The organism is Snodgrassella sp. M0110 (assembly GCF_016101465.1).
Lineage (GTDB): Bacteria > Pseudomonadota > Gammaproteobacteria > Burkholderiales > Neisseriaceae > Snodgrassella > Snodgrassella alvi.
Map to the genome: position 1 here is coordinate 1 of NZ_JACFQM010000004.1, position 57,671 is coordinate 57,671.

At 34.7% G+C, this 57,671-nt stretch carries 69 protein-coding genes and 3 pseudogenes (1 of these 72 running past the window's edge); 46 read left to right on the plus strand and 26 right to left on the minus strand.

Features of this window, described 5'->3' with window-relative positions; all coding sequences use genetic code 11:
* The coding region (locus tag H3T84_RS06640; RefSeq protein WP_198218623.1) for an RHS repeat-associated core domain-containing protein at nt 1-584 on the plus strand (584 nt) is incomplete at its 5' end.
* A gap of 17 nt (nt 585-601) precedes the next feature.
* On the plus strand, nt 602-1,336 hold the full coding sequence (locus H3T84_RS06645) for an SMI1/KNR4 family protein (protein ID WP_198218624.1): 735 nt from the start codon (nt 602-604) through the stop codon (nt 1,334-1,336).
* A gap of 15 nt (nt 1,337-1,351) precedes the next feature.
* Here the strand turns inward: H3T84_RS06645 and H3T84_RS06650 are convergent, their stop codons facing one another.
* Nucleotides 1,352-1,642: a hypothetical protein gene (locus tag H3T84_RS06650; RefSeq protein WP_198218625.1), complete on the minus strand. Its 291-nt coding sequence runs from the start codon at nt 1,640-1,642 to the stop codon at nt 1,352-1,354.
* A gap of 20 nt (nt 1,643-1,662) precedes the next feature.
* Here H3T84_RS06650 and H3T84_RS06655 point away from each other — a divergent pair, with 20 nt between their 5' ends.
* From H3T84_RS06655 to H3T84_RS06660, 3 genes and pseudogenes are all read left to right on the plus strand, one after another.
* Nucleotides 1,663-2,040 (plus strand): hypothetical protein, encoded by a 378-nt coding sequence (locus H3T84_RS06655; RefSeq protein WP_198218626.1) that lies wholly within the window; start codon nt 1,663-1,665, stop codon nt 2,038-2,040.
* Between the two features lie 439 nt (nt 2,041-2,479).
* A pseudogene (locus H3T84_RS12445) lies at nt 2,480-2,563 on the plus strand (hypothetical protein); the annotation flags it as partial.
* Between the two features lie 17 nt (nt 2,564-2,580).
* Nucleotides 2,581-3,249: an SMI1/KNR4 family protein gene (locus tag H3T84_RS06660; protein ID WP_198218627.1), complete on the plus strand. Its 669-nt coding sequence runs from the start codon at nt 2,581-2,583 to the stop codon at nt 3,247-3,249.
* 44 nt (nt 3,250-3,293) lie between these two features.
* Here H3T84_RS06660 and H3T84_RS06665 read toward each other — a convergent pair whose 3' ends face one another.
* Nucleotides 3,294-3,578, minus strand: coding sequence for a hypothetical protein (locus H3T84_RS06665; protein ID WP_198218628.1), 285 nt, complete (start codon nt 3,576-3,578; stop codon nt 3,294-3,296).
* Nucleotides 3,579-3,690: 112 nt separating this feature from the next.
* Between H3T84_RS06665 and H3T84_RS12450 the strand changes: the two are divergent.
* Together H3T84_RS12450 and H3T84_RS06670 are read left to right on the plus strand one after the other, a co-directional pair.
* Nucleotides 3,691-3,774: pseudogene (locus H3T84_RS12450) on the plus strand (hypothetical protein); the annotation flags it as partial.
* Between the two features lie 17 nt (nt 3,775-3,791).
* Nucleotides 3,792-4,460, plus strand: a complete 669-nt coding sequence (locus H3T84_RS06670) for an SMI1/KNR4 family protein (protein WP_198218629.1) — start codon at nt 3,792-3,794, stop codon at nt 4,458-4,460.
* A gap of 44 nt (nt 4,461-4,504) precedes the next feature.
* On the opposite strand, the gene H3T84_RS06675 is transcribed toward H3T84_RS06670, so the two are convergent.
* Nucleotides 4,505-4,756, minus strand: coding sequence for a hypothetical protein (locus H3T84_RS06675; RefSeq protein WP_198218630.1), 252 nt, complete (start codon nt 4,754-4,756; stop codon nt 4,505-4,507).
* A 10-nt stretch (nt 4,757-4,766) separates the two neighbouring features.
* Here H3T84_RS06675 and H3T84_RS06680 point away from each other — a divergent pair, with 10 nt between their 5' ends.
* Entirely contained in the window at nt 4,767-5,144 is a 378-nt protein-coding gene (locus tag H3T84_RS06680; RefSeq protein WP_198218631.1) for a hypothetical protein, read from the plus strand.
* A 105-nt stretch (nt 5,145-5,249) separates the two neighbouring features.
* On the opposite strand, the gene H3T84_RS12145 is transcribed toward H3T84_RS06680, so the two are convergent.
* Nucleotides 5,250-5,393, minus strand: coding sequence for a hypothetical protein (locus H3T84_RS12145; protein ID WP_232346139.1), 144 nt, complete (start codon nt 5,391-5,393; stop codon nt 5,250-5,252).
* Between H3T84_RS12145 and H3T84_RS12150 the strand changes: the two genes are divergently transcribed.
* The 3 genes from H3T84_RS12150 (at nt 5,322) to H3T84_RS06695 (ending at nt 6,887) form a co-directional block, all read left to right on the plus strand.
* Nucleotides 5,322-5,693: an RHS repeat domain-containing protein gene (locus tag H3T84_RS12150; protein WP_370524075.1), complete on the plus strand. Its 372-nt coding sequence runs from the start codon at nt 5,322-5,324 to the stop codon at nt 5,691-5,693. The two genes, H3T84_RS12145 and H3T84_RS12150, sit on opposite strands and share 72 nt — an antisense overlap.
* A gap of 3 nt (nt 5,694-5,696) precedes the next feature.
* Nucleotides 5,697-6,182 carry a hypothetical protein gene (locus tag H3T84_RS06690; protein WP_198218632.1) on the plus strand — a complete coding sequence of 162 codons (486 nt, stop codon included), beginning with the start codon at nt 5,697-5,699 and terminating at the stop codon, nt 6,180-6,182.
* Between the two features lie 204 nt (nt 6,183-6,386).
* A complete protein-coding gene (locus H3T84_RS06695) occupies nt 6,387-6,887 on the plus strand; it encodes a hypothetical protein (protein ID WP_174834453.1) in 501 nt (166 codons plus the stop codon).
* Nucleotides 6,888-6,946: 59 nt separating this feature from the next.
* Here the strand turns inward: H3T84_RS06695 and H3T84_RS12300 are convergent, their stop codons facing one another.
* Nucleotides 6,947-7,126 carry a hypothetical protein gene (locus tag H3T84_RS12300; protein ID WP_370524077.1) on the minus strand — a complete coding sequence of 60 codons (180 nt, stop codon included), beginning with the start codon at nt 7,124-7,126 and terminating at the stop codon, nt 6,947-6,949.
* Between the two features lie 243 nt (nt 7,127-7,369).
* On the opposite strand from H3T84_RS12300, the gene H3T84_RS06700 reads away from it, so the two are divergent.
* The 5 genes from H3T84_RS06700 (at nt 7,370) to H3T84_RS06715 (ending at nt 13,043) form a co-directional block, all read left to right on the plus strand.
* On the plus strand, nt 7,370-8,869 hold the full coding sequence (locus H3T84_RS06700; protein WP_198218633.1) for a hypothetical protein: 1,500 nt from the start codon (nt 7,370-7,372) through the stop codon (nt 8,867-8,869).
* Between the two features lie 389 nt (nt 8,870-9,258).
* Nucleotides 9,259-10,818: a hypothetical protein gene (locus H3T84_RS06705; protein WP_198218634.1), complete on the plus strand. Its 1,560-nt coding sequence runs from the start codon at nt 9,259-9,261 to the stop codon at nt 10,816-10,818.
* A gap of 944 nt (nt 10,819-11,762) precedes the next feature.
* A complete protein-coding gene (locus H3T84_RS12305) occupies nt 11,763-12,137 on the plus strand; it encodes an RHS domain-containing protein (RefSeq protein ID WP_232346536.1) in 375 nt (124 codons plus the stop codon).
* The gene (locus H3T84_RS12455; protein WP_370524078.1) at nt 12,095-12,526 is read left to right on the plus strand and encodes an RHS repeat-associated core domain-containing protein; all 432 of its coding nucleotides are present in this window, start codon (nt 12,095-12,097) and stop codon (nt 12,524-12,526) included. Before H3T84_RS12305 ends, H3T84_RS12455 begins: the two co-directional genes overlap by 43 nt.
* A 13-nt stretch (nt 12,527-12,539) precedes the next feature.
* The gene (locus H3T84_RS06715) at nt 12,540-13,043 is read left to right on the plus strand and encodes a hypothetical protein (protein ID WP_174832647.1); all 504 of its coding nucleotides are present in this window, start codon (nt 12,540-12,542) and stop codon (nt 13,041-13,043) included.
* 33 nt (nt 13,044-13,076) lie between these two features.
* Here H3T84_RS06715 and H3T84_RS06720 read toward each other — a convergent pair whose 3' ends face one another.
* From H3T84_RS06720 to H3T84_RS06775, 12 genes and pseudogenes are all read right to left on the minus strand, one after another.
* The gene (locus tag H3T84_RS06720) at nt 13,077-13,325 is read right to left on the minus strand and encodes an RHS repeat-associated core domain-containing protein (RefSeq protein ID WP_198218763.1); all 249 of its coding nucleotides are present in this window, start codon (nt 13,323-13,325) and stop codon (nt 13,077-13,079) included.
* Between the two features lie 3 nt (nt 13,326-13,328).
* On the minus strand, nt 13,329-13,523 hold the full coding sequence (locus H3T84_RS06725; RefSeq protein ID WP_198218636.1) for an RHS domain-containing protein: 195 nt from the start codon (nt 13,521-13,523) through the stop codon (nt 13,329-13,331).
* Between the two features lie 88 nt (nt 13,524-13,611).
* A complete protein-coding gene (locus tag H3T84_RS06730) occupies nt 13,612-14,319 on the minus strand; it encodes an SMI1/KNR4 family protein (RefSeq protein WP_198218637.1) in 708 nt (235 codons plus the stop codon).
* Between the two features lie 185 nt (nt 14,320-14,504).
* On the minus strand, nt 14,505-14,813 hold the full coding sequence (locus H3T84_RS06735) for a hypothetical protein (RefSeq protein WP_198218638.1): 309 nt from the start codon (nt 14,811-14,813) through the stop codon (nt 14,505-14,507).
* 537 nt (nt 14,814-15,350) lie between these two features.
* A complete protein-coding gene (locus H3T84_RS06740) occupies nt 15,351-15,914 on the minus strand; it encodes a hypothetical protein (protein WP_198218639.1) in 564 nt (187 codons plus the stop codon).
* A 99-nt stretch (nt 15,915-16,013) separates the two neighbouring features.
* On the minus strand, nt 16,014-16,340 hold the full coding sequence (locus tag H3T84_RS12460) for an RHS repeat-associated core domain-containing protein (protein ID WP_198218764.1): 327 nt from the start codon (nt 16,338-16,340) through the stop codon (nt 16,014-16,016).
* 38 nt (nt 16,341-16,378) lie between these two features.
* Nucleotides 16,379-16,441, minus strand: a pseudogene (locus tag H3T84_RS12465) (RHS domain-containing protein); the annotation flags it as partial.
* Between the two features lie 187 nt (nt 16,442-16,628).
* Nucleotides 16,629-17,063 (minus strand): hypothetical protein, encoded by a 435-nt coding sequence (locus H3T84_RS06755; protein ID WP_198218640.1) that lies wholly within the window; start codon nt 17,061-17,063, stop codon nt 16,629-16,631.
* 482 nt (nt 17,064-17,545) lie between these two features.
* Nucleotides 17,546-17,992, minus strand: coding sequence for a hypothetical protein (locus tag H3T84_RS06760; RefSeq protein ID WP_198218641.1), 447 nt, complete (start codon nt 17,990-17,992; stop codon nt 17,546-17,548).
* Between the two features lie 309 nt (nt 17,993-18,301).
* Complete coding sequence (locus tag H3T84_RS06765; RefSeq protein WP_198218642.1) at nt 18,302-18,778, minus strand: hypothetical protein; 477 nt, start codon at nt 18,776-18,778, stop codon at nt 18,302-18,304.
* Between the two features lies 1 nt (nt 18,779).
* On the minus strand, nt 18,780-19,079 hold the full coding sequence (locus H3T84_RS06770) for an EndoU domain-containing protein (protein ID WP_370524079.1): 300 nt from the start codon (nt 19,077-19,079) through the stop codon (nt 18,780-18,782).
* Nucleotides 19,070-19,576 (minus strand): RHS repeat domain-containing protein, encoded by a 507-nt coding sequence (locus H3T84_RS06775; RefSeq protein WP_198218644.1) that lies wholly within the window; start codon nt 19,574-19,576, stop codon nt 19,070-19,072. The genes H3T84_RS06770 and H3T84_RS06775 overlap by 10 nt, the downstream gene beginning before the upstream one ends.
* Before the next feature lie 90 nt (nt 19,577-19,666).
* On the opposite strand from H3T84_RS06775, the gene H3T84_RS12160 reads away from it, so the two are divergent.
* From H3T84_RS12160 to H3T84_RS06900, 24 genes are all read left to right on the plus strand, one after another.
* The gene (locus H3T84_RS12160; protein ID WP_232346149.1) at nt 19,667-19,807 is read left to right on the plus strand and encodes an RHS repeat-associated core domain-containing protein; all 141 of its coding nucleotides are present in this window, start codon (nt 19,667-19,669) and stop codon (nt 19,805-19,807) included.
* Between the two features lie 15 nt (nt 19,808-19,822).
* A complete protein-coding gene (locus H3T84_RS06785) occupies nt 19,823-19,966 on the plus strand; it encodes a hypothetical protein (protein ID WP_198218645.1) in 144 nt (47 codons plus the stop codon).
* Nucleotides 19,967-20,203: 237 nt separating this feature from the next.
* Nucleotides 20,204-20,662 (plus strand): tetratricopeptide repeat protein, encoded by a 459-nt coding sequence (locus tag H3T84_RS06790; RefSeq protein ID WP_198218646.1) that lies wholly within the window; start codon nt 20,204-20,206, stop codon nt 20,660-20,662.
* Nucleotides 20,663-21,273: 611 nt separating this feature from the next.
* A complete protein-coding gene (locus H3T84_RS06795; protein WP_198218647.1) occupies nt 21,274-21,486 on the plus strand; it encodes a hypothetical protein in 213 nt (70 codons plus the stop codon).
* A 134-nt stretch (nt 21,487-21,620) separates the two neighbouring features.
* Nucleotides 21,621-22,865, plus strand: a complete 1,245-nt coding sequence (locus tag H3T84_RS06800) for an RHS repeat domain-containing protein (RefSeq protein ID WP_198218648.1) — start codon at nt 21,621-21,623, stop codon at nt 22,863-22,865.
* A gap of 3 nt (nt 22,866-22,868) precedes the next feature.
* A complete protein-coding gene (locus H3T84_RS06805) occupies nt 22,869-23,237 on the plus strand; it encodes an Imm8 family immunity protein (protein WP_084564315.1) in 369 nt (122 codons plus the stop codon).
* 282 nt (nt 23,238-23,519) lie between these two features.
* Nucleotides 23,520-23,813, plus strand: a complete 294-nt coding sequence (locus H3T84_RS06810) for a hypothetical protein (RefSeq protein ID WP_198218649.1) — start codon at nt 23,520-23,522, stop codon at nt 23,811-23,813.
* Nucleotides 23,807-24,223, plus strand: a complete 417-nt coding sequence (locus tag H3T84_RS06815) for a hypothetical protein (protein ID WP_198218650.1) — start codon at nt 23,807-23,809, stop codon at nt 24,221-24,223. The genes H3T84_RS06810 and H3T84_RS06815 overlap by 7 nt, the downstream gene beginning before the upstream one ends.
* 121 nt (nt 24,224-24,344) lie before the next feature.
* Nucleotides 24,345-24,707: a hypothetical protein gene (locus H3T84_RS06820; protein ID WP_198218651.1), complete on the plus strand. Its 363-nt coding sequence runs from the start codon at nt 24,345-24,347 to the stop codon at nt 24,705-24,707.
* 697 nt (nt 24,708-25,404) lie between these two features.
* A complete protein-coding gene (locus H3T84_RS06825) occupies nt 25,405-26,109 on the plus strand; it encodes an RHS repeat domain-containing protein (protein ID WP_255518380.1) in 705 nt (234 codons plus the stop codon).
* A gap of 3 nt (nt 26,110-26,112) precedes the next feature.
* Nucleotides 26,113-26,583: a hypothetical protein gene (locus H3T84_RS06830; protein ID WP_174833525.1), complete on the plus strand. Its 471-nt coding sequence runs from the start codon at nt 26,113-26,115 to the stop codon at nt 26,581-26,583.
* A gap of 207 nt (nt 26,584-26,790) precedes the next feature.
* On the plus strand, nt 26,791-27,276 hold the full coding sequence (locus H3T84_RS06835) for a hypothetical protein (protein WP_174834435.1): 486 nt from the start codon (nt 26,791-26,793) through the stop codon (nt 27,274-27,276).
* Between the two features lie 88 nt (nt 27,277-27,364).
* Nucleotides 27,365-27,604, plus strand: coding sequence for a hypothetical protein (locus tag H3T84_RS06840; RefSeq protein WP_174834434.1), 240 nt, complete (start codon nt 27,365-27,367; stop codon nt 27,602-27,604).
* Between the two features lie 203 nt (nt 27,605-27,807).
* The gene (locus tag H3T84_RS12345; protein ID WP_198218653.1) at nt 27,808-28,536 is read left to right on the plus strand and encodes an RHS repeat domain-containing protein; all 729 of its coding nucleotides are present in this window, start codon (nt 27,808-27,810) and stop codon (nt 28,534-28,536) included.
* A gap of 11 nt (nt 28,537-28,547) precedes the next feature.
* Complete coding sequence (locus H3T84_RS06850) at nt 28,548-28,826, plus strand: hypothetical protein (RefSeq protein WP_198218654.1); 279 nt, start codon at nt 28,548-28,550, stop codon at nt 28,824-28,826.
* 156 nt (nt 28,827-28,982) lie between these two features.
* Nucleotides 28,983-29,537 (plus strand): RHS repeat-associated core domain-containing protein, encoded by a 555-nt coding sequence (locus H3T84_RS06860; RefSeq protein ID WP_255518381.1) that lies wholly within the window; start codon nt 28,983-28,985, stop codon nt 29,535-29,537.
* Nucleotides 29,534-30,037, plus strand: coding sequence for a hypothetical protein (locus H3T84_RS06865; protein ID WP_198218656.1), 504 nt, complete (start codon nt 29,534-29,536; stop codon nt 30,035-30,037). Before H3T84_RS06860 ends, H3T84_RS06865 begins: the two co-directional genes overlap by 4 nt.
* 15 nt (nt 30,038-30,052) lie before the next feature.
* The gene (locus H3T84_RS06870; protein WP_198218657.1) at nt 30,053-30,556 is read left to right on the plus strand and encodes a hypothetical protein; all 504 of its coding nucleotides are present in this window, start codon (nt 30,053-30,055) and stop codon (nt 30,554-30,556) included.
* A 289-nt stretch (nt 30,557-30,845) separates the two neighbouring features.
* The gene (locus H3T84_RS06875; protein WP_198218658.1) at nt 30,846-31,352 is read left to right on the plus strand and encodes a hypothetical protein; all 507 of its coding nucleotides are present in this window, start codon (nt 30,846-30,848) and stop codon (nt 31,350-31,352) included.
* A 130-nt stretch (nt 31,353-31,482) separates the two neighbouring features.
* Nucleotides 31,483-31,866, plus strand: coding sequence for a hypothetical protein (locus H3T84_RS06880; RefSeq protein ID WP_198218659.1), 384 nt, complete (start codon nt 31,483-31,485; stop codon nt 31,864-31,866).
* A gap of 157 nt (nt 31,867-32,023) precedes the next feature.
* A complete protein-coding gene (locus H3T84_RS06885; RefSeq protein WP_198218660.1) occupies nt 32,024-32,536 on the plus strand; it encodes a hypothetical protein in 513 nt (170 codons plus the stop codon).
* 270 nt (nt 32,537-32,806) lie between these two features.
* Nucleotides 32,807-33,322 (plus strand): hypothetical protein, encoded by a 516-nt coding sequence (locus tag H3T84_RS06890; protein ID WP_198218661.1) that lies wholly within the window; start codon nt 32,807-32,809, stop codon nt 33,320-33,322.
* A 13-nt stretch (nt 33,323-33,335) separates the two neighbouring features.
* Nucleotides 33,336-33,833 (plus strand): hypothetical protein, encoded by a 498-nt coding sequence (locus H3T84_RS06895; protein ID WP_198218662.1) that lies wholly within the window; start codon nt 33,336-33,338, stop codon nt 33,831-33,833.
* 746 nt (nt 33,834-34,579) lie between these two features.
* Complete coding sequence (locus H3T84_RS06900; RefSeq protein WP_198218663.1) at nt 34,580-34,924, plus strand: hypothetical protein; 345 nt, start codon at nt 34,580-34,582, stop codon at nt 34,922-34,924.
* Nucleotides 34,925-35,717: 793 nt separating this feature from the next.
* Here the strand turns inward: H3T84_RS06900 and H3T84_RS06905 are convergent.
* The 6 genes from H3T84_RS06905 to H3T84_RS06930 form a co-directional block, all read right to left on the minus strand.
* Nucleotides 35,718-36,713 carry a hypothetical protein gene (locus H3T84_RS06905; RefSeq protein ID WP_198218664.1) on the minus strand — a complete coding sequence of 332 codons (996 nt, stop codon included), beginning with the start codon at nt 36,711-36,713 and terminating at the stop codon, nt 35,718-35,720.
* Nucleotides 36,714-36,968: 255 nt separating this feature from the next.
* Complete coding sequence (locus H3T84_RS06910) at nt 36,969-37,937, minus strand: hypothetical protein (RefSeq protein ID WP_198218665.1); 969 nt, start codon at nt 37,935-37,937, stop codon at nt 36,969-36,971.
* Nucleotides 37,938-37,943: 6 nt separating this feature from the next.
* Nucleotides 37,944-38,585, minus strand: coding sequence for a hypothetical protein (locus H3T84_RS06915; RefSeq protein ID WP_198218666.1), 642 nt, complete (start codon nt 38,583-38,585; stop codon nt 37,944-37,946).
* Nucleotides 38,586-38,929: 344 nt separating this feature from the next.
* Nucleotides 38,930-39,769, minus strand: coding sequence for a hypothetical protein (locus H3T84_RS06920; RefSeq protein WP_198218667.1), 840 nt, complete (start codon nt 39,767-39,769; stop codon nt 38,930-38,932).
* 182 nt (nt 39,770-39,951) lie between these two features.
* Nucleotides 39,952-40,089 (minus strand): hypothetical protein, encoded by a 138-nt coding sequence (locus tag H3T84_RS06925; RefSeq protein WP_198218668.1) that lies wholly within the window; start codon nt 40,087-40,089, stop codon nt 39,952-39,954.
* 158 nt (nt 40,090-40,247) lie between these two features.
* Nucleotides 40,248-41,273, minus strand: a complete 1,026-nt coding sequence (locus tag H3T84_RS06930) for a hypothetical protein (protein WP_198218669.1) — start codon at nt 41,271-41,273, stop codon at nt 40,248-40,250.
* A gap of 2,012 nt (nt 41,274-43,285) precedes the next feature.
* On the opposite strand from H3T84_RS06930, the gene H3T84_RS06935 reads away from it, so the two are divergent.
* Nucleotides 43,286-45,163, plus strand: a complete 1,878-nt coding sequence (locus tag H3T84_RS06935) for an AMP-binding protein (RefSeq protein ID WP_198218670.1) — start codon at nt 43,286-43,288, stop codon at nt 45,161-45,163.
* A 63-nt stretch (nt 45,164-45,226) separates the two neighbouring features.
* On the opposite strand, the gene H3T84_RS06940 is transcribed toward H3T84_RS06935, so the two are convergent.
* Nucleotides 45,227-47,326: a condensation domain-containing protein gene (locus H3T84_RS06940; RefSeq protein ID WP_198218671.1), complete on the minus strand. Its 2,100-nt coding sequence runs from the start codon at nt 47,324-47,326 to the stop codon at nt 45,227-45,229.
* A gap of 431 nt (nt 47,327-47,757) precedes the next feature.
* On the opposite strand from H3T84_RS06940, the gene H3T84_RS06945 reads away from it, so the two are divergent.
* From H3T84_RS06945 to H3T84_RS06965, 5 genes are all read left to right on the plus strand, one after another.
* Nucleotides 47,758-48,699 (plus strand): ABC transporter permease, encoded by a 942-nt coding sequence (locus H3T84_RS06945; RefSeq protein WP_198218672.1) that lies wholly within the window; start codon nt 47,758-47,760, stop codon nt 48,697-48,699.
* On the plus strand, nt 48,696-49,643 hold the full coding sequence (locus H3T84_RS06950) for an iron chelate uptake ABC transporter family permease subunit (protein ID WP_078474416.1): 948 nt from the start codon (nt 48,696-48,698) through the stop codon (nt 49,641-49,643). Before H3T84_RS06945 ends, H3T84_RS06950 begins: the two co-directional genes overlap by 4 nt.
* Nucleotides 49,640-50,416, plus strand: a complete 777-nt coding sequence (locus H3T84_RS06955) for an ABC transporter ATP-binding protein (protein WP_198210234.1) — start codon at nt 49,640-49,642, stop codon at nt 50,414-50,416. Before H3T84_RS06950 ends, H3T84_RS06955 begins: the two co-directional genes overlap by 4 nt.
* Nucleotides 50,413-51,399 carry a siderophore ABC transporter substrate-binding protein gene (locus tag H3T84_RS06960; protein WP_037394172.1) on the plus strand — a complete coding sequence of 329 codons (987 nt, stop codon included), beginning with the start codon at nt 50,413-50,415 and terminating at the stop codon, nt 51,397-51,399. The genes H3T84_RS06955 and H3T84_RS06960 overlap by 4 nt, the downstream gene beginning before the upstream one ends.
* A gap of 112 nt (nt 51,400-51,511) precedes the next feature.
* Nucleotides 51,512-53,776 (plus strand): TonB-dependent siderophore receptor, encoded by a 2,265-nt coding sequence (locus H3T84_RS06965; RefSeq protein ID WP_198218673.1) that lies wholly within the window; start codon nt 51,512-51,514, stop codon nt 53,774-53,776.
* 57 nt (nt 53,777-53,833) lie between these two features.
* Here H3T84_RS06965 and basC read toward each other — a convergent pair whose 3' ends face one another.
* Both basC and H3T84_RS06975 read right to left on the minus strand, forming a co-directional pair.
* Nucleotides 53,834-55,150: a putative histamine N-monooxygenase gene (gene basC, locus H3T84_RS06970; RefSeq protein WP_198218674.1), complete on the minus strand. Its 1,317-nt coding sequence runs from the start codon at nt 55,148-55,150 to the stop codon at nt 53,834-53,836.
* A 61-nt stretch (nt 55,151-55,211) separates the two neighbouring features.
* Nucleotides 55,212-57,671, minus strand: the 3' portion of a protein-coding gene (locus H3T84_RS06975) for a condensation domain-containing protein (protein WP_198218675.1). Its footprint extends 405 nt past the window's final position; the window shows 2,460 of its 2,865 coding nt (coding positions 406-2,865); its start codon lies beyond the right edge, outside the window; the stop codon is at nt 55,212-55,214.

The following is a 57,671-nucleotide window of genomic DNA, read 5'->3' on the forward strand; positions in this document are numbered from 1 at the left end:
AGATACAACAGAACCTGAGGTATCAGGGACAGTATTTAGACAGAGAAACCGGACTGCACTACAATACTTTCAGGTATTACGATCCAGATATAGGCCGCTTTACCCAACCTGACCCGATTGGGTTGGCCGGCGGATACAATCTTTATCAGTATGCACCGAATGCGTTTATGTGGATTGATCCGTGGGGATGGGCTAAATGTGGTACTGCCAGAAAAAAACGAAAGCCTTCCGCAAAGAACAAGCATATAGATCATTCCAGAACAATACATCATCCAGATGGATCTACTACTTACTACGACCATAAAGGTCGGGCGGTAACGTATGATAAATATGATAATCCAGATTTCAGCCCGTATAAGGAAGCAGAAGTAAAATCAACAAGGTTTAATGGTGATAGGAAACACGATAACAAAATAGCAAACAAAGAGATTGGATACAAAGGTGATAAAAAAGAGGATATATATAAGGCTCCGCCAGGAAAAGTGTGGCATCATGTTGATAAAGAGACATTGATACTTCTTGATGCTGAATTACATAAACACTTTCCTCATACAGGTGGTGCATCAGAACTTATTCATGGATAAACGTTAAAGGAAATAAAATGTTCCAATCAAAATATAAAGTACCCGAAGATATTGATAAACTGATTTCGAAATTAAAATTGAAAAAAAAATCACACAGTTCTTATATTAATTTTTTAAAACAATATAACGTGATTGATTTTTATAACATGGAATTTTGTTATGGTATTGACTGTGAAGGGGAAGAATTACCGCTCGAAGTTATTTTAGGCTTCTCAAAAAAAGAAGATGAAGATTTAATTGCTACAAACTATGGGTATCTGAATAGAATACCAAAAAAGCATATTGCTATAGCAACTGTGAATTATGGAGATTTACTTTGTTTACATCCGAATGGCAAAATTTATCATTGGGATCACGAAGTCAATGATTTGTATTTTGATCCGAAAGTAATAAACGGATACCTGGAACAAAATACCAATTTAAGATTTGTAGCAGATTCCTTTGATCAATTTTTATCAATGATTACCAAAATAGAAGATGATGATGATGATGATGATCCAAGTGAAGATGAATTTAAGAATCCGAATATTCCTTTTCCAGATTCAGCATTAAATACTTGGGTGAAAGATCCTAAAGGCATTTTTATGGGTTCACAGCGAAGCATTCCAATTTACTTAAAAAAATTAGAGCTTTCTGAAAAAGGACGTGAAGTATTAGCAAAATTAAAAAAAGAAGGAATTTCTGAAAAAGAACGTGAAATATTAGCGCGATTAAAAAAAGAAGGACTTTTAGAAGAAGGAATTTTTGAATAAAAAATTAAATTGTAATTACATTAATAAGAATGTGAACGTTGGCAACATCAGAAAAACAATGCTGAAATAATAAATTTTAGATTTAAAAACAGGTGGTAAACTGTTTATTACCACCTTCAAACTAAACTGATACCGCATAGGTATGTCCGCAGCAAACAGACCGCCAGCGGTACCCAGTATTATCATTACCATGCCGAACACCGCCTGACCGAAGTGCGTATCGACATACTGAACACTACGGCTACAGCTACGATACCCTCGGCCGGCGGATTGAAAAACACCGGCTGGACCGTGACGGTAAGCCATGCAACCGCACCACCTTCCCAATGGTTCTGGTGGCCGTCACAAATGGGGTGGCGGAACAACATGTAGAAAGTGAGACAAATATGAAGACTGCAACAGGATTTGCTAATTTATTGAAAATTTCTAAAAATATTCCTGAATCTGAGGGATGGTATATTTTTGTTGATTCAGATTTTGATGATACAAAAAAATGCATTGAATCTGCCAATTATTATCTTACTGAAACGGAAGAGGAAGATGATGATATGGATGAACAGAAAGATAAATATCTAGCCTGGCTGGAGTACGCAACATTTTTAGATATTATTTCTAATAAACTGGACCATCACCCTAATGCCTCTGAAGACGATTTAATAGAGGCTGTGATTTATTATCTTGAACTAGATGATTTTCTGGATTAATAATAAAATCGGCAATATACATGAATAAAGATATTTAATTAAGATAATTTTAATTTTTATTAGTATAAAATTGGATAGTGCCATATTCGCACAGATGTCATTATATGAAGACACAGTGAAGAAAACAGCAACTAAAACCTGATCCGCTTTAATCAGCTGCTCAGCTTCCGCAAAGAACAAGAATATAGATCATTCCAGAACAACATATCATCCGGATGGATCTATTACTTTCTACGACCATAAAGGTCGGGCGGTAACGTATGATAAATATGGTAATCCGGATTTCAGCCCGTATAAGGAAGCACAAGTAAAATCAAAAATGTTTAATGGTGATAGGAAACACGATAACAAAATAGCAAGCGAAAAGATTGGATACAAAGGTGATAAAAAAGATGATAAATACAAAGCTCCGCCAGGAAAAGTGTAACACCATGTTGATAAAGAGACATTGATACTTCTTGATGCTGAATTACATAAAAACTTTCCTCATACAGGTGGTGCATCAGAACTTATTCATGGATAAACCTTAAAGGAAATAAAATGTTCCAATCAAAATATACAGTGCCCAAAGATATTGATAAACTGATTTCGAAATTAAAATTGAAAAAAAAATCACACAGTTCTTATATTAATTTTCTAAAACAATATAACGTGATTGATTTTTATAACATGGAATTTTGTTATGGTATTGACTGTGAAGGGGAAGAATTACCGCTCGAAGTTATTTTAGGCTTCTCAAAAAAAGAAGATGAAGATTTAATTGCTACAAACTATGGGTATCTGAATAGAATACCTGAAAAGCATATTGCTATAGCAACTGTGAATTATGGAGATTTACTTTGTTTACATCCGAATGGCAAAATTTATCATTGGGATCACGAAGTTAATGATCTGTATTTTGATATGAAAGTAATAAACGGATACCTGGAACAAAATACCAATTTAAAATTTGTAGCAGATTCCTTTGATCAATTTTTATCAATGATTACCAAATTAGAAGATGATGATGATTATGATCCAAGTGAAAATGTATTTAATAATCCGAATATTCCTTTTCCAGATGAAATGTTAGATCGTTGGTTCCAAGACCCTAAAAGAATTTTTTTGTTGCCAGAACGATCAATACCAATTTACTTAAAAAAATTTGAACTTACTGAAAAAGGGCGTGAATTATTAGCAAAATTTAAAAAAGAAGGAATTTTTGAGTAAAAATTGAATTGTAATTAATAATAAAAATGTAAGTGTTGGCAACATCAGAAAACAATGCTGAAATAATAAATTTTAGCTTTAAAATCAGGTGGTAAACTGTTTATTACCACCTTGAAACTAAACTGATACCGCATAGGCATGTCCGCAGCAAACAGACCGCCAGCGGTACCCAGTATTATCATTACCATGCCGAACACCGCCTGACCGAAGTGCGTATCGGCATACTGAATACTACGGCTACAGCTACGATATCCTCGGCCGGCGGATTGAAAAACACCGGCTGGTTTCAGCCCATATGCGGAAGAAATAGTAAAATCAGATAAGTTCAATGGTAATAGGAAACACGATAACAGAATAGCAAGCGAAAAGATTGGATACAAAGGTGATAAAAAAGATGATAAATACAAAGCTCCGCCAGGAAAAGTGTGACACCATGTTGATAAAGAGACATTGATACTTCTTGATGCTGAATTACATAAAAACTTTCCTCATACAGGTGGTGCATCAGAACTTATTCATGGATAAACGTTAAAGGAAATAAAATGTTTCAATCAAAATATAAAGTACCCAAAGATATTGATAAACTGATTTCGAAATTAAAATTGAAAAAAAAATCACACAGTTCTTATATTAATTTTTTAAAACAATATAACGTGATTGATTTTTATAACATGGAATTTTGTTATGGTATTGACTGTGAAGGGGAAGAATTACCGCTCGAAGTTATTTTAGGCTTCTCAAAAAAAGAAGATGAAGATTTAATTGCTAAAAACTATGCGTATCTGAATAGAATACCAAAAAAGCATATTGCTATAGCAACTGTGAATTATGGAGATTTACTTTGTTTACATCCGAATGGCAAAATTTATCATTGGGATCACGAAGTCAATGATTTGTATTTTGATATGAAAGTAATAAACGGATACCTGGAACAAAATACCAATTTAAAATTTGTAGCAGATTCCTTTGATCAATTTTTATCAATGATTATCAAATTAGAAGATGATGATGATTATGATCCAAGTAAAGATGAATTTGAAAATCCGAATATTCCTTTTCCAGATGAAATGTTAGATCGTTGGTTCCAAGATCCTAAAAGAATTTTTCTGTTGCCAGAACGATCAATACCAATTTTCTTAAAAAAATTTGAACTTACTGAAAAAGGGCGTGAATTATTAGAAAAATTTAAAAAAGAAGGAATTTTTGAGTAAAAATTGAATTATAATTAATAATAAAAATGTAAGTGTTGGCAACATCAGAAAACAATGCTGAAATAATAAATTTTAGATTTAAAAACAGTTAGTAAACTGCTTATTACCACCTTGAAACTAAACTGATACCGCATAGGCATGTCTGCAGCAAACAGACCACCAGCGGTACCCAGTATTACCATTACGATGCCGAACACCGCCTGACCGAAGTGCGTATCGACATACTGAACGCTATGGCTACGATGCCCTCGGCCGGCGCATCGGCTGGATCGTGACGGTAAGCCATGCAACCGCACCAACTTCCCGATGGTTCTGGTGGCCGTAAAAAATGGGGTGGCGGAACAACATGTAGAAAGTGAGACAAATATGAAGACTGCAACAGGATTTACTAATTTATTGAAAATTTCTAAAAATATTTCTTATTATAAGGCATGTTATATTTTTGTTGATCCAGATTTTGATGATACGAAAAAATGCATTGAATCCGCCAACTATTATCTTTCTGAAACGAGAGATGAAGATGATGATATGGAAGAACAGGAAGATAAATATCTAGCTTGGCTGGAGTACGCAACATTTTTGGCAATTATTGACAATAAACTGGAACATCACCCTAATGCCTCGGATGATGATTTACTGGAGGCTGTGATGTATTATTATGAAAAAGATGCTTTTATAGATTAATAATAATAAAATCGGCAATATACATGAATAAAGATATTTAATTAAGATAATTTTAATTTTTATTATTATAAAATTGGATAGTGCTATATTCGCACAGATGTCATTTTATAAAGACACAGTGAAGAAAACAGCAACTAAAACCTGATCCGCTTTAATCAGCTGCTCAGCTTCCGCGGACTGAAATACAGCTACAACGAACACGGACGTACCCGCAGCAAACAGACCGCCGGCGGTACCCAGTATTATCATTACGATGCCGAACACCGGCTAACCGAAGTGCGTATCGGCATACTGAGCGCTATGGCTACGATGCCCTCGGCCGGTGGATTGAAAAATAATAGAGCAAAAACTACACGCAAACCTCAAGGTCACAGAATGATAGAAGAAGCGTTTGATAAAGAACCTAAAACACCTGGAGTACATGATGTCAAAGTATCACAACCATCAAATGTGTATTATCCTGATGGGACTACAAAAACAACTGATATTGTAAGAGCTGTAATCAGAGACAAACCTATTACTGCTTATCCATATGTTCCTAGAGATTAAAATATGAATATTAATTTAATTATAAAAGAAAAACCTACTGAATTGGATGAGTATCTAAATCAGGATGATATGGAATTACTACCTTTCCAATTTGCTCTTCTAGAGCTATCCCAGTATGTAAATGATTACATTAATATTTCATTCAAAAATCAACCAAGTATTGTTTTGGATTTGTTTGATGATTTTATGGTATGCTTTGACGATATAATCAATTTTATAAATGCGACCAAATTAGCATATTCTAAAAAAGAAAAAATATGGTTTTGTGAGCAAGGTTCGGATTTCTATTTATTTTATGAAGTTAAAGATAAAATAATTTATTTAACCTTTAAAAAAGGAAAATCTGTAGGTCTGCCAAATAGAAATACACCTGATTTTTCTGTAGAAGTAAATAAAATAGAATATTTTAAGCAATGGGAAAATTTGTTCCAAAAATTAAGCATTATTTTTGAAAAAAAACTTCATAAAAAAATTCCTCTACCCTTTTAATTCTTAATAACGTGTAAAAGCTCGAATAAATCAATATAAATTTATTTCAAAAAATGATATTCAAAATGCTCGATCAAATAATATATTAAAACAATCGGATGGACGTTGGGTTGTCGTAGGATCGAAAGACAGAATTCATCTGATAGAAAAAAATGGTTCTGAGATTGCTACCTCATTTGTCAAAGAAATGAAAGGATGTAAACTATGACTCTGTTAATAGGTGATAAATCACGTATAGCTGTTGAATATTCAATACATAATCGGGAAATGTTTTTTGGTTGTGCGAGATTATGGTTTAATAATTCATTTATTGGAAGTTTTAGTGATCCCATATATCTTGATGGATATTTGCTTGGTGGATGTTATGAAATACTATCTAAACCGATGCTTAATGATAGATATTCATTTGATAATCCGGTTAAAATATATGAATCAATTTATGATGACCAGTTATGTGATGATGATGATTTACATGACTTAGCACTATCTTATCGTATTAATTTTGGTACGTGGTCAGATTATTTTAATATTTATTCGTATAAGTTATCAGAAAGCACTGGCGCGATTTTATGGAAATTAATTGATAAATATGATGAATTGAAAGACTTAATAAATTATCCGTCATGTGTATTTTATGAGACTTTTAATTATAGTGATTTAATTGAAATCATGGATCAACTTAATTCTATAAAAACACAACAGTAAAATACAAGGGGCTGGGAAAAATAATCGGCCCCTTTAATTCATTTTATTGCTTAATTCCACTAAACCAGTATATTCTTAACCCCATTAACCACCTGTTTAGCCTGATAAAGCTGCTCACGCAGTTCCTGCACCCGGTTACCCTTAGCCATCAGCACAATACACTCGTTTGAAATCTTTACCGTCACGCCACGCACGGTCTTGAATCCCGCCTCTGCCAGCCAGTCGCTCCTAAGGTACAGGCCGAGACTTCATTATGTTAAATCAATAAATACTTATACCGGAAATCAGTTTTCCGCCCTGCTCAGAACCATTAGAACTATAGCTTACCTATAAAGCTATCTATCTTGAATACAAGAGAATTATCAATATAACATAAAGCTGTTTTGTACATTTTTAAAGCTAAGATAAAAACAATCCTTCATATTTTTATCTTATTTTGCTATTATTTAATTTAATATTAATAATTTTAAAAATTATTGACAATGAAACATCTTATTCAGCAGATTATATTACTCATTTTCTACTTAGTCTTCATTGACTTTGTACAAGCAAGTCAAACAAGTGTTTGTCATACCGACTCTCCTTATTATGATTTGTTGATTGAAAAGGACGGCATATATCTGCAAGAAACAGTGAAAGCTAAGAACAAAATTAGTTATGTATCTCAATCAAAAGCACGCTTAAAAGACATCACAGATAAAGGCGCTCGGATTATTTCTGATGATGGTGACAGGATACTTGTATTATCTAATGCAAAATACTTTTTTATACCTAAACACTTATATAGAACCATCAATCAATATAAAATTACCTCATTATTTAATGAAAATGAGGTTAGTAAAATTGTTTCTAACAAATTTTTTCTGGTTTCTGGTTATTGGTATTATGCCTCTTATGCGTTAGATGGAGAATCCTATAAACACAAAATACCTGAACTTAAAGGAAATTTAGAAATCATTGCCGTAGCCGTAGTAAATAATAAATATTTGGGAAGGTTTAATCATTTTGGGTCTATTGTATTAAAAGATGATGAGGGTTATCAAATTATATTAAAAGATGATAACGCAGTGTATGTCTACGATATAAGTAAGAATAAACTTGAAAAAATTCCTCATCTCACACCTTCACAAACACATTTTTTTCAGACACATCATTCTCATCCAAAAATTTACTACTTGTATGACGATGATACATTTTATCTGATTGATAAAGACTATAAATACACAGACATTACCGAAGAGTTCAATCTGCAAGGTAAGTATAATGGGTTTACTAAAGCGGAGATGCACACTAATTGGTCAGGTGATTCTATGGATACAAAGGATGGACTGATATGGATTAAAATATTTAATTCTTTTAAACCAGTTAAAGCGACCTATCTGAATGCGTACAAAGATTTATATGTCTATCATAACAAAGTATATAGCCATAATTGGGCTCTTCAAGATGAAGCTGCTCCTTCTGATCCGAGCTATAGAGATGGATCAATTGATATATCAAATGTCAAAAATCCTGGTGAACTACACAAAATTTCATCTTCAGAGTACTTTGACAATCAACAATACTATAGTCTTGAAGAAAATTCACGAAGACTAGAAAAAAAAGAGCCTTCTGCCTATCTCAAACTACTTACTGCAAAAGATCATATTGAAATCAGAGAGAAGCGAATTTTTATTGACGGGCAACAACTCAATACCGATCAATTTCAAGATGCTCCGATTTTTCTGGGATCAATTGTCGATATTATAAGTCCATGTAGGAAAATTATACTTCCAGCTTGCGGCTACGAATACCGTTCAAAACAGGACTACTATTACTTTTTTACAGATGGTAAAAAAGTTTATGCTTATATCAATCCTGGAGAAAATCAAAAACCAAAAGTGTTGCATAACGTTTCTCCTCGAAATCTCAAGGCAAACGATTACGATACATTAAAAAAATTACTGAACATATTGCTACCAACAGCAAAGAAAAACGATTAGTTTTAAAAAGATCCGACGGCACCAGTCTCAGCTAGCTGATGACACAGTTTTTTCAGTACTCAAAGGGCATATATATAATTGATTAAATGTCTAGCAAATATCGTTTCTATTCACTGACCGGCACTATACCAAAGCCTGATATTTTAAAGACGCGACTAAATTATACTAAATCAATAAATATTTTTATCATAAATGAGCTTTCCGTACAGCTTAGGATAAATAAATGTATAGCTTACCTATAAAACCATCTATTTTTAAATAGGAATAATTTATCAGTATAACATAAAGCTGTTGTGCATATTTTTTTAGAGATAAGATAAAAATCCTTTATATATTTATCTTATTTTGCTAAAATTAATATAATATTAATTATTCTAAAATTATTGACAATGAAATATCTTATTCAGCAGATTATATTAATCATTTTCTATCTGGTATTCATTGAATTTGCACAAGCATGTTATTGTTTCTCCAACCCTCATTATTATAATCTATTAGTTGAAGAAGATGGCATATATTTGCAAGAAACAGTTAAAGATATGAACGAAATTAGTTTTGTATCTCAATCAAAAATACGTTTAGAGGGTTTTAAAAATAAAGACGTGCGGGTTATTTCTGATGATGGTAGCAATACACTTGTGCTATCAAATGCAAAATACTATTTTATACCTCAATCCTTAGAGTCCACCAAAGTAAATAAATTTACTCCATTATTTAATGAAAACGAAGTTAGCAAAATAGTCGCTAACCATTTTTTTCTGGTATCTGGCAATTGGTATTATGCGTCTTATTACGCACCAAGGGGAGAAACTTATAAACAAAAAATACCTAAGCTCAAAGGAGATTTGGAAATCATTGTCAACTTCGGTGACTATAAATATTTGTTAAAAAATGATAACTATGTATATATATACGATAAAAACGATAATAAACTTGAAAAAATTTCACATCAAGGAAATTGGGAAATCATTACCAACTTTGGTAGTGAGGCATTATTAAAAGATGATAATGCTGTATATGTCTTTGATAATCACAGGGATAAATTTGAAAAAATTCCGCATCTCACACCTTCACAAACACATCTTTTTCAGTCACTTTATTTTTTAGATAGGAATAATCGTTATTACTTATATGATGATGATACTTTTTATCTGATTAATCTTGCTGAACGTTTTAAATACACAGACATTACCAATGAATTCAATCTGCAAGGTAAGTATGATGGTTTTACTAAAGCAGAGATGCACACTAATGAGTCAAGTGATTCTATGGATACAAAGGATGGGCTGATATGGCTTAGATTAGGAGATTCTTTTACACCAGTCAAAGCGACCTACCTGAATGCGTACAAAGATTTATATGTCTATCATAATAAAGTTTATGCTAACAATCGTGATCTTTATGATTTTATACGCCATGAAACAGCTCCTCCTGATCCGTGCTACGGAGATACTTTATACAAAGATAAATCAATTGATCTATCGAATGTTAAAAATCCAAGAGAACTACACCGACCTTTATTTTCAGTGTTCTCTGACAATCAACAACAATATAGTCTTAAAGAAGATCCTTTTAGACTAGAAAAAAAAGACCCTTATGCCTATCCCCGACTTACTACAAAAGATCATATTGAAATCAAAGAAAAGCGAGTTTTTATTGACGGGCAACAACTCAATACCGATGAATTTAAAGATACACCGATTTTTCTGGGATCAATCGCCGTTATTATAAGTCAATGTAACTACATATCATCTCGTGATATAATGGATTACTATTACTTTTTTACAGATAGTAAAAAAGTTTATGCTTATATTAATCCTGAAAAAAATCAAAAATCAAAAGTGCTGGATAACGTTTCTCCTCGAAATCTCAAGGTAAACGATTACGATACATTAAAAAAATTATTGAACATATTGCTACCTCCAGCAAAGGAAAACGATTCGTTTTAAAAAGATCCGACAGCACCAATCCACACTGGCTGATGACACAGTTTTTCAATATCTCGACAAACATGCATATGAACGATTTAATATATAGCAAATATCGTTTCTGTTCATTGGCCAGAACTATACCAAAGCATGATATTTTTGGTGTGACTAAATTATGCTAAATAAACATTTATACTGCAAATCGGTTTTCTGTGCAGATTACGATAAATAGGCATGAGGGTTATTTCTGATGTTGGTAGCAAGCTAGTGTATCCAATACAAAATATTATTAAATACCTAAATCCTTATCTAACGATGCCAAAAAATGAAATTATCCCGTTAGTTAATAAAAGCGAAGTTAGCAGAATTGTCACTAACGCATTCTTTCTGGTTTCTGGTAAATAATACTATTGCCTCTTCTGCATTAAATGGAAAATTTAATAAATACAATATATTTAGACTTAAAGAGAATTTATAAATCATTTCCAATTTTAATGGTAGCGAATATTTGATAAAAGATAATAATAATAATGTATTTATTAAAACATAAAAACCCATCAGTGACCGTAAATGAGTTCGATGTTGATATCTCTGAGGATGGGTTAATAATTTATGAGTCATGCATAAATTATATTTTATTGATTGTAATGATACGGATATTTATAAAATTACCGGTTGTGAAAATAAAAAAGCATAAAAGAAATACAAAAACTGATTATATCTGTCTTATATTATTACACTGATAAGGAGTTACTACCACAACGATGTTTTGATCCTCAGAATAAATATGTAGATGCATAGGAATAGATATAAATAATTTAAATAAATAAATTATTTTTGAGTCAAATTTAATAAATATAGCTACTCTTCCTGTCTACAAAACACTGGCAATATCTTTACTACTATTACAGTGCCAAACACGGTTTAAATAGAAACAATCAGTTTTGCATCCGCACCACCCTTCTGTGAGACAGGTTGCAAATGATTCAGGAAAGCAGCGCAGAAACCGACATAGCCTTTACCTGTATACCGGCGAAGGCAGCTATGAACCGCTAGCGCGGATAGACAGAAACGGTAATCAGGAACAACACATCTACTACTTCCATACCGACCTGAACGGCATGCCGGAGGAGCTGACAGATGAAGTCGGTGAAACTGTCCGGGAATGCTCATATCAGCTGTGGAACAAACCGATACAGGAGATTGCCCATCAAGAGATACAACAGAACCTGAGATATCTGATCAGTATTCAGACAGAGAAAACGGACTGCACTACAATACTTTCAGATATTATAATCTGGATACAGGCCGCTTTACTCAGCCTAACCCGATTGGGTTAAACGGCGGGATAAACCTGTATGCATATGGGCCGAATCCTCTCACATGGATTGATCCGCTGGGGTTAACCGAAGACCCTGTTTACGAAAACTCAGGTCATCATGACCCTCATCATTTAAAGAATAGGCGATTTCAACTTAATAAAACAAAAAGTGTTATCCCAAAAATGCCGAGGAACTTTTTAAATATAGTCAGGTTGATCCTGATGATCCAACAACTCGATGGACAAAAGTTGGTGAAGGGAAAAAGGCTGTTTGACATAGATTCCAAAGCACTGCGCCAGATAGTTCTAGTCCTTTTCATTGGAATGGTTCTACAAATAGCGTCGATTTTAAAGGCAAACCGAATGCAATTGCTATGCAAAATGTTTCTAAATTTGCCAAGAAAATGAAAGGATGCAAACTATGATTCCGCTAATAGGTGATAAATCTCGTATAGCTGTTGAGTATTCAATACTTAATCGAGAAAGTTTTTTTGGTTGTGCGAGATTATGGTTTAATAATTCATTTATTGGAAGTTTAAGTGATACCACCATATATCTTGATGGATATTTGCTTGGCGGATGTTATGAAATACTATCTAAACCGATGCTTAATGATAGATATTCATTTGATAATCCGGTTAAAATATATGAATCAATTGATGATGATACGCGGCTTGATGATGATGAGTTATATGGCTTAGCACTATCTAATCGTATTAATTTTGGTACATGGTCAGATTTTTTTGATATTTATTCGTACAAGTTATCAGAAAGCACTGGTGCGATTTTATGGAAATTAATTGATACATATGGTGATGCGAAAGACTTAATAAATTATCCGTCATGTGTATTTTATGAGACTCTTAATTATAGTGATTTAATTGAAATCATGGATCAACTTAATTCTATAAAAACACAACAGTAAAATAAAAGAGGCTGGGAAAAATAATCGGCCTCTTTAGTTCATTTTATTGCTTAAATCCACTAAACCAGTATACCAAGTAATAGGATGTGGTGCATACTGATAAAGATTAAATCCGCCGTCCAACCCAATCGGATCCGCCACAGTAAAGCGATCTGTATCCGGATCATAGTACCTGAAAGTATTGTAATGCAGTCCGGTTTCTTTGTCTGAATATTGTCTCTGATGCCGCAGGTTCTGTTGTATCTCTCTATGGGCAATCTCCTGTATCGGTTTACCCCACAGCTGCTAAAAGCATTCCCAGACAGTTTTACTGGCCTCACCCGTCAGTTCCTCCGGCATGCCATTCAGGTCGGTATGGAAGTAGTAGATGTGTTGTTCCTGATTACCGTTTCTGTCTATCCGCGCCAGCGGTTCATAGCTGTACTGGTCGGTATACAGATACAGGCTCTGCCGTTTGTCTGCGCTGCTTTCCTGAATCATCTGCCGACCGAGCGCATCGTGTACTCTGTGTTTTTGATGTTACCAACAGCATTTCTTATGCTTCTTATTGTAATTACAATTTAACTTTTCATTCAAAAATGCCGTCTGGCAAAAGTCCTGCTTTTTTTAAGCTTGCTAATTTTTCACGATCCTCTTCAGTAGGTACTAATGTTTTGAATTTTGCTAATATTTTACGTCCTCTTTCAGAAGCTTCTAATTTTTCTATATATATCGGTATAAATAGTTCTGACTCATTAAAAATCCTTTTAGGATTTTCTTCCCAAAGCTCTAATGCCTCTGCCGGAAAAGTAATATCCGGAAGATTAAATTCATTTTCATTCTGATTATAATTAGCTTTATTTTTTGTTCTAGTAATCATGGATAAAAATTGACCAAATGAGTCTGCTACTGGCATTAAAGCTGTATTTTGATCCAAATACCCGTATCTAACCATCATATCAAAATGTAAATCATTGATTTTACGATCCCAATAATAAATTGGACCACCACCCAGACAAAGTAAATCTCCATGATTTATTCTTGCTATAGCGAAGTAGCCCCTAGGTACTCTTTTTAAACACATCTCATTAAGAGCAATTAAATCTTCACCTGCTTTTTCTGAGAATCCCAGAATCACTTCCAGGGGCAATTTCTTCCCTTCATAGTCAATATAATAACTATAATCTAAACCATAAAAATCAATTACGTTATATTGTTTTAAAAAATTAACGTAAGATTCGTATGCTTTTCTTTTTAATTTTAGTTGTGAAATCAGTTTATTAATGTTTTTGGGCACCGGATATTTTGATTGAAATTTTTTATTTCCTTCAATGTTCCATGAATCAGAAATACTGGCCTGATTTTCTTCTATTCTATCTGGGTTTTCTGAGTTAATTCCCGGATCGGTACTGTTTTGGAATTGATATTCATCCTCATCAGCTTTCTTGCTATTTATTTTTTTCCTCTTCTGTAATTATCTAACTAAAGTGCTTCCGGTGAAAGATCATCAATATACGCTAGAACTGATATATGAGTTTTTTCCTCTACTTCTTTTAGCCAGTTACAAAAATTCTCAAATATAACATCATCACTTTCTTCTTCACTTAAAAATCCAAAACCGGATGTATGAGAAACATCTAAAGTATTTAATGCTTCAATAAATTCGGCCTCATTTTTAATCAGCCAATCCATTGGTAACTTCATCATAATATCTATTAGCTTAAGTTCATCCTCATAAGCAAGATAAGATGGTCTGTTTTCCAAAAAATTATTAAGTATATTTTCATTCATAAGTTAATATTATGATCCGACTAATAGAATTTGTTTTCTATGGATATTTCATTTTTTTTAACATTTAATATTTTAAACACATACAAAATTTGCCTTTAAATAATTATGCAACTGAATTTCAAATAGTTTTCTTAAATCGGCTGTCACCGATATTTTTTACTATTTAATAACTTAATATATGGAAAAATGCATCATGCACTGTATCTCATGAGTCTATGTCATTTGTTTTCTTTTTATTTCCAGTAACAACTACAAATTCCCTTATAGTTCTCGATGGAATAATTGTTTTTCCTTCAATACCACTAGCAGTATTTGATGAGCTATTCATATCAAAGATCTCGGCTTTAGCTAGATTTTTAGTTAGTTCGTTATTGCCATATCTAGCTTCAAATACGTGATAATTTCCATATTTATCAACAGGTACAAATATGCTTTTATTCTACTCACATAAACTAAGGTGAGAGTGAGCCCATCTCTACAGTAAATCAAAAAGCTATAATGGATTATTGGAGAAACTATACATTTTTATATAGTCGATTATCCAAAGAAAAAATACATAAAATTATCTACAAACAATTTAGAAGAAAGATTTTTGTTTAATTCCTTTTCAATTCTTAATAAATATTCAGGTTTGTGATTAAAATCATCATCAGCTACATCACCGCAAAATTCAATCTCTTCCACCTCAATAAGTTTTGAATAAATATTCAAAAAATCACTTAATGAGTCTGTTAATTTATACATATCCATCTGTACACTACCATAAACAGGAGATTTAATGTCAGATGAATCACATAACAACACATCACCATTACGTTCAGCAAATATGATATAACTACCTTTCCATTCTGGATCATTATCCCAGCCATCAAGGATATTTTTCAATTGATTTTTTTCGATAAATCGAATATATAAATCGTTTCCTAATATTGGCCCATCTTCAAGTATTATATGGTCATAAAAGTATAGAATCTCTCCAGCTAATGGAAGATCAATTTTATCAGCATTCAATTTCGTATTAGAATACTGCATAATCCCTATAGTTTCATTACTGTTTTGAAATGTTTCTGCAAATTTACGCAGACTATTATCAATAAACATATATTTTCACCTTCAGCATTTATTATGTTGTCTTAAAGTAGCGCCTCGATCTATCAAACATCCATTGGTTGGCAAGTTTACTATTTGGTGTATTCAAAATTAGCGCTTTTTCTGTAGCTGTCCAAGCCAAGCTCGAGTTCCCTTTCCTCCATTTTGCAATAATACTTTTTCTTGTGCCGAAACCCTATTTATTGCGGTACCCTGGTTTCCAGATTGAGCACTTAACGAATCATGAAGCTTATATGTTATTAAGTCATCCGCCGCAGTTAACCCCAATGGATCAATCCATAACAGCGCATTTGGCGCATACTGATATAGATTATAGCCACCCAGCAATCCAATCGGGTCGGGCTGTGTAAAGCGACCTGTATCCGGGAAGGTATTGTAATGCAGTCCGTTTTCTCTGTCTGAATACTGATCAGATATCTCAGATTCTGTTGTATCTCTCTATGGGCAATCTCCTGTATCGGTTTGCCCCATAACTGATATGAGCATTCCCAAACGATTTCTCCGGCTTCATCCGTCAGCTACTCCGGCATGCCGTTTACATCGGTATGGAAGTAGTAGATATGCTCTTGCTAATTGCCTGTCCGATCTATCCGCGCCAACGCTTCATAGCTTACAGGCCTGTATACAGATACCAACTATACAGTTTTAATTTACATAATTAATTTGGTTAATTTTTTTAAATTAAATATAATTAACTTGTAAGTATTATTCAAATGTTTGAAATTTTGATAGCCAATAATTACCCTTATCATAAACACAATTAATTAAAACATTTCCTTCTGTTTTAATGGCTAATTCACGACTATAATAGATTTGTTTATCGAAATACCATTTTATATTAGCTATATCAAGATATTTAATAATAAGTTCAAAACTTGTTTCAGAATATATGATATTATCATTTAATAGCGTTACTGGATAACGAGTTAAGTAAAAATTTAATGAATTTATTTTTGAATCGATTACTTTGATTTCCAATGCATTATAAAAATATGAAAACACTTTTTCTTTGTTTAATCTATCAAAATAACACTTCTCTATTAAATCTTCTTTTTTAAAAACGGAATATATTTCTTCCTCAACTAGTCCAACCTTTAATTTTAAATACACTCCTGTTCTAAGAAAATTAGTTAAATCCATTGATTTTCCCATTATTTTTAAAATTCTATCATAATAGATCTATCTAAATAGAGCAAATAGTATGGCCTTAAATAATGCAAATTTATCTGATAAATATCTTAAACAAGATTCTACTTTTATAATTATTTATATTATTAAATATAATAATGAATATAATATATAAATATTTTATAGCCCTATAATGGGAAGATAGTAAGTGATATTTATATACTTTCTATCCAATTCTAAATCAAAAGATTTTTCAAAATTATTTTTTGTATTCACGTTAAATCAACTTTCTAAGAAATTATGTTCTTTAAATGAAACCATATTTATGAAAGTTTCTATCAATATTTTTTCATTTACTGAACACTTTTACATTCTTGTTTTAGCATGTTGCTAAAAGCATGATCGTCTCACAATTATATACTATTTGGTCAATTTTTTAATTTAGTAAATAACGAGATTCAAATATTAAAATTATTAGTAATATAATCTAAAAATTAATCAAATACATCTTTAGATATTTGAAATTTAGATAATCGATAATTGCCTTTATCATAGATACAACTGATTAAAACGTTCCCTTCTGTTCTAATGGTTAATTCACGACCATAATGATTTCTTTTCTCAAAACACCATTCTATATCAGCAATATCGAGATATTTCATAATTAGTTCGAGACTTGTTTCTGGATATATAAAGATATTATTTAGTAATGTAATAGGATTATAAGTTAAATCAAACCCTATTGTATGTATCTTTGAATCAACTATTATTATTTGTAACCCATCATAATAATAAGAAAAGCCTTCATCTTTATTCAATTTATTAAAATAATTTTTTTTGCCTAAATATTTTTTTTTAAAAACAGAATATATTTTTTTCTCCGACAATCCAATTTTTAATTTTAAAAATTTTCCCGTTCTAAGAAAATTGGTTAAATTCATTGATGTTCTCCAATACTTTTGAGAATACGATTAAGTTAAACTTTAATAACTCTACCAAATATCTTAATTTTTATAAGAAATTTTATTTCTAGTGCATCCATATTATTGCGTTTTCTCGATGAAATATTGATTTCTTTTTCAGTATTGATATAAATAAAATATGTACTTTAAAAATCGAAACTTGTAGTCAAAAATATAACAATTATGGATATCAACCACACTATACACCATTTATTTAAAATTTTAAATTTTCTTTAATCTTTGCTTCAGAACCAATATTAAAACTATTACTCTAAATGTATTTAAGATTCATTTAGAATTAGACTTTTTTAATTTTTTTATCATCTTTTGGATTAGTTCTAAATTTTTTTGTAATTCTATTACATCATTCAGTTTAAATGCCTCTTTGGGTAAATTTCGGATTACAAGATTTGCATTTCTTTTTAATAAATTAAGCAAATAACAGTAATCTATTTCACCAGAGAATATTATTTCTTTTTTACCATAAGTATCATCTATAAATCTTATATTACATATTTGATTAACATAATAAATATCAAAATAGAATGGACCATCCATAAAACGACAATTAGCCATATAATGACGTCCAACCCTACAAGCTTCTTCTATCCAAAAATTTAATATTGCTGCTGTAAAATCATCCCAATTTTCCTCAGGGAAAAAAATATTATTCTCAATTTGAAAATATATTTGCGAAAATATTTGGGTTGATACTTTACTTTTTGATACTCTAACCGTATCAGGTGGGATTATTAAATCAATCATTTTAACGCTTCCTTTGATAAGGATTATAAGGATCAAGGTCAAAAGGATAAGCAGTTTCAACCTTTATAGTCTGTTTATTTATCCACATTTCAATTGACATATTACCAGATGTATCTCGTCCTAAAACTCTATCTCTCTGGGATTTAATAATTTTGACATTAGAATATGCTTCTCGAACAGCTTTTCCAATGTCTTTATGGCTCATATTTTCAGGGAATAAAGTCTTTTTACTGTCCTTGCTTATCATCCCACTCCCTCCTTGAGAATGACCGCTTAGAATATATTCAACATCTATTGCAATTTTTTCTTCGAAAGTAAATTAAATGGCTTTTTTCTACCGTTAGAATTACAATTCTTGATCCCTAGCTTATTTAGTCCCCATGGATCAATCCGTAACAGCGCATTTGGCGCATACTGATACAGATTAATATCACCCAGCAATCCAATTAGGTCTGGCTCGGTAAAGCGGCCTATATCCGGATCATAATACCTGAAAGTATTGTAGTGCAGTCCGGTTTCTCTGTCCAAATACTGCCCCTGATACCGCAGGTTCTGCTGTATCTCTGTATGAGTAATCTCCTGTATCGGTTTGCCCCATAGCTGATATGAGCATTCCCAGACGATTTCACCGGCTTCATCCGTCAGCTCCTCCGACATGCCGTTCAGGTCGGTATGGAAGTAGTAGATGTATTGTTCCTGATTACCGTTTCTGTCTATTCGCGCCAGCGGTTCATAACTGCCTTCGTCAGTATACAGATACAGGCTCTGCCGTTTGTCCGCGCTGCTTTCCTGAATCATTTGCAGTCCGTCCCACAGGAAGGTGGTGCGGTTGCATGGCTAGCCGTCCCAGTCCAGCCGGTGTTTTTCGAGTGAATCAGAGAAACCGGGCTGCACTACAATACTTTCAGGTATTATGATCCGGATACAGGCCGCTTTACCCAGCCGGATCCGATTGGGTTGGCCGGCGGATTTATCTGTATCAGTATGCACCCAACGCGTTTATGTGGATTGATCCTTGGGGATGGGTGAAATTAAAAAATTGCCGTGAGCAATATATGGGAAGAACGCCGGGTAAAAAGAGTACAACCGACAGAACGGATCAACCGAATGCGTAAGGAAGGATGTTTAGGGGTGATAATGAGACCGGTAAGTTTAAAAGCTCAACCTATGGACAATGGTACTCAGTAAAAGATGCAGATATGGCTCACAAAACTGATGTAGTTAAATACTGGAATACTGAAGGTGGATACTATTGACCTAAATTTAAAGAAGTTAGGGATTTTATGAAAAACCTCGATAATTATGAATTAGAGTATTTCAGATATAATCGTTCCCAAGGGGCGAAATTAAGAGAAACCTATAAACATCCTGACGAATTTAAATAGTCAACTGAAAAATAAATTTTTTTAAATAAGTGAGATAAGTATGCGAAATAAAAATTTAAAAGATTTATCAGATGTAAATCCTGAATTAGGAAAAAAAATTGTTTCCATCGGAGAAGAAGGTAACAGATTTGCTAGAAACAAAGATTATACTGCAGCCATAGGAAACTATAAGAAAGCATGGGAGCTTTTACCCGAACCAAAATTAGAATGGGAACCAGATAGTATGTGGTTATCATCTTCATTTTATGATGCTTATTTAGCTTTAAAAGATTATAAAAAGGCTGAATTCTGGGCACAGAACCGGCTTAAAGCAGTAAGTTCTGATATAGATACAGGTCCATATACAGATCTTGGTGTGGTGAATTATGAATTAGGCCAGTATGATAAAGCATATGAATATTTTGACATAGCATATCAAGGTGGCCAAGCACGTGCATTTAAAGAAAGACCTAAAAAATATTTAGATTTTTATTTAAAAGAGACAAAAAATAAAAAATAAATATCGGTCAGAGACATTATAAATAAAGAAAATTGGTGGTAACACTGTTACCCCTAAGAAGCCAAATATTGTACACAGATGAAGGGCTGATTGATGACGGCTGCAGCTCCAATCTGATAGGCTGATTAAATCATCAACTGAGCAAGAATATCAATTCTGCAATTGTTCCTGCTCAGTATGTTTTAAAAACTAATTCAGTAAACACAGACAGAATAAAAATCAGACCTGTATTTCTGATTTATGGAAAATACGAATCTTATGTTAATTTTTTAAAACAATATAATGTAATTGATTTTTATGGTTTAGATTATAGTTATTGTATTAACTATGAAGTAAAAAAATTGCCTCTGGAAATGATTCTGGGATTCTCGGAAAAAGCAGGTGAAGATTTAATTGCTTTTAATGAAAAATGTTTAAACAGAGTACCTAGGACTACTTCGCTATAGTAAGAATAAATCATGGAAATTTACTTTGTTTGCATCTCTTTGGCATAATTTATAATTATGATATTAACATTAATTAGTTATACTTTGGCATGAAAGTAAAATATGGATATTTACGACAAAATACATATTTAAAAATAGTAAGACTCATTTGGTCAATTTTTATCCATGATTACTAGAACAAAAAATAAAGCTAATTATAATCAGAATGAAAATGAATTTCATCTTCCGGATATTACTTTTCCGGCAGAAGCATTAGAGCTTTGGGAAGAAAATCCTAAAAGATTTTTAATGTGTCAGAACTATTTATACCGATATATATATAGAAAAATTAACAAGCTTAAAAAAGCAGGACTTTTGCCAGACGGTATTTTTGAATGAAAAGTTAAATTGTAATTACAATAAGAAGCATAAGAAGTGCTGCTGATAGAAAACACAGTGTACACGATACACTTGACCGGCGGATTGAAAAACAGACCAAACGTCCGGGAGCGGGTATCCTGCCGGATATCATAATGGATCGCAGCTACAGCTACGACAATCTGGACCGACTGGTAAGCAAAAAACACAACCGACAGGGACAAAGTGATTACCGCTACCACGTGACCGGCCGCATCGAAAGCTGCCGCAACGAATCCTACTGGGAAACCCTGCAATACGATGCTGCGGCCAACCTGCTGGACAGAAGACGTGGCGAAGAAGAAAGCAATCAGAACCTGATCCGCTTTAATCAGCTGCTCAGCTTCCGCGGACTGAAATACAGCTACGACGAACACGGACGTACCCGCAGCAAACAAACCGCCAGCGGTACCCAGTATTACCATTACGATGCCGAACACCGCCTGACCGAAGTGCGTATCGAACAGCTAAACCATACTGAACGCTACGGTTACGTCTATGATGCCCTCGGCCGGCGGATCGAAAAACATCGGCTAGACCGAGAAGGCAAACCATGCAACCGCACCACCTTCCTGTGGGACAGGATGCAGATGATTCAGGAAAGTAGCGCAGACAAACGGCAGAGCCTGTATCTGTATACTGACGAAGGCAGTTATGAACCGCTGGCGCGGATAGACCGGACCGGTAATCAGGAACAACACATCTACTACTTCCATACCGACCTGAACGGCTTGCCGGAGGAGCTGACGGATGAAGCCGGTGAAATTGTGTGGGAAGGCTCATATCAGTTATGGGGCAAACCGATACAGGAGATTGCCCATACAGAGATACAACAGAACCTGAGGTATCAAGGACAGTATTTAGACAGAGAAACCGGACTGCACTACAATACTTTCAGGTATTACGATCCAGATATAGGCCGCTTTACCCAACCTGACCCGATTGGATTAGCCGGCGGACTCAATCTTTATCAGTATGCACCTAATGGATTTACTTGGATTGATCCACTTGGCTTGAAATGCGGATTAACAGCTAAGCAACGAAAAAATAAAATTAAAAGAATCAAAAATCAACTTTCTGCTGGTGGAAATAAAGGAATTACAGGTAAAGTAAGTGTTAAAGAAGCAAGAATCTTAGGAGAAACTTTTGTTGGACCTAATTATAGAGAAGTAAAAAGTTATGGGGCTGATCTTTTAATTTCGCAAGATGGATTAAGACAGTATAGAGGGCCTTCTGCTAAATCAGGTATTAATAAAAATACTGGAGAGCCTTGGTCAAAAACAGGTACACAAGTCAATTTTCAAAGTAGAGATATTCCTGAAGGTAGTTGGCCAAACAATGTTCACTTAGATGTGGAGTAAAGAATGAAAATTGCACAACAAAAATTTGAAGTAAAAGATTACTGGTCACCTGATATTTATAATCCCTGGGCATGGAGTCCAGAAGATAATTCTGTTTTCTATTTATTAGAAATGACAATTGGAATTAAAGGAGAAAATAAGGGGGATATTTATTCAGTTATTATTGCAACACCTGAAGGTATACTTAAATTAAATAAAGAAAGAATTAAAAAAGCAAATTTATATAAAATATTATTAATATACCAATATGATTGGAATCAAATTAGAAATGCAATAGATGAAAAACTTGCATGTATTAATCCTGATGAAGGACAACAGGCTTTTGATAAATTAGCTAATATGTTTTATTGGGAATATGAAGGTATGAAGTAATTATTAAAAATTTATTTGGGTTTAATTTAAATAATTTCTTATAATTAACTATAATTATTATATTATTTTTGTAGTTAAATACTGTACATTGTACAACAATACTTTCAGGTACTACGATCCGGATACAGGCCGCTTTACTAGCCTGACCCTATTGGATTGCTGGGTGGCTTTAATCTGTATCAGTATGCGTCGAATGCGCTGATTTGGGCTGATCCATGGGGATTGTCGAAGAGTAATCTTATAGATGGTCGTCCCAAAAATCCCGGAATAGTTCGTCGATTTATGTCAAGCAAAGAGTTCAAGAACTTTAAAAGACATGGATTTACATTTGATCCAAAAGACCCTAGAGGGGGAATAAGTGCAACTTCAATAAATCTAAAGGCAAGAAACCCAGATTATATAAGAAATGCAACCGGTGCCCTAGGAGCAGATTATTATATTGATATTGATACTCGTGATTTAGATGTGACATATAAAGGATCGACAAAGAAAGGATGGCCAGACTGGAAAATCAGAAGTAGTCTTAAATTCGACTCTGAAGCAATCGTAGGTCATGGAAAGGTGAGCAAATGTTAATAGAAATTTTACAAAAATATTGCGAGGCAAAAGAAAAATTATGGCTAGAACTCAGAAATCACCAAGAGCAAAAATATTTTTTAGATAATATCAGTATTTCTGAAGGTACTTTGTTGTTGGAAGAGTTATTAAGATATAATAAACAGTCGAGTTTACTTCAATTTGAGTTGTTATTAAGACTAAATAAAGATGCAGCATTGGCTTTTATCAGAGATTATTATCTGGAGCAAGATCTGGCAAATCATATTGATAATAAAGTACATAATCTTAAAACGATGTTTACTGAGATTAAAAATATTCTAGGAGAAGAAGAATTAATCAAAGTATTAAAATGCAAAGAATTTCGACCGGTAAACAAAAGAAATAAAAAAGTGAAAGAAGCAATTAAGTTTGCCCTCAATAAAAATTAATGGATTCAATAGAAATATTCTGGATTAGTATAACCTAAATCCGTAATAAGAATGTTAAGGGTATCAATAAACTTAAAGTTTATATATTTGAATATAATATTATCGAAAAGGAAAAATCAAGATGATAATTGATGCTATTCAAGAATATATCACTGCCTATCATAATTTATCTAAAGCAATAACAAACGATCAGGAAAAGCAATACTTTGTCGAACATGCTGATGTTTCCAAAGCGACTGATTTACTGAAAAATTTAATATCTTCAAAAACTATGCTGCAACCAGCATTCGAATTATTATTAAAAATCAATAAAGACGAAGCACTATATATTATAAAATCCTGGTATTTATCCCGGAATATTTCTCGTGCTATTACAGACCCAGTTGAAGATCTTGACATAATGTTTACTGATATAAAGGAAATACTGGGTGAAGAAGAATTAGACAAATTATTAAAAAATAAAAAATTTCTGAAAAAAATATGAAAAATAAGATAATTAAAAGGAGATTAAGAGAAGCGATCAGATTTGCTAAAGAAGAAGATTAATAAATTATTTTAGCTCACAATAAAAAATCTCAAAAATATTCAAATGACGTATAATAAATATACACCCGTGAACAGTTAAATAATCCTGTTACGATGCCGAATATGACCTGACCGAAGTACGTCGAACAGCTACCATACTGAACGCTATGGCTACGTCTACGATGCGCTCGGCCGGTGGATTGAAAAACACCGGCTGGAGCGGGACGGTAAGCCATGCAACCGCACCACCTTCCTATAGAGCAGTATGCAAATAATTCAGGAAAGCAGTGCAGACAAACGGCAGAGTCTGTATCTGTATACCGATGAAGGCAGCTATGAACGCTGGCACGGATAGACAAAAACGGTAATCAGGAACAACACATCTACTACTTCAATACCGACCTGAACGGCATGCCGATAGAGTGACAGACGGAAAATCCGTATACAGGTAATTCGATCCTACCTTTATCCACCGATAACAATTGCGTTAAGCAGTTTTCTGCCTATTAAAAGACAAAAACCAGCTTCATAAATATTCAATTTAATCTAAAATTTACAATTATGCAACACTATCTCTCATTATTTCAATGAAATTAATTTAATGAAATTAAACACATTTCTTAAAATACAAGACATTAATTAAATTCATTACCGACCTGAACGGCTTGCCGGAGGAGCTGACGGATGAAGCCGGTGAAATCGTCTGGGAATGTTCATATCAGTTATGGGGCAAACCGATACAGGAGATTGCTCATAGAGAAATACAACAGAACCTGAGGTATCAGGGACAGTATTTAGACAGAGAAACCGGGCTGCACTACAATACTTTCAGGTACTACGATCCAGATATAGGCCGCTTTACCCAACCTGACCCGATTGGGTTGCTAGGTGGCTTTAATCTGTATCAGTATGCGCCAAATCCGCTAATGTGGGTTGATCCTTGGGGATTAGTGTACGCAGGATGTGGACCTTCTTCTAAAGGTTTTAAACGAAGAAACACTATTACCAAGCGTTGGGTAAATATTTTAACTGGAAAAAAACCAGCTAATGTTGAAGATTACTTGTTCTCTAAGGGATGGATACGAGAAGAAAAAACAGTGAAAGGAAATGCAATTCAACATACCGTTTATACTAAAACGACAAAGGCAGGTGATAAATATATATTAGATTATCATCCCGGTGGTAATAAAGAGAAAAATCAGACTAATATACATGGGAATGATTACTGGAAAATTTACAAAGAAAACAAAAAAGGTAAAACAGAAACTTTAGGCAGAATTGGTCATGAAGGGTTTGAAAAATATGATAGAATTCATAACGAACCTGTCTATATTGATGGAATACTAATGAATGGAGAATAAAACATGATAGATTTTAATGCAGATATCATAAGTTATAAGTCTATTGGCAATATTGAAATTGGGCGTAATGTAGAATTTTATATCGATGAATTATATAAAAACTTTGATGTTAAAGAAACCCAGTATGTGGTATCAAAGAGTGTAGAAAAAGACGAAATAAGGTATGAATATTCTTTAAATAATGATACGGTAAGATTTTCTACGGATATTGATGGTCAAATTATTGTAGTAGGGTGCAATGAAAACTATAGAGGAAAATATAAAAATAAATTATATGCAGGCATTACAATGGGAAAATTGATTAATTTAACTAATAAACAGTGGATAAAGTTTGGTGCACTTGTTATAGATCAAGATTATGGTATGATTATTACACTCCCATCACCATATGATGAAATAGCTGATTATTTAAAAGATATTCCGCTGAATTTAATCCTAAATGAGATCTATGTTGGTAATTTTGATTCTTGGTGATGAAATAGCTGATTATTTAAAAGATATTCTGCTGAAATTACTCTTAAATGAGATCTATGTTGGTAATTTTAATTATTGGTTGCCAGCACGTAGATCAAATAAATGATTTATAGCTAAATTAAGTCGTTTATCGGGCTCCAATAAGTTATATCTTCAAAATTTACTAATAGTCTATTCTATATCACACTATGAACGGAGATTAAGGACATGATAGATTTTAGTGCAGATATTATAAGCTATAAATCTTTGGGCAATATTGAAATTGGGCGTAATGTAAACTTTTATATCGATGAATTGTATAAAAAATTTGATGTTGACGTTAAACGGTATAAGGTACCAAGTTATTCTGAAATACAGTATGGATACTATTTGAATAATAGTACAATAGTTTTTTCTACGGATATTTATGGTCGAATTGTGGCAGTAGGGTGTAATGAAAATTATAAAGGTAAGTATAAAAAAAAATTATATACCGGCATTACAATGAGAAAGCTGATCAGTATAACTGATAAATTTTTGATAAAAAATGGTTCACTTATTGTAAATGAAGACTTTGGTATGTCTATTACACTTCCTCCACCATTTGATCAAATGGTTGATTCTTTCAAAGATATCCCACTGGATTTACCTTTAAATGAGATTTGTGTTGGTAATTTTGATTCTTGGCGACAATCACATAAATCTAAAAAGTGATTTATAGTTAAATTAAGTCGGTTACTGGTTTCAATAATCTATATTCTCAAGATTTATTTATAATGCATATATAGTTAAACTATATATCTTGGAAAATATTAAGATTGGGTGTAATGTAAAATTTTATATTGATAAATTATATAAAGAATTTGATATTAAAGTAACCCAATATAAGATACCAAATTATCCAGAAGAAAATGAAATAAGGTATGAATATTCTTTGGATAATGATACAGTAAAATTTTCTACTAATATTGATGGTTTAATTGAAGTCATAGAGCGTACTGAGAATTATTATAGAGAAAAATATAAAAATAAATTATATTGAATAAACTAGGAAAGAAATTAATATTTTCAGTTTTTTTTATTATTTAGTTCCTGTTCAATCTCCTAAACAAGTTATCTTTAAACCTTTTTAATCTAATTATCCACACCAAATGCTACGTCTACGCACTTGGCCGGCGGATTGAAAAACACCGGCTGGACCGTGACGGCAAGCCATGCAACCGCACCACCTTCCTATAGAGCAGTATGCAAATAATTCAGGAAAGCAGTGCAGACAAACGGCAGAGCCTGTATCTGTATACCGACCAGTACAGCTATGAACCGCTGGCGCGGATAGACAGAAACGGTAATCAGGAACAACACATCTACTACTTCCATACCGACCTGAACGGCATGCCGGAGGAACTGACGGATGAAGCCGGTGAAATTGTGTGGGAATGTTCATATCAGTTATGGGGCAAACCGATACAGGAGATTGCTCATACAGAGATACAACAGAATCTAAGGTATCAGGGACAATATTTAGACAGAGAAACCGGACTGCACTACAATACTTTCAGGTACTACGATCCGGATACAGGACGCTTTACCCAGCCGGACCCGATTGGATTGCTGGGTGGCTTTAATCTGTATCAGTATGCGCCAAATCCGCTAATGTGGGTTGATCCATTCGGTTTGAGTTGTACTACTAAAAATAAAGGAAAATATACTGAACCAAGACTTCCTGATAAGGTTATTGTTAAACAAGGCAATGTTGAAATTGTTCATTATACTCGGAGTGGTGATCATGGTCCTGCTCACTTGCATGTCAAAGGAGGTGGTCCTGAAACCAAAATAGGTCAAGGAGGAAAACCATTAAAAGGATCCCCAGAACCTACCTCAATTCAACAAAAAGTGATTAATGAAAACAAATCAAAAATTAGAAAAGCCATTGATAAAATTCAAAAATGGTATAGATTCCAAAAATATGATTGAGTTATAAAATTATGTCAGATATATCAGATATATGGGTATTTAACGGAGCTACAGCTCGTTTTCCTTCAGGTGTATTTTTGTCCTTAGAAAATGCTAAAGCGTGGATAAAAAAAAATAAATTATCAGGTATTTTAACAAATTATCCAATTGATATTGGAGTATATGATTGGGCCGTGCAAAATAATTTTTTTAGTCCAAATAATGAGAAACAAAAACTTCCATCATTTATTGGTTCTTTTACATGTGCTTCAATGGAACACTATCATTTTTTGGATGGTGAAGAAGACTAATATACTAGTTATATTTCTTTGATATAAGCTATCAAATAATTTAAAAAATCTTTTCTTGTTTGATTATATGCATAATTGGACTTATTGAATTTGTGTTCTTTAGGATAATTGTACGCACAGATAATCAAGGAATAAGCAAATTACAAAGTACAGAACCTGAGGTATCAGGGACAGTATTTAGACAGAGAAACCGGACTGCACTACAATACTTTCAGGTACTATGATCCGGATACAGGCCGCTTTACCCAGCCTGAACCGATTGGGTTGGCCGGCGGACTCAATCTGTATCAGTATGCGCCTAATGCGTTTATGTGGATCGATCCGTGGGGATTAAATAAAAAATTCTCTGCATACTGTGCTTTCGGAAATTCAAAAAAACCTAAAGGACCAAGAGTGGGTAAAGATATTCCTGTTAACAGTAATGGAATGGTAAAGTCCCAAGCTGGCAAAGAATTTCCTGATGGAGCATCTGTTCTAATTGACACAAGAGTTGAGAAAAGTAATTTAGAAGGGCACTACTATTCAATACCTGAAGGAACGCCAATGCCTGATGGTTTGGGTATTAAGCGTGATGGTGTTGATGTAATTACAGGCTCAGATCGTGGGAGGGAACATGCTACTATCTATCCTACACGAGATATGTCAATAGATGAATTTAAAGAGTTATTTGATTCTTTACCTTGGGAATATGTTGGATATCACGAAAAATGACAATGGAACCTATTTATTCTAAAGAATGGATAAATGTAAATGAGGCTGACACAAAAGTTAGAGTTAGTCAGTTTTACTTTAGAAAAACAAATGATTTATTTGAGCAAATTTTATGGGCTCTTAATGATGATCCAGCTGAACAGGCAACAGCATTGAGATTTCTAAGAAATGAGTATCCTAGTGCCTCAGAACTTGAAATATTAGCACCAGTAATCATTGATATAGCTGTAAATAGAAATACTGATAACTCGGCTCTTGCCAGAGAATGCTTGGTTAACAGCGCTTTTAGTGAGGATCGCATTATCAGAGAAAAACTGACATTTATGTTTGATGATTTACTTAAGTCTGAGAATCAATGTATATATAGAAGACTTGCAAAATTATTGTTTTTTTTAAATTACAAAGATTTAAGAAAAAAGTTAATGGAAAAATGTAAGAATAGCAAAGATAAAGATATAGTAAATATCTATACTGAATTTACTGAAAAATATGATTTTTAATAGAATTAAGAAAAAATGACAACAAAACCTATTTATTCTAAAGAATGGAACTCTGTTAAAGAGGCTGACCGTGAACTTATGGTTAGTAGACATAACTTTAGAAAAACAAGTAATTTTTTAGAGCAAATTTTATTGGCTTTAAATGATATATCACAACAGCAGCGTGCATTGGAATGGATAAGAGATGAACGTCTTAGTGACTCAGAACTTGAAATATTAATACCTATAATCATTGATATAGCTGCAGATGGTAATATAGACCGCTTGCCTTATGCCAGAGAAGTCTTATTTAATAACGCTTTTAACAGTAATGATATTGTCAGAAAAAAATTGACATCCATGTTTGATGACTTTCTTAAGTCTGAGGATGACTTTATATACATGAGACTTATGGAATTATTGCGTTTTTTAAATTACAATGATTTAAGAAAGAGATTAATAGATAAAAGTAAAAATAGTACTGATGAAAATATAGTAGATGTCTATACAAGCTTTCTTCAATACCGTGGCTGGCTCTAGCAAAACAAAGCTACCAAGGAGAAATTAAATTTTTATTCAATCTCTGTTATAGTCCTATAGACAGAGATATTATTAATTTCATTAGCTCACTGTTTAACCTATGGTTGCTGATATAGTTCTACATTTTATTACAGTCTAGTCTGCCTATGTTCAATAATCCCAGTAATCAATGGCTCAGATCTCGCGGTATTATATGCAATATAAAATGCTAACAAATTAGTTCTAAGAATTATTTGATTCTTTACTCTTGAAATATGGTAGAAATAAAAAGAACTGGAAATAAGAAAAAATGACAATAAAACCTATTTATTCTAAAGAATGGATAAATGTAAATGAGGCTGACACAAAAGTTAGAGTTAGTCAGTTTTATTTTAGAAAAACAAATGATTTATTTGAACAAATTTTATTCGCTCTTAACAATGATGATTTAGCTGAACAGGCAACAGCATTGAGATTTATCAGGGACGAAAGTTTAAACGAATCAGAATTTAAAATATTAACACCAGCAATCATTAATATAGCTATAAATGGAAATACTGATAATTTGATTCTTGCCAGAGATCGCTTAATAAGAGGCGGTTTTAATCGTGATTACATTATTAGAGAAAAACTAACACCTATGTTTAATGACTTTCTTAAGACTGAGAATCAATATATATATAGAAGACTTGCAGAATTGTTGTTTTTTTTAAATTACAAAGAATTAAGAAAAAGATTAATGGAAAAATGTAAGGATAGTAAAGATAAAAATATCGTAAATATCTATACTGAATTTACTGAAAAATATGATTTTTAATAGAATTAAGAAAAATGACAACAAAACCTATTTATTCTAAAGAATGGAACTCTGTTAAAGAGGCTGACCGTGAACTGGTAGTGAGCAAACATAACTTTAGAAAACAAATGATTATTTAGAGCAAATTTTATTGGCTTTAAATGATCTATCACAACAGCAGCTTGCATTGGAATGGATAAGAGATGAACGTTTTAGTGATTCAGAACTTGAAGTATTAATACCTATAATTATTGATATGGCAGTAGATGGTAATATAGACAACTTGCCTTATGCCAGAGAAGTTTTATTTAATAACGCTTTGAACAGTAATGATGTTGTCAGAAAAAAACTAACATCCATGTTTGATGACTTTCTGAAATCTGATGATTATTATGTATATGCAGGAGTTGCAAGAATACTGATTTTTCTAAATTATAGTGATTTAAGAATCAGATTAACAGAAAAATGTAAGAATAGTACTGATGAGGATATAATTGATCTCTATAAACATATTATTCAAGACGAGTGGTTTTAGCAAAATAAAGTTAACAAAAGGAGAAATTAAATTCTCAAAGATTATGGTAATCGGAGGCTCAGACCGTGCAATATTTTATGCAATACAAAATACTAACAATTAAATCCGAAAAGTTGTTTGATTCTCTACTCTGGAAATATGGTGGAAATAAGAAAAAATGACAACAAAACCTATTTATTCTCAAGAATGGAACTCTTTAAAAGAGACTGACCATGAATTTATGGTAAGCAAACATAACTTTAGAAAAACAAATGATTTTTTTAAGCAAATTTTATCGGCTCTTAATTTTGAAAAAGGTATAACGCAACAGAAAATTGCATTAAAATTGATAAGAGATGAGCATTTTAGTGACTCAGAACTTGAAATATTAATACCTATAATCATTAATATAGCTGTAGATGGTAATATAGATAACTTGCCTTCTGCCAGAGAAGTCTTATTTAATAACGCTTTAAACAGTAATGATATTGTCAGGAAAAAATTGATATCCATGTTTGAAGACTTTCTTAGTTCTGAAGACGACTGGATATATATGAGACTTTCAGAATTATTAATTTTCCTAAATTACAATGATTTAAGAAAGAGATTAATAGATAAATGTAAAAATAGTACTGATGAGAACATACTAGACGTCTATACTACTTTTCTTCAAGACTATGGCTGGCTTTAGCAAAACAAAGCTACCAAGGAGAAATTAAATTTTTATTCATTCTCTGTTATAGTCCAATAAACAGATATATTATTAATTTCATTAGCTCACTGTTTAACCTATGGTTACTGATATAGTTCTGCATTTTATTACAGTCTGACTATTTTCAAGGATTCAGATAATCGGTGATTCAAATAATAAAGTATTTTATGCAATACAAGATATACTAACAACTAAATTACAAGAGTTATTTGATTCTTTAAATAAGAAATACAATAGGAAAAAATAAACATGATAAAGGAATGTACTAATTCTAGAGAATGGATCTCTTTAGAAGAAGCTTGTATAGAACTTATGAATATTCAGTATCGCTTTAAAGAGACAAATGATATAAAAGATTTGCTTAATCAACTTTTATTGACTATTCATAATAATGATTTAGCTGAACAGGCAACGGTATTGAGACTTATTAGGGATAATGGTTTTACAGCTTTAGAACTTGAAATATTAACGCCGGTAATCATTAATATAGCTGTAAATAGAAATACTGATAACTCAATTCTTGCCAGACAATGCTTAGTCAACAGAGCTTTTAATCATGATCACATTATCAGAGAGAAACTGACATCTATGTTTGATGATTTTCTTCAGTCTGAGGATCAATATACATATAGAAGACTTGCAGAATTATTGTTTTTCTTAGATTACAAAGATTTAAGAAAAAGGTTAATGGAAAAATGTAAGAATAGTAAAGATAAAAATATCGTAAATATCTATACTGAATTTACTGAAAAATATGATTTTTAATAGATTAAGAAAAATGACAACAAAACCTATTTATTCTAAAGAATGGAACTCTGTAATAGAAGCTGACCGTAGACTTGTGGCGAGCAAACATAACTTTAGAAAAACAAATAATTTTTTTGAGAAAATTTTATTAGCATTGAATGATCAAGAGCAACAGCAACTTGCATTGGAATGGATAAGGGATGAGCATTTTAGTGACTTAGAACTTGAAATATTAATACCTATAATCATTGATATAGCTGTAGATGGTAATCAAGACCACTTGCATTATGCCGGAGAAGTCTTATTTAATAACGCTTTTAACAGTAATGATATTGTCAGAAAAAAACTAACATCCATGTTCGATGACTTTCTTAACTCTGAGGATGACTGGATATATATGAGGCTTTCAGAATTATTAATTTTTTTGAATTACAATGATTTAAGAAAGAGGTTGATAGATAAATGTAAAAATAGTACTGATGAGAATATAGTAGACGTCTATACTAGTTTTATTCAAGACTATGGTTAGCTTTAGCAAAACAAAGCTATCAAAGGGAAATTAAATTTTCAATGATTTTTATTACCTCTTTTAGTCTTATAAATATGTTATTATTAATCTTATTAATCCATTGTTTTACCTGATAAAACTTACTCACAATTTCTAATTATAATCTATTATCAGCGCAACAAACTGTTCAAAATTGCTTAATGCGCCCTTTCAGCAAATTGTTTTTAAGATGGATATAATGAAGAATGATAATCAGCCTACCCTTTTTAATAATCATAATAACCAGAGGCATCAAATATACAATTTACGCACCGGTTTGAATGGTACACTTAAAAAGCTGACGAATAAAATAATTAAATCATATGAGATAACTCATATCAGCTTTGTGGCAAACCGATACAAGTAATCGCATATATCGATACAATAAAATTTGAGGTATCAGGACTAATATTAAAACAGAGAAACTGGTTTGCATTAACAATCATTTCAGGTTTGATAATCAAGATATAGTTTGTCTACTCAGCTTGATGCGTTAGGGACTGTCCAGTTATTTTAAGCTGGCAATATACACAAGATAAATGAATTTTATATTGAGCTTTGAAGCTAAAAAACTAAACAGATAAAAATATGCTAAAGATGGAATTTACCAAAAGCAAAAAGCTAATTTACATAATGGGTGGTGATTTATAAAAAACAATCCGAACAAAATTATTTAATTTATGTTAAGATTGTAAATATAATTTGATTTGTTGATTAATAGATTAGTAATGAAATTTATTTATAAAAAGGATAAAAACAGTGATACTCATTGGATATTTTGTGAATCCAATCATGCTCCTTTTATAGTATTAAGTACTATTAATGATAAATATACAAATATTTTTTATGATATAACAAATTATCATCTTGCTTTAGAACAAATTTCTGATGATGTAAAAAAATTATATTCCGTATATATTGAATTTTGTATGCTTTCTGCCCCTGTGATTCAAGAGTTATTTGATCAATATTATTTTTTTAATTTAATAGTAAAAAGTGAACATGCTGATTTTTTAGCAGGAAAATTATATGATTACCTCTTATTCAGGTTAAATGAATCTAAATTAACCTGATATTTTCAGACTCGACTACAAAAACAACAGATGATTAAGTGTTTATAACGCATATACGGCGAGATATTTCTCCAGTTAATTAGGGAAACTAAAAGGCTAAACAATTTAATTGTAGATAAATAATCAATTTTTTACGTAACCACATTAATTCAGGCTAGTTACTTAGCAAATATCAGAATAACTTATGGCTTAGATAATAAACGTTGCCGACGTGCAATTGTATAATTATTATCTATGGTAAAATCAATAGCCAACTGGAAATCCGTATCTTGTCATGGTTATATAGCTAAAAATCAATAATTTTTCTGACACTTTTCATTGTCTGAAATTAAATATAAAAACGAATCCATTTCTGCACTTTGCATAAAAGAATTAATCCTATTTGAATTAATATTTCAAAGAATTTAGTGTACTTTTGCTTATTATTTAACATCTCCCTCCTACAAAAAAATATTCTAAGATTTTTTATATAGACAGAAATTTCTTTTAATGAATCTATTATATAGAATGTGAGCACATCATTATTATTTAGATGAATATAAATAGTAGGTAGTTGTGTCAATACATTTAAAATGAATTATCATCTAATTGAACAAGTTGTTTTTAATTATACTATCAAGTATATGGTAAATATACAAATATGTTCGTACCTCAAAAACGTTATAGACAGGAAGAACACGATAAATATCTTCCTGTCAATTACTGATGTTTTTTACTATTCAAATATTTTTAGTAATCGAAATATTTGATCCAATTTTAAGTAAAAAAATTATTATTATAAATATTTTTTCTTTTATTTTTTACCTAGTTCTTTTTCAATACGAATTAGCTCTTGTTTAAGTCCGTTCACCTCACATAAATAAAGATATTTAAAGTATGGTAAAATAACATCATTATTATTATCAAAATTAGGCATTGTTATACATGCTTGATCTAATTTTTTCTTAAATAATGGGAAAAAGTTTTTTGAGGTTTTGGATTTTTTGACCAGCAATGCCGTGTTCTTTTTTACTTCATTAAGATAATATGTATAAGTATTTGGCTCATTACATTCAGTATCCAATTCTTCTTCTAAACACAGTTTACCTGAATTTTCATTGTAATACGGTTTGGAATATACAATCAAATTATCAGGAAAATTTATTTGTTCCCTATTTGTTTTAATCTTTATTGCCTTGAATTTATTTTGTTTAAAGTCTATTTTATAATGTGCCCATAAAAATAACCAATCACCCTCCTCATTAGCGCCGTGATTTATAATAAAAATATTAAATTTTTTATCGATATAGTAACTTAGTTCATCAGTAAAACCAAATTCACCAGTACGATGCCAACTTACCGTTAATTGATCAACAATTTGCCCGTCTTTTTCAAGAAATAAAATAATAGTAGGACTCTCATAATAAGTATCAAAATAAGGAACTTTAATATTTTTTTCTACCAAAAAAAGGGAAAATTTATCTGACTGATAAAGATATATTTTTTTCTCTGCCACAGAGTCTTCTTTTTTTATATTTTCAAGTATATTAGAGTTAGAAATAAATTCTAAAGGGCATTTTTTTTGAAAATTTTCAATATCTGAATTTGTATAATCAAGCGAATGATCAAACTCACATTTTTTATTTATAGTTTCAATATCAGACATATTTTTTATTTTTGACCATCCATATGGCAATGAATTATTTAATGGTTTGGAGAAGGTAGCTGGTGTGAATATAATCAATAAATATAGTCCGATAAATAACTTACTATTAATCAATTTTATTATTTCTACCTTAAAAATTTCCATTTATTTGATCCTGACATAATATATATATTTCATTAAAAAACTACTTAATAAAATCATAATGATATAAATTTTTAACACTTCGCAAATAGTAAGAATAGTCCCTGTTCTATATTTTTATTAATTGCAATAATTAAATGACTAAATTGTAAAAATTCATTATATATTTTACATTATTTTTGGGTACGAAACCCCGTAATGTTTTTTTATTCCATTATAGTAGTTAATAATTAACTTTGAGTATGCATAAAATTCAGATCATAAAACCTCTAATCTTTGATCGATTTTTTTAATTTTTTTCTTTAATTGCCTGGTTAAACATTTTGTTATCTTGTAAGTAAATTTTTCTGCTTCAAAATGATCATTTGGTTCTGATATTGATAAACACTTTTTATTAATTTGCTTATCGATTATTTCTATTGATTCTTTACTATTTGTATTTTTTTCTTTCAACATCTTAATTTTTTCAGATAAAATATTATGGTAAAACCGATACGAATCAATACTACATCTTGTTGAATATTCTTTTTGATAGCATGTTTTTACTTTATCAATTTCATAAGGTGTTTCTTTTAATGAGCCCTCAAGAATTCTAAAATGATCTGGATAAATAATTTCATATTTATATCCATCATCGATCAACAGATCTATAAGATTAAAATGATAATTTTTTTTGTCTATTTGATAATGTTTCCAGAATACAGGTTCCACATTACCATCTATATCCTTGACTGATAATGTATAAATATCCCCGCTATCACTAATATAATAATATTGATTGATATACCAATAATAACCATCCACATCATAATAACTCTTCGCTAAAGTAATTTTATCCATAAAATTTGTTTTATTAAACATGGATAAATTGAGCGCTTTTACGGGGTATTTAGTATTATTAATTATTTTGGTAGAGGTATTTTTTTCAATAATAAGATCTAGTTTCTCAAAATTATAAATATTTTTTTTATTGTTAATGGTTTCATATAAATTCTGAAAGTAGAAAGCAATTTGATTAATTGGACAATTTTTCATTATCTTTTCACGTTCAGAATTGGTCATTTCCCAAAAATCAATTGGTTTATGGCAATCTTTTTCTAGTTGAATTATATCTATTGATTGAATATCAGATTTACCTTTATAATTTTCAGCCACATTAAATTGCTCTGCATAGCTATTATAAATAAACAAATTTATTATTACAGCTATATATATTGATTTTTTCATGATCTACTACTCTACTAAGTTAAAAATACCAGAAGGCGTCATTTGAAATTCTACAGTTTTGGTATCGATTTGATTATTTTCTGGATTTATTATGAGTTCATTTGGATTTTCATCGGATTCAATAAGGTTGTCATGCTGATATTGGGTTATCAAAATTTTTCCATTTGGATTTATTATAAAATCATTCCAGTATGATATTTCACCACTTTGAACTTGATAAAGTAATATTGCATCAATAACCCCTCCTTGATCATCATAACTATATAATTGAAAAGTAAATGCTTGATCATTATCACCCCTCGCCATCTGTATAACGCCTTTATATAAAATATTTTTATAATAAAAATAACAATGAGGAAAATAGAATGGCGTTTTACCGAGATAATCAAATAATTTAGGTTGATATAAAAATTCCTTGTTAGTGAACCTGAGGGGAAACGGCATATCAGGAGACAATTGCAATCCATTTTCTCCCCAATAATAGTATTTTTCTAATTCAGCAGAGGAATAAGGTAAATTTATTTTTTTATAATGCTTGAGTTCAATTTCTTTAGTATTTGCAATTTCATTGGAAATATCTGCAATTGCATTGCTAACATTCCCAAATGCTATAAAACAGATAATAATTGGATAAATTAAGTATTTCATGCGTTAATTTCTCAACTTTCTTTATAGCATGGTATTGAAAATATGAGCGATGTGGATAATAGTTAGCATCAATTGAAATTTGGTTAAAACAGCGTATTATGTATTTAATCACATAGCTCTATCTCTGTATAATTGTCCAGTCATTTATTAAAAATATACATTTGTATACATTTTACTACAGCTAAGTCTTTTAAACCAAGTTCCAATTTCTGATTTTTAAACTTTATATAATTCAATATTGGTAATTTTATATTGAAATTTTTCTTTAAAATATCATAGAGAATTTTCTACTTTTATACTGTACTATTTCAGGAGATAGTTGCGACTCGGATAGGATCTATTTATTAATCAGCAGAATGAATAGTTGTCAATTTTGTCCCATTTTTTTTGTGTTTAAAAATGTAAGACGTTTCTCCGCCTGCAAAATGCTGTAATATTTCTAACTTATTCTTTCCTTTCCATTTATACTCAACATCAACTACCTTATCTTCATAAGTTACTGAGCGATTTTCACCTATTCCAATTTTCTCCCTAAAAATATATGCTGGATTTGTACTCATTGCATCATACACATCTAAAATTGACATGTGTTGATAATAGCAAACTTCGACAGACTCCATGATTTCTTTCTGTGGTATGTCTACGCATTTCCCATTATTATTTAAATCATTGAGTTTTTTTTCATCTTCATTAGATAAACGATGAAAGAAAAACAGTTGATTTTTATAAGGTATCATCAATTCATTATTATCAAGCAGAATAATATTAATATTACTGTAAATATTACTGTATTCGTTACATTGGTCTGATGAATCACTATTATTTTCTAATGTGTCATTATTATTTCTATAATAAAGTTTACTAAAGCTATTTGTTGTCAAATGATATTTTTTTAATTCATTTTTATAGTTCCTAAAAAAATCACTTTTATTTAATCGATTATTGATTTCTTGTTTATTTTCCTCTGAATGTTTGAAATCACATCCTAAAAAATAGATTGTTTCATCTTCACTAATTTTTAAATTTGAATCACTGAAAACTTCTTCTATATGTTCTTTTTCAGTTGTTTGTTTTGTTAATTTGTCTTCTATTAACCTATAATAACTAGTATTAAGGCTATATGCGTAATTAGTACTCACAGATAATAAAATGATTAGTGAAATTTTTAAAATAGTTTTTTTCATACTAAACTTTTCTTAAGAAGGTCATTATATAAATAATATGATTTACATCATAAGATGTCTAATTCAGTTGGGCTTACGACTCGGATAGGATCTATTTATTAATCAGCAGAATCAATAGTTGTCAATTTTGTCCCATTTTTTTTGTGTTTAAAAATGTAAGACGTTTCTCCGCCTTCAAAGTATTATATTACTTCTGATTTATTTTTTCCTTTCCATTTATACTCAACTTCAACTTTCATATTTTCATCTTCATTAGTCACTGAGCGATGTTCACCTACTCCAATTTTCTCCCTAAAATTATATGCTCGATTAAAACTCATTGCATTAAACACTTTAGAAATTAACGTGTTTTGATAATAGCTCGCATTAACAGATTTTATTCCTTTCTGTTGCGTATCTACGCATTTCTAATTATTATAAATATCATTGAGTTTTTCCTCTTTATCACTTAAAGGAGTATCAACAATAGATAGTTGAGTCATTTTTGTGAAAATGTTTTGTTACTTGACTGAATAAGTGCTTTTTCAATATCAGTTATTTCTTGTTTATAATTTTGGATTAAACAAAACATAACTTTAGATAAATAAGGATCTGTCTCATTCCTATCACCAGAAACTGGAGGAGGGAATTCCAAGCAGTCTGAAGCCATTTTTTGCTGTAAGGTAGAATAAGATTTAATTATCGTATTATTTTTTTTATTCAGTAAGTTGATTTTTTGTTTTAATCTATTGTCGTAATAATTATAAACATCTAAATAGCATCTATGATATTCTTCTTTATCATACTCATTTTCGCATGATTTTAGTGCTTTCGGATTGGGTTTTGTGGCCGGTTTATTCGAAATAACATTAAATTGATTTGGATAAATAATTTGATATTGTACCCCATCCGTAACATTGACTAACATATCTTGAAGTACAAACTTTATTTTTTGATTATCAATTTTATATTGTTTCCAAAACATTGGAGAAATACCTTCTTCATCCTCTATCAAATATAATGTATTTACCTTTCCCTCTGGGGATATAAAATAATGTTGGTAACCTACCGCAAGAAAATCATAATCAGGAAAAGAAATATGATTATTAGCCAAATAAATTTTATCTTTTACAATATTATCTTTAACTATCGATAGGAATATATCGCCTTCATAAATAGTACTATCAGATTCGATGTTATAATTTCCTGACATACTTAATGTCAGTTGAAAATTTTGTCCGTTATAGATAATTACTGGTTCCTTATAAATTAATTTATATAACTCTTTTAAATCAAATTTCAAATTATTTTTATCAACAAGACAAAGCTTATCTATTTTTTGTTGTTTTGATTCACTCAATTGCCAATAATTTGTCGGATAGGTACAGCCATTTTCTAGTTTATTCATGTCGATTGTTTTAAACAATGGATCACCACGATACTTGTCTTCTATTTGATAGTGCTGACTATAACAGTAGGTGCTAAATAGTAAACAAAATGATACCAGGTAATGGGAATATTTCATTTTATAATCCTTAATCCTTTTCTTATTTTGAATAAGTTACATTTGTATAAATTGTAACTTTTTCTCTTTAATATTTAAGTTTTTAATACATCTAAATTTTTATAATCAGGAAGAACACGATAAATATCTTTCTGCAAAATTGCTGACATTAGCATTTTAACCCTTTTTCACATAACGAAGTATGTAAAGCTGTTTTTTCTGAAACTTTATAAAAGTCTTATATTTCAGGTAACTCATTTGCATAGACATATACTTTTTAAAAGAACTAACACTGTAATAATGTTTAAAAAATTTTTTTCTAATTTCATGATATTTCTTCAGGGCAAGAATAAATTATGTATATTCTGATAATTAAACTTATTTACACACATTCATCTCTTTGCTTTCTTTAAAAAGATAATGACATTTAATGGACTCTTGTAATTTAAATTTCCCATTATTTTCTACTGAATATTTCCCCCAAAAATTTAGTGTTTTTCCTTCTTCTAATTGACCATAAATTAATACATAGATATAATTATCAATGAAATAATATTGTGATTTTACATAATAACTTTAACTATGATACTTATTAGAGTAAATGATTAACTGGTCAATTATTTATTTCCGTATATATTTTAACTTCATCATCTAATAAATTTTCTGAATAATTTGGTTCTTTTGTCTTTTTTAAAAATAAATTAATACCGTTTATAGGTATTAAATATATTTTCTCATTTAATTTTATCTTATCTACTATGTTTTCATAATCAAAAGTTATCTTAGAAAATATACATTGTTTTCTTTCTCAATTCCTCCATATGGATGAGCAACAGTGCAAGATAAATCTATTTTTTTAGCGATCTCTTTTTTACTTATAATTTCATCACCTTTGTAATTTCCGGACTCGAGAATTAACTTTGATTTTATACTGTTATTTTTTATTTCTGCATTAGCATTAAAGGCGAAAAAACAACACAATATTATAAGTAATTTTTTTATCATAAATTATTTTTCTTTTCTCTTTAATTTTGGTGAGTGAAAAATCTGCATGTAAATGATGATCATGTAATTCGCCACCATTGATGATTCTCTTTAAATGTCAAAATTCAGCAAAAGGCACATTACTACCAATTCGAATTTTCTCATAAAACAATTGCATTACTTTAAAAAAGCCAGGCCACCTTTATATTGCTGAGAATTAGGTGAATAGTAGTGAGGTACTTTTTTCCCAGCATTTATTATGTCTTCTCCCTTCTTTCTATATAAAATATAAATAAAAAACAATACTTATAGCATTAATATGTAAAATACTTGGGAAATAACTAACCAATCATTAAAATACACTTGCTGTAGTAATAATACTTTTATTATAAAATACAATACTGTCTAACATTGCAGTAAATAACTCTGAATTAGTATGACATTTGGAGCTACTAAGGCTATATTAATACTGAAATCGTCAAATTGATTATCTAAAGAATCGGGCATTTTAATCAGTTCAGCATCAATAGTATACTAATCATAATTACAAATTCTATGTTTATCATCCTTTGCATTATGATAAACATATTTATATTTCTTCTCATAACTCTTTATATAACTTTAGGTATGTTTTTCGATTTTCCTATTATGAAAAATACGATAAATCATCGTACCTGAACCAGATTTTGTCATTCAATTTAATTAATAAATCTTTCTTATTATGATTTAATTTAATCGATGAATGTGTGCCTGCCGGTGCTATTTTTTGTATGACATTGCTTTTTATATAAACATTACCGGCTGTGCCCGGTTCAATTGCTGCGCTACTGAGTTTGATGAATGATTATTTGCTTGAAAGTTGCTATCGATAATCTGAATAAATAATTGAAATTATAATTTTTCTTATAAATGAAAATAATTATTATTATCTTTTAAAAAAGGTTAACTCTGTATAAAATGTTCTGCGGTGCGGTAATTTATTTGAAATTCTATTTTTGTCATTACTTATTTGAGTAGCAGCCGACAACAATAAACGGGAGAAAGTTTATATGCAATCTGACAGCTCTGAATTACAGCAACAGGATAACTTTGAATCTAATCGGGATAGTTTTCAGTATCGCGGGAAATACGATGAGATAGTGGCAGATGCATTCTGCTTTCTTGATTCTATCCGGCATAATCTGTTTGATTATCCGCCAGATAAAACTGCTTTGTTCTATGATGGTAAAGCAATCAGTTACGTTCAGCTGGGTAAAAATGTGGCTCAGGTAATGGCTGCACTGCAACAAAAAAAATTACGTGCCGGTGCGGTAGTGGCAATTTGTCTGCCTAAAAGTGCTGAGCATGTTTATGCGGTTCTGGCCTGTGCTCTGATGGGTATTATCTGGTTACCGGTTGATATGGATGCACCAGAAGCCAGACGAAATTATTTACTGTCTAATAGTCTGACGGATCTGGTGATTAGCAAAACGCCGGTAACCGGCTGGCAATATGTACTTATTGATGATGCTCTGACTGCACAAGGCTTCAATCATCCGGAATGCGGCTATCAGCTGAATACTGAAGCAGCCTATTATTTGTATACTTCCGGCAGTACGGGAACGCCGAAATGTGTGGTACTGAATAATCTGGCTACTGCCAATGTACTCGGACAAACCATCAGCCGGTGGCAGGCTGATCAGGATGATGTATTGATGGCTGTAACGCCCTTTCATCATGATATGTCGGTTTTTGATGTTTTTGGGGCAATGGCTCTTGGTGCTTCTCTGGTTATTCCTACTGCGGCACAGGCTAAGGATGCAATGTCATGGGCTGAGTTACTGACAGCTCATAATATTAGTATCTGGGTAAGTGTTCCGGCTATTGTGGATATGCTGTGCAGCGTTGCCAGTAAAGAACAATTGCAGTCTTTGCGCCTGATTGCACAAGGTGGTGATTATATTAAGCCGGGTCTGATTCAGTTTTTGCGCCGGCAACTGCCACAGGCGCGTTTGTTCTCGTTAGGCGGTCCGACGGAAACAACTATCTGGAGTATATGGCATGAAATAACTGCTGAAGATATTGATGTGATTCCTTATGGTAAAGCACTGGCACATAACAGATATTATATTCTGGATGAGCAGTTACAACCGTGTGCTATTGGTGAGGTGGGGCGAATGTATATGTCGGGCGTGAATCTGTCTAACGGTTATTTGCTCAATGGTCAGTTGCAAACCGGGGATTTTGTGTCTCTGGGATGTGATGAAGAAAAAATTGCTTTTCGCATGAGTGATTTGGGGTATATGCGAGATGATGGCAATATTATTTTTGCAGGACGTACTGAAGGTTATCTGAAAATAAAAGGTGTGAGGATTTCTGCGGCCGAGGTTGAGGCTGCGCTGGCTAAATCCGGCTATTTTCAGGACAGTCTGGTGGTGTGCTGTACTCACCCGGTAACACAAATGCATGAACTGGTGGCGGTGTATACGTTGCCGGCTAATCAGCCCGATGCGGATATTAATGCTTTGAAAACGTGCTTGATGACTGATTTACCGAAATCACATATCCCGACCAGATGGCTGATGATTGAAGAAATTCCGCTAACCCGTAATGTTAAAGTAGACCGTAAGCTGATACAGCAGATGGCACAGGAACGCCTGTATCAGGCTACGCCGCCACAGGCCAAAGTGACAGCGACACAAGAACAGGCTGTAACTGATGATATTCTGGCTATTTTTCGTGAATGCCTGCCCCAGACAGCAGAAAATGCTGTGAATATTTCTGCCCGAACTGAAATTCTGAATACTGGTATGCGTCTGAAACAGTTAATTATGCTCTCAGACAAGCTTAAACAACAGTTTGATATCCGGCTGGATACGGCTGTTTTGCTACGCTGTAAAACAATACAGGATGTGGTGAATGAGATAAGCAGGAGAATGCCTGAATAATATCTGCCGGAAATCATTAAACAAAGTACTTAAAAAATTTAAGTACTTTGTTTATCTGAATCTTTATGCCGATGCCTGTTTAGCCAGATCATTTAACAGCTGTTGCACTTCTGTGACTATTCTCTCGACCAGTGCAGTCGGATAACGATGTGCCTGATAGGTAATAATCATGCTCAGGCTGTACTGATTGTTGATCTGATTTTCCATAATTTCAAAGTGCAGCCCGAACATGGATTCATTGCGCTCCGGTAATATCTGCCGGTAAGGTATGGCACCCCGGGCTGTGCTTAGCTGACCATTTAAGGCATTGTTTGAATGAATGTGAATATAAACATCAAACATTAATCCTTCGTTATCAGGAATACCTAAAGCTTGCTGAATATAGTTAATCGGAATATCGGCATAATCCACGGATTCGTTGATTTGTTCACTGGTGTCTGCCAGCAATGCGGTAAATGATTGCTGTGGGGTAAAACGGGTACGATGGGCAACCATGGTTGTGAAGTAGCCAACGGTATCAAAATAATTGGGATCAGTACGGCCGGATGCTGAGGTGCCGATGACGATTTCGTCTAAATTACCCTCTTTTTGCAGTATAGTGGCAATAACAGTATAAAACACGCTGAATATTGAAGCATGATGAAGTTTGGCAAATGCGGAAATATGCTGATGAAAAGCAGAATCAAATCTGATTTCCAGCCATTTCACCTGCGGAACTGTATTTTCCGGCAAGGTGATGGTATCTGTGTTTAGGGTTAAGCCTTTTTTTGCTCCTTGTAAGCGGCTGCGCCAGTAGTCAAGATGCTGACGGTTAATACCGTTTTGCTGCTGTCTGCGTGCAAATTCATGAATAGCGGGTACCGTATTTGCCCATACAGGTGCCTGCCCTTGCAGCCGTGCGGCATAAGCACAGCTCAGATCAGTCATGATGGTATTTAAAGACCATTCATCTATTACCATATGATGTACCAGAAACGATAAAACTGTGTTGCCGTTATCTGCTGTTAACAGCCGGATTCTGAGAGGCAGTTCACGAGTCAGATCAAATTTATACGCCGCTTCACCGGACAGTGTTACTCCATGGCTGTCGCTGACCGGCCAGAACCATTTATATTGGTTAAGTTCGGCTACGGGAACTGTATATTGTCTGGTTTGCTGTTTATCGGTTTTAAACAGGGTACGCAAGCCGATATGGCGTATGATTAAATCATTAAATGCCTGATGCAGGATTTCTTCATTGACCGGCTGCTGAAATTCGATGGCAAACGGTAAATTGTAAATAGGGCTGAAATCAAAGGCACTGTATGCCTGCCATAGAAAATCCTGTGCCAGTGTTAATGGCGCACTCTGATCAGGCTGTACTTCGGCTGCGGATACTGCCGGCTGCTGCTGACGGGCAATTTTTGCCAGTGCGCCTGCTGTAGGCGATTTAAAAAAATCATTAAAATTCAATTTAATACCATGATTTTTTTGTAAATTACCTATCACCCGTGTTGCCAGTAGTGAATGTCCGCCAAAATCAAAAAAATCATCGTCAGCAGTCATATCGGGTTCTGCCAGTGTATTTCTGAATTCTGCCAGTATGATGTCTGGCAGCGATTCTGTATTTGCAGGCTGAGCCGGTGTGTCCGGTATATTCAGTCCAGTTAAATCTAAAGGCAATAATTCGAGCTGATGCGATGCTCCGGTAACGCTGATGTAAGCAGCTTGAACCTCCTGAATTAAATCATCCAGAGTAAATTGCTGAGCCAGTATTGAATGTAAACGCAAAGCCAGAAAAACTTTGTTTTCTGTGCTGATTACTGTAACCAGAAAGGGGGATGTTGTTTCCGGTTGCCATGACTGCTGCATTAGTTGCGCCAGAAGGGTAACAAGCTGTTTTTCCTGTATTTGCTCTGTTTGGATACAAGCTGAGAAATCAGCATCGGGATATTTATATAAATCTCCGTCATCGGTAAATTGATAGCGAACATTTAAGTCTGTATGGATTTCCAGCAAATGCACAATGCTTTTATGCAGTATGGTTAAATCCGGATATGGTTTTACCTGCCACACTGCCAGCTGATATTTCACCTGTTCCGGTTCCTGCAATTGTTGCATCCAGATAAATTCTTCATGCTCATTTGCGATAGAAGGAGCAGAATCTGTATTTAACGTTAACATATTATTAATCCTCTCTTGCCGTATCAGTTATTCATGACTGTCTGTACTCATTCTGGTAATAATTATTTAACCAGTTAACTTAAATTAACATCGGAAGAGATTTGTGCTATCTGTCTGCTCTGTTTATCAGAGTCAGAATTTTTATTTTTATTAATAATACTTTACAATACATTTAAAATGATAATACAATTGATTTTCATTTTCATCAACTTTAATTGTTTCTAATTTTATTTAATGTTTTGATTTATGCCGTAAAACAGCAGCATAAGCAGCGGATCGACATAAAGAGCACTTTCCTGAGGAGAATCAATGCTGAGTCTGTATCAGCTGATGCCGGAGCAAAATTTAACTTACCGGCTTACGGTTTTATATGGTGATGACTTTGTGACAACGGCTGTAATCAGTCATTGCTGTAGCAGGATATATCACTGATGTACCGTATTCTGATCAGTGTATTTATTGTTTTATGTATTGTGTCTTTGCTGGTAGGCACTGATTCGGTTTCATGGACAGGTCTGCTGTCCGGTTCTGATGCTGACTGGTTAACTGTCAAAGCCAGCCGCTTTCCCCGTCTGATTGCGATTGTGCTCACAGGTATGGGGCTTTCTATCGGTGGTGTGATTCTGCAACATATTGTCCGCAATAAATTTGTGGAACCGGAAACAGCCGGCGGGCTGGATGCAGCCAAACTCGGCATTCTGGTTTCGCTGGTACTGCTTCCCTCTGCCGGTGTGCTGAGTAAGATGCTGGCAGCTCTGCTGTTCTGCTTTGTTGCCGGACTGATTTACATCTGGATTATTGCCAGAATCCGCTTTCAGCAGATTGTGCTGATTCCGGTAATCGGGCTGATGTATGGCTGTGTTTTAAGTGCTGCGGCTGAGTTTTATGCCTATAAAAATAATCTTTTACAAAATGTTCAGGGCTGGCTGCTGGGTGATTTCTCCCGTGTGGTGCAGGGGCATTATGAATTGCTGTATGTGCTTGTACCGGTAATTATTCTGAGTTATGTATTTGCCAACCGGTTTACTGTAGTGGGTATGGGGCAGCAGATGGCTGCCAGTCTGGGCGTAAGCTATAAAACGACTGTGGCTATTGGATTGATGCTGGTATCAGTTACTGTTGCGGCTACGGTGATTACGGTTGGTTCTATTCCTTTTATTGGTCTGGTGATTCCGAATCTGGTGGCGATTAAATATGGTGAACATTTAGCCAGAACTTTACCCGTTGTCGCGCTGGGCGGGGCATGCCTGCTGCTGGGATGTGATATTACCGGCCGTTTGCTGATCTACCCCTTTGAAATACCTATTGGCCTTACTGCCGGTGCGGTTGGCGGCATTGTCTTTTTGCTGCTGATTTTACGGGGGCTACGATGATGAATCGCAAATTCTGGCTGCTTTGCGCCGGTATTGCCGGACTGGCGGTATTTTTTATGCTGTTTGATTCCGGTCTTGATTTTGAATATGTGCTGCCTAAGCGATTACTGCGTCTGGCTACTATTTTGCTGGCAGGTATTTGTATTGCGGTTTCGTCTGTGGTGTTCCAGACGCTGGTAACTAACCGGATTCTGACTCCGGCAATTATGGGTTATGAGGCAGTATATCTGTTCTGGCAGGTCTTGCTGCTGTTCTTTCTGGGGCAAAGCAGTCTGGGGCTGCTGGGGCTGAACGGGAATTTTTTTGCTTCAGTCGGATTAATGCTGTTTTATTCGTGGCTTATTCATCATTATCTGCTGCCGCGTGCACGCCACAGTCTGTGGTTATTGCTTTTATTCGGTATGGTGCTGACTATGGTTATCACCACATTAACGCAGTTTATTGTGCTTAAAATCAGCCCGGGCGAATTTTCTGTTTTTCAGGGAATTAATTATGCATCTTTTAATCATTCCGAAACGCAGACGCTTTTATATGCTTTTGTCGCCATGCTGGCTGTAGGACTGGTGGGATATCCGTATCTGACTACTCTGGATGTGATGGCTCTGGGAGAGGAACAGTCTGTTTCGCTTGGTGTTGATTATGCCCGTTATGTGCGCTGGGGATTCGGTCTGATTGCTGTACTGGTCGCTGTTTCGACCAGTCTGGTTGGTCCGACTGCCTTTATGGGGGTATTTATTGCCAATATGGCTTATGCCTTCGCCGGCCATTATCAGCATAAACGGATTCTGTTATTTGCCAGTGCGGTAGCTATTGCGGTGTTTCTGATTGCTCAGATTCTGGTGGAGCATGTGTTTAATTATAAAACGACAGTCAGTATTTTAATTAATCTGATTTGCGGGGTGTATTTTCTGCTGCTTATTGTCCGTCATCGAGGAATGGCATGATTTCTATTCAGAATATTTCCAAAGTATATGGTCATCGGCCGGTGCTGAACAATATTAATCTGGAGCTGCCGATGCAGCAGGTGATTGCATTGATTGGCCCCAATGGTGCAGGGAAATCCACTCTGCTGATGATTCTGGCACGGCTGCTTTCGCCGACTAAAGGCAATATTCTGTTTGATAAGCAGGATATTGCCGGCATCCGCATTGCTGATTATGCCCGTCTGGTCGCAACGCTACGGCAATCTCCTTATTTCGGTTTGCGGCTGACGGTTAAGGAGCTGGTTTCGTTCGGCCGTTTTCCCTACGGGCACGGGATACTCTCAGCCAGAGACCATCAGGTTATGGACGAGGCAATCGATTTTCTCGGGCTCAGTGCCCTGCGTGATGCGTATATAGATGAATTAAGCGGCGGGCTGCGGCAAATGGCTTTTCTGGCGATGACTATTGCTCAGGAAACCAGGATTTTGCTGCTGGATGAACCTTTAAACAATCTGGATATGAATCATGCAGTACAAATCATGGCAGCAATCCGGCGTCTGAGTGAAGAACAGCGGAAAACTGTCATTATGGTGGTGCATGATATTAATTTTACTGCAAATTATTCAGATTATATTGTCGCATTAAAACAGGGACAGTTAAGTTTCAGCGGTCCTGCTCAGGAAGTCATTACTGAAGAACGCCTGAGTGAACTGTATGAGCTGGATTTTGAAATTAGTCACAATAAACATGGTTATGTCTGTCAGTATTTTCAAAAGTCGAAAGGTAAAATATGAACGGGAAACTCAAAAAATGTGCTGTCAGTCTGCTGGGGCTGATTGCAGTAGCAACAATGGTGACCATATCCGGCTGTGATAAAAAGCCGGTTTCTGCGTCTTCGTCTGCGGTACAGAAGCGTAGTGAGCCGCTTATTATCAAGCATCAGCTTGGTACGACTACAATTGATCACATTCCGCAGCGTGTAGCCGCAATGGATATGAATGAAGTGGACTTTCTGGATCAGTTAAATGTGCCTGTAGCCGGAATGCCCAAGGATTTTATTCCGCATTTTCTGGATAAATACAAACAGAATCATGATGATATTGCCGATTTAGGCGGCATTGTGCAGCCGAATATGGAACGTATCCATACTCTGAAACCTGATCTGATTTTAATGACTCCGATTCAGAAAGACCATTATCAGGAACTGACGCAGATTGCACCTACGCTCTATTATGAAATCAATTTCAATAACAGCGAACACGGGCATCTGGACACCATTAAAAATCATCTGCTGACTCTGGGTAAGATTTTTAACCGTGAAGATTTAGCCCGCACCAAGGTTGCTGAGCTGGATACGGAAGTCAGTAAAGTTCGTGCCGTGACTAAAGACCGGCCGGAAAAAGCGCTGGTAGTACTCTATAACAATGGCTCTTTCAGTAATTATGGGGTGGATTCACGCTACGGCTTCGTTTTCAGTGATCTGGGGGTTAAACCGGCCAGTAATGATCTCAGCACCAGCCTGCACGGACAGCCGATTTCCAGTGAATTTATTAAACGGGCTGATCCGGACATTCTGTACATTATTGACCGTACCTCAGTTATGGAGCATCAGCCGGTGATTAGCGCTGCACAGGTAACTAATCCGTTATTACGCGCTACCAAAGCATGGAAAAACAACCGGGTAGTCTTTGTGGATGCCGATGCATGGTATACCACCGGAGCCAGCCCTACTTCGATGCGACTGCTTATGCAGGATGTGATGAAAGGCTATCAATAACTTTGTTTTAATTACAGCAGAATAATAAGCTGTATAAATAAGAAAACCAGACCCTACCAATAAATCCATCCGTTAAATGTATTGCGTGAGTTTAGTTAACAAGGAGAAATCTATGGGTAAACACGCACATCACCGCAGGCAAGAGGCTTTGCCTGCGGTCAGACACCGAAGCAAAAATTTTCTGCATCCGTTCACTTCCTCACCCAAAGCGCTGATATTGAGTATTGCCAGCGCCATGCTGCTTTACACTCCGGTTATATATGCGAAACCGGCTGATGATAAAGCCAAACCTGCGGTGAAAAAAACAGCTACCGAGAATACGCCATCCACTGGTGAAGCTGTTCTGGCTGATGTGGTGGTGGAGGCTGGCGGAAAAACAACTTACTCCGGCGGTTTTGTGGCTAAAGACAGCCGTCTTGGTTTTCTTGGCAATAAAACTGCGATGGAAACGCCATTTAATACCGTTAGCTATACCAATAAATTCGTTGAGGATTCTCAGGCAAGAAATGTTACTGATGTCATTGCTGCTACTGACCCTTCGGTATTTACCAATGGCGCTATCGGCGGCTGGAGTGAAAATTACTATATCCGCGGCTTTCAGTCCGACACCAACGATATGTCGATGAATGGTTTATTTGGTATTGCCCCCTATTACCGTACACCGCCGGCCATGTTTTCACGCATTGAGGTATTGAAAGGACCATCCGCACTGTTAAACGGTATGCCGCCTGCCGGTTCTGTTGCCGGCACAGTTAATCTGGTATCCAAGCGCGCAGGTAATGAACCATTGCTGCGGATAACGCCTACCTATATGTCTGATTCACAATGGGGCGGCACCATTGATGCCAGCCGCCGGTTCGGACAGAACAAACAGTTCGGGATCCGGGTTAACGGGGTTTATCAGGATGGCTCCGGCCCTGTAAGAAAACAGGACTTGAAAACCCAGCTCGGTTCAGTCGGGTTGGACTGGCGCGGCGACCGTGCACGGGTTTCTGCCGATATCTATATGGCCAATGACAAGGTGGATGGAGTGGTACGTGGTATCAATCTGGGTAAAAATATGAAAGTACCCTCACCGCCAAATCCGAAAACGCTGATTAACCCCGACTGGTCTTATGTCAGCAATAAAGACCGCGGAGCCATGGTGCGCGGTGAATTTGATATTACAAACAATATTACTGCTTATGCGGCTTTCGGGCGCAGTAAAACCAATTATAAATACAATGGTGCTACTTCAGCCAATTTACTGGATAACAAAGGCACCATTCAGACCATAATGGCGCAGCTGGCATTTGATCTGGACAAGAAATCAGCAGATGTGGGCTTTAAAGGTCAGTTCGATACTGGTCCGGTAAATCATCAATGGGTAGTTAATACTACTTACTACAAGCATAATCAGCATGATTTTGGTGTCAGAAGTATTCCATGGGCTACATGGATAACCAATATGTATGATCCGACATGGGGTAAGTCTGTACCCTTTGATGTTCCGCCAATTTCCAGAAGCTCACTGCAGCTCAGAAGCTATGGGATGGCCGATATTATGTCGTTCATGGATGATAAACTGCAGCTGACTTTAGGTCTGCGCTATCAGGAAGTCAAAAGTGATAATCTGAGCCTGATGGGTAAACCTGTTTTAACTGAATACAAAAAACACGCATTGACTCCGGGCGTGGCTATTCTGTTTAAAGCCACAGATCATGTATCACTTTACGGCAATTATATTGAGGGTTTGACCAAGGGTAATTCAGCCCCCGTTACAGCAGCTAATTATCCCAAGGTGTTTGCTCCGTATAAAACCAAGCAGACTGAGCTGGGAGTAAAATGGGATTACGGCAATCTGGTTAATTCTTTAAGCATATTTGAAATTAAAAAACCCAATAGTTATACTGATCTGAGAACCAATGAGTTTACATCCGGCGGTCAGCAGCGCAACCGCGGTATTGAATGGACGTTTATAGCCTCGCCGATTGAAACAGTACGTCTGATAGGCGGTGCCAGCTACATTAAACCGGAGCTGACTAAACTGGCAAATCATGCCAATGAAGGTAATATCGCTACGGGTGTGGCTAAACTACAGGGTAAGCTGGGTGCGGAATGGGATATTAAAGCCGCAGCCGGCATTGTTACTCTTTCTGCCAATGCGACAGCTGTATCCAAACAATATCTGAATCAGGAAAACAGTTTATCGGTACCCGGCCATACTGTATTTGATATTGGTGCCCGCTACAATGCCAAAGTATCCGGCCATCCGTTTACGTTGCGCGCGGAAGTGAAGAACGTAACCAATAAAGCGTATTGGGGCATGCCGCGCCTGTCCAATCTGTCTTTAGGTGCACCGAGAACTTTCCTTTTATCCGGTTCGTATGATTTTTAAAAAATTTCCGGCCTGTTAAAAAATCGCCCTTTCGGGCGATTTTTTATAAGCGGCAGTTTATTGCGGTAATCCGTATTGCTGAAAGGCCGAGTATTCCGGTACCCGGTAATATTGCCTGCCCAGAAGCTGATTAATAATCACACCATTTCTGGTTGCGCCCATACCCAGATCAGGAGAACCAACCCCCTGCTTGGCGATTTCGGCATTCTGAATAAAAATCCGCCCTTTACCGCTATCGCAGCGTACAGCGGTAAAGTCTTCATTAACCAGATAGTCATTGTGCTCATCTGTTTGCAGAACACTGCCTTTCAGCTCTTCAAACCATTGCGGCCACTGATGATGGTAGCCGGTGGCTGCCACAATTGCATCTGTCTGAATGGTTTGTTGCTGATTAAGCTGGGTATGCAGACATGTCATATTAATTACGCCGGAAGGCAGTATTTCTACCGACTGCACGTCACAATTAGAAAACAGTGTCAGCCCTGCCGGTGCACCGGCAATGGTTCGCTCGTACAATAAATCATAAATATCGCCAATAGTGGCAAAGCTGATCCCTTTATAAAGCTGCCCCTGACCGGCACTGACTTCACGCCGTTTCTGCGGTGTCAGTGTCTGGAAATAACGCATATATACCGGAGTAAAGCACTCCTGCCCCAGTTTGGAAAACTCCATCGGATGAAAACCGGCAGAACGGGTAATCCAGCGGATTGACGCACCTGCCCGGATTTGTTCCGGCTGCAATGCGCGATAAAGAGCCAGCACACATTCAGCAGCACTTTGCCCTGCCCCGACCACGGTAACCTGTTTACATTCCTGCAATTGTTTCTGCATATAGGTAAATTGCGCTGAATGCTGTATCAGCGGGTGGCTGGTGTTTTTCAGCCACTCAGGATGGTAAGGTTGGGTACCCACGCCGACAGCAATATCTTTACTGGAAAATATCTGTCTGTCTCCGGATGAAGATTCACTTTCGAGAATAAATCTTTCCTGACGATAATCATAACTTACTGCCTTGACACAGGCATCGAAATGACAGGATGGCAACTGGCGTACTGCCCAGCGGCAATAATCATCATATTCCTGACGCGGAATCAGAAAACGGTCATAGTAGTAAAACTGATACAGACGCCCCTGCTGACACAGGTAATTAAGATAACTTAAGGGATGACACGGATCAGCCATGGTAACCAGATCTGCCAGAAAGGGTACCTGCAATGTGGTACCGGGCAATAAAAGGCCAGCATGCCAGTGAAAAGTAGGCGTTTTATCCAGAAATACTGCATTGACTTCTGGATGACCAGATAATAATGCCGCCAGCCCCAGATTAAAAGGACCAATCCCAATACCTGCCAAATCCGTTTGCTTTATATCCATGTTTATTCCGTCCCTATGTACAAAAAGTTAAATATTTAAATATTTACAACATGTAATGCTTTTATACTGAATCCATTTCTGCCCGGATCAGTTGTTCTACTTCCTTCATATTGCGGCAGCCGATTAACTGGCGCGGATTCAGAGTCAGTCTGAAACTGTGATTTATCCGGCTGGTAATTTCTTTTACATGCGCAGGGCGTAATCCGAGCTGGCTGAATGGCCGGGTATGTTCAATAACTATGGTTTGTTCGATATTCAGCGTATCGCGGTAAATATGTTCTAATTGTTCTCTTTGGCTGATAACTGCATCAGCACAATGCCCATTCGGATTGATTGTGATACCGGATAATGTCTGATTTAATACGGAATCAATATTTTCCAGACCCTGATCTGCCAGTTGCTGACAGACGCTGACCAGAACTGCGAGAAAATCGTGAATGATGGCTGCATCTATGGCAGCCTGTGCAAAATCAATATTAAACAGCAATGCGCCGTCATCACTGAGCATAAAGCGAATATCTATCGCTACCTGTGGTGTCTGAGTTAACCCGTTAACATAATGAACTGCACTGCCTGCCGGTAACACTGGCCACGATAATCCATTAGTAATAACGATTGGTAAAACCGGTGCTTCGCCATGCTGCTCAAATAGTAATCTTGCCAAGTCCACACCGGAAAAGGCCAGATGCTGCAAACCGTCCAGCATATTCTTTTGTAATTTAGCCGCCTGTTCGATAAATCCGGTTGCGGATGACCAGCAGACCACAACAAAAGTGGATTGATTGGATAATTCGCCCTCATACAGCGGCAAAACCGGTACCGCTGCCGACAGCAGGCCGGATGTCTGCTGCCAGCGATTTAATACCGCCAGAATCAACGCCATCAATAAGGAATTTTTAAAGAGTCCCTGCCGTAAACCTGACTGACATAATTTATCGAATATCTGTGCCGGCAATACGGCACTTTGTCGCTGATAGGGTGAAGTTTCCAGTGTCGCTAAAGGTTGTTTCCAGGGTAATTGCGGGATGCTTGTAACAGGCTGCAACTGTGCCTGCCAGTAGGCAAGTGCTGTGTTATAAGTCTGACTATCCGGTTGCTGCCTGTTTTCAGACAGCAGTGGCGCCTCTTTCAGCTCCGTATCTGTGAATAACTCACACATCAGCGCTGCAATAGACCGTCCGTCGAGAATCAGCGCATCAAAGCGCGCAAAGACAATAAACTGTTGTGCGGATAACTGAAAAAGTGTGATATCCCACGGCGATTCCTGTAAATCAAATATTTCCTGCTGATAACGCCGGCGAAAACTGTCAATTTTTTCGGTAGCTGCTGCCGGCTCTTCTCCACACAGATTAATTTCAATTAAATTAATAATTACCTGCGGATTTACCCACTGTACACAACGCCTGACATCAATATAGGTTCTTAAGCTGGCATGATGCTGTACCATATCAGCCAGACGCTGCCTGAATGCGGGTAAATCCAGGGTTCCGGCATATTCGCGAAATTCCTGCATCGCCACACCGCCAAGCGCAAAAGCAGTACTTCGGCCGGACAAATAGGATTTTTGCAGAGAGTTTAAAGGGGTGGCTTTTTCATCAGGCTCGGTAATATTCAGGTACTGATTCAATTCAGTTAACGGGCGTGAAAAATATTCCGGCTTCGTAATCAATGTATTCAGCAGAGTCAGAAAACGTTCAAACAGTCCGTTTACCCATGTATCGGCTAATGCATCCAGACGAATATCCCAGTTAATGAGTAAATCATTATTTAGCTGCACAAACTGTGCATCCAGTGCCACCTGCGGCCCCTGTGAAATACACCAGTCCATACTGCCAAAATATTTATGTACCCTGGATGAGAACAGATTTTTTTCAGGTAAATCGACTGCGGCAGTAAATACTACCGGTGCGATTTGCGGCGTAGCATGATGACGTGACAAACGCCGCATTACATTGACACCACTGAATTGCCGGTGATCCAGACATTGCCGCCATTCAGTCGCCAGACGCCGGCAAAAAGTTTCCAGATCAGGCGTTTCAGTCATATCAACATTTAACAGCACCAAATCGGCAAAATCACCAATGGTTCGGTCAATATGAGGCAAAAGCGGTTCCCGCCAGAAAAACGGCACATTAAGCCGGTAAGCACGATCATGAGTGACCTTGCCCAATATATAGGCAAACAACCCCAGTATCAGAGCAGACAAGGTTAACCGCTGCTGACGGGCAAACCGGCGTAACAGCAATGCCTGCTCTGCACCGATAATTGCACTTAAGCGTGTGCTTTGTGCTCCGGCCGGGGTTGGTTGCTTTAAAGGCAAAGCAGGCGCAGGTGCGATAATATCCATGCGTGACAGCCACCACTGACGAGCACGCTGTTGCTGTTGGCGTTGGTACAGATCCTGCTGAATCCTGTTGCGCCAGTCATAAAAAGATGGCGGTGAAGGCAGACAGACGGTACTGTCTGCGTAAAACTGAGCCAGATCCTCCATCAGAATCCGGAAACTGGAAGGATCAATGGC

Excerpts from the sequence above, each read along its gene's own strand:
- H3T84_RS06645 (WP_198218624.1), top strand. The coding sequence starts at position 602 with ATGTTCCAATCAAAATATAAAGTACCCGAAGATATTGATAAACTGATT.
- H3T84_RS06655 (WP_198218626.1), top strand. The coding sequence starts at position 1,663 with ATGGTTCTGGTGGCCGTCACAAATGGGGTGGCGGAACAACATGTAGAA.
- H3T84_RS06955 (WP_198210234.1), top strand. The coding sequence starts at position 49,640 with ATGATTTCTATTCAGAATATTTCCAAAGTATATGGTCATCGGCCGGTG.
- H3T84_RS06760 (WP_198218641.1), bottom strand. The coding sequence starts at position 17,992 with ATGAATTTAACCAATTTTCTTAGAACGGGAAAATTTTTAAAATTAAAA.
- H3T84_RS06910 (WP_198218665.1), bottom strand. The coding sequence starts at position 37,937 with ATGAAAAAATCAATATATATAGCTGTAATAATAAATTTGTTTATTTAT.
- H3T84_RS06935 (WP_198218670.1), top strand. The coding sequence starts at position 43,286 with ATGCAATCTGACAGCTCTGAATTACAGCAACAGGATAACTTTGAATCT.
- H3T84_RS06870 (WP_198218657.1), top strand. The coding sequence starts at position 30,053 with ATGACAACAAAACCTATTTATTCTAAAGAATGGAACTCTGTTAAAGAG.
- H3T84_RS06960 (WP_037394172.1), top strand. The coding sequence starts at position 50,413 with ATGAACGGGAAACTCAAAAAATGTGCTGTCAGTCTGCTGGGGCTGATT.
- H3T84_RS06965 (WP_198218673.1), top strand. The coding sequence starts at position 51,512 with ATGGGTAAACACGCACATCACCGCAGGCAAGAGGCTTTGCCTGCGGTC.
- H3T84_RS06695 (WP_174834453.1), top strand. The coding sequence starts at position 6,387 with ATGACTCTGTTAATAGGTGATAAATCACGTATAGCTGTTGAATATTCA.
- H3T84_RS06930 (WP_198218669.1), bottom strand. The coding sequence starts at position 41,273 with ATGAAATATTCCCATTACCTGGTATCATTTTGTTTACTATTTAGCACC.
- H3T84_RS06850 (WP_198218654.1), top strand. The coding sequence starts at position 28,548 with ATGTCAGATATATCAGATATATGGGTATTTAACGGAGCTACAGCTCGT.
- H3T84_RS06765 (WP_198218642.1), bottom strand. The coding sequence starts at position 18,778 with ATGATTGATTTAATAATCCCACCTGATACGGTTAGAGTATCAAAAAGT.
- H3T84_RS06835 (WP_174834435.1), top strand. The coding sequence starts at position 26,791 with ATGATAGATTTTAGTGCAGATATTATAAGCTATAAATCTTTGGGCAAT.
- H3T84_RS12345 (WP_198218653.1), top strand. The coding sequence starts at position 27,808 with ATGCAAATAATTCAGGAAAGCAGTGCAGACAAACGGCAGAGCCTGTAT.
- H3T84_RS06800 (WP_198218648.1), top strand. The coding sequence starts at position 21,621 with ATGGATCGCAGCTACAGCTACGACAATCTGGACCGACTGGTAAGCAAA.
- H3T84_RS06725 (WP_198218636.1), bottom strand. The coding sequence starts at position 13,523 with ATGATTCAGGAAAGCAGCGCAGACAAACGGCAGAGCCTGTATCTGTAT.
- H3T84_RS06690 (WP_198218632.1), top strand. The coding sequence starts at position 5,697 with ATGAATATTAATTTAATTATAAAAGAAAAACCTACTGAATTGGATGAG.
- H3T84_RS06805 (WP_084564315.1), top strand. The coding sequence starts at position 22,869 with ATGAAAATTGCACAACAAAAATTTGAAGTAAAAGATTACTGGTCACCT.
- H3T84_RS06650 (WP_198218625.1), bottom strand. The coding sequence starts at position 1,642 with ATGGCTTACCGTCACGGTCCAGCCGGTGTTTTTCAATCCGCCGGCCGA.
- H3T84_RS06795 (WP_198218647.1), top strand. The coding sequence starts at position 21,274 with ATGATTACTAGAACAAAAAATAAAGCTAATTATAATCAGAATGAAAAT.
- H3T84_RS06735 (WP_198218638.1), bottom strand. The coding sequence starts at position 14,813 with ATGAATGAAAATATACTTAATAATTTTTTGGAAAACAGACCATCTTAT.
- H3T84_RS06755 (WP_198218640.1), bottom strand. The coding sequence starts at position 17,063 with ATGGATTTAACTAATTTTCTTAGAACAGGAGTGTATTTAAAATTAAAG.
- H3T84_RS06670 (WP_198218629.1), top strand. The coding sequence starts at position 3,792 with ATGTTTCAATCAAAATATAAAGTACCCAAAGATATTGATAAACTGATT.
- H3T84_RS06775 (WP_198218644.1), bottom strand. The coding sequence starts at position 19,576 with ATGATTCAGGAAAGCAGCGCGGACAAACGGCAGAGCCTGTATCTGTAT.
- H3T84_RS06680 (WP_198218631.1), top strand. The coding sequence starts at position 4,767 with ATGGTTCTGGTGGCCGTAAAAAATGGGGTGGCGGAACAACATGTAGAA.
- H3T84_RS06885 (WP_198218660.1), top strand. The coding sequence starts at position 32,024 with ATGACAACAAAACCTATTTATTCTCAAGAATGGAACTCTTTAAAAGAG.
- H3T84_RS06875 (WP_198218658.1), top strand. The coding sequence starts at position 30,846 with ATGACAATAAAACCTATTTATTCTAAAGAATGGATAAATGTAAATGAG.
- H3T84_RS06820 (WP_198218651.1), top strand. The coding sequence starts at position 24,345 with ATGATAATTGATGCTATTCAAGAATATATCACTGCCTATCATAATTTA.
- H3T84_RS06740 (WP_198218639.1), bottom strand. The coding sequence starts at position 15,914 with ATGTTTATTGATAATAGTCTGCGTAAATTTGCAGAAACATTTCAAAAC.
- H3T84_RS06830 (WP_174833525.1), top strand. The coding sequence starts at position 26,113 with ATGATAGATTTTAATGCAGATATCATAAGTTATAAGTCTATTGGCAAT.
- H3T84_RS12145 (WP_232346139.1), bottom strand. The coding sequence starts at position 5,393 with ATGATAATACTGGGTACCGCCGGCGGTCTGTTTGCTGCGGGTACGTCC.
- H3T84_RS06790 (WP_198218646.1), top strand. The coding sequence starts at position 20,204 with ATGCGAAATAAAAATTTAAAAGATTTATCAGATGTAAATCCTGAATTA.
- H3T84_RS06810 (WP_198218649.1), top strand. The coding sequence starts at position 23,520 with ATGTCAAGCAAAGAGTTCAAGAACTTTAAAAGACATGGATTTACATTT.
- H3T84_RS06925 (WP_198218668.1), bottom strand. The coding sequence starts at position 40,089 with ATGAGTTTTAATCGAGCATATAATTTTAGGGAGAAAATTGGAGTAGGT.
- H3T84_RS06715 (WP_174832647.1), top strand. The coding sequence starts at position 12,540 with ATGATTCCGCTAATAGGTGATAAATCTCGTATAGCTGTTGAGTATTCA.
- H3T84_RS06895 (WP_198218662.1), top strand. The coding sequence starts at position 33,336 with ATGACAACAAAACCTATTTATTCTAAAGAATGGAACTCTGTAATAGAA.
- H3T84_RS06660 (WP_198218627.1), top strand. The coding sequence starts at position 2,581 with ATGTTCCAATCAAAATATACAGTGCCCAAAGATATTGATAAACTGATT.
- H3T84_RS06705 (WP_198218634.1), top strand. The coding sequence starts at position 9,259 with ATGAAATATCTTATTCAGCAGATTATATTAATCATTTTCTATCTGGTA.
- H3T84_RS06915 (WP_198218666.1), bottom strand. The coding sequence starts at position 38,585 with ATGAAATACTTAATTTATCCAATTATTATCTGTTTTATAGCATTTGGG.
- H3T84_RS06945 (WP_198218672.1), top strand. The coding sequence starts at position 47,758 with ATGTACCGTATTCTGATCAGTGTATTTATTGTTTTATGTATTGTGTCT.
- H3T84_RS06905 (WP_198218664.1), bottom strand. The coding sequence starts at position 36,713 with ATGGAAATTTTTAAGGTAGAAATAATAAAATTGATTAATAGTAAGTTA.
- H3T84_RS06700 (WP_198218633.1), top strand. The coding sequence starts at position 7,370 with ATGAAACATCTTATTCAGCAGATTATATTACTCATTTTCTACTTAGTC.
- H3T84_RS06920 (WP_198218667.1), bottom strand. The coding sequence starts at position 39,769 with ATGAAAAAAACTATTTTAAAAATTTCACTAATCATTTTATTATCTGTG.
- H3T84_RS06890 (WP_198218661.1), top strand. The coding sequence starts at position 32,807 with ATGATAAAGGAATGTACTAATTCTAGAGAATGGATCTCTTTAGAAGAA.
- H3T84_RS06865 (WP_198218656.1), top strand. The coding sequence starts at position 29,534 with ATGACAATGGAACCTATTTATTCTAAAGAATGGATAAATGTAAATGAG.
- basC (WP_198218674.1), bottom strand. The coding sequence starts at position 55,150 with ATGGATATAAAGCAAACGGATTTGGCAGGTATTGGGATTGGTCCTTTT.
- H3T84_RS06940 (WP_198218671.1), bottom strand. The coding sequence starts at position 47,326 with ATGTTAACGTTAAATACAGATTCTGCTCCTTCTATCGCAAATGAGCAT.
- H3T84_RS06950 (WP_078474416.1), top strand. The coding sequence starts at position 48,696 with ATGATGAATCGCAAATTCTGGCTGCTTTGCGCCGGTATTGCCGGACTG.
- H3T84_RS06815 (WP_198218650.1), top strand. The coding sequence starts at position 23,807 with ATGTTAATAGAAATTTTACAAAAATATTGCGAGGCAAAAGAAAAATTA.
- H3T84_RS06900 (WP_198218663.1), top strand. The coding sequence starts at position 34,580 with ATGAAATTTATTTATAAAAAGGATAAAAACAGTGATACTCATTGGATA.